Origin of the sequence: Paracoccus litorisediminis (assembly GCF_009711205.1) — a bacterium.
Taxonomy (GTDB): domain Bacteria; phylum Pseudomonadota; class Alphaproteobacteria; order Rhodobacterales; family Rhodobacteraceae; genus Paracoccus; species Paracoccus litorisediminis.
In genome coordinates this window covers 55,509-111,939 of record NZ_WMIG01000001.1, presented here as the reverse complement: position 1 = coordinate 111,939, position 56,431 = coordinate 55,509, and the positions used below count along the sequence as shown (strand labels likewise).

Below are 56,431 nucleotides of genomic sequence, written 5' to 3'. Positions count from 1 at the left end.
ATCGAGGAAGGCCGCGTCACCGGCATCGAGATCCAGCGCGGCACCGAAATCCAGCGCGTTCAGGCGGGTGAGGTGATCCTCAGCAGCGGTGCCATCGGCACGCCAATGGCGCTGATGGCTTCGGGGATCGGGCCGGGCAAGGCGCTGGCCGGGCAGGGGATCGAGGTGATCCATGACCTGCCCGGCGTGGGCGCGAACCTGCGCGACCATGTGGACGGGATGATCACGGTGCGCAGCGGCTCGACCCGGACCTTGGGGTTTTCGCTGGGGAATTGGCGCAGGCTTCTGGCCTCGCCCTTCCGGTTTGCGGCTAATCGCAAGGGCGAGCTGTCGACCAACTACGTCGTCGCGGGCGGTTTTGCCCGCACGCCGCTGGCTGGCGAGCTGCCCGATGTGCAGTTCCATTTCGTCCCCGGCTATCGCAGTCATCGCGGGCGTCTGGTCGAATGGGGGCATGGCTTTGCCATCCATACCTGCGTGCTGCGGCCGCGATCCATCGGCGAGATCCGCATCGCGCGACACGCAGACGGATTTACCCCGCAGATCGACCACCGTTTCTTCAGAGATCCCCATGACGCGGCCACTTTGGTCGAAGGCATCAAGCTGGCCCGCCGCATCTTTGCCGCCGCCCCCATGGCTGGGCTGCAAGGCCGCGAAATCCTGCCCGGCCCCGATGTGCGGACCGATGCCGACATCCTTGCCTATCTGCGGGCCGAGGCGCTGACCGTCTATCACCCGGTCGGCACCGCCAAGATGGGCCGTGATCCGATGGCGGTGGTCGATCCGCGCAGCATGAAGGTTCACGGGGTCGAAGGGCTTCGGGTGGCCGATGCCTCGGTCATGCCGACGCTGATTGGCGGCAATACCAATGCGCCCTCGATGATGATCGGGGAAAGATGCGCCCGGGCGATGCTCGGGAGATGATCGTAAGGGAAAGGGGGGCGCATGATGCGCCCCCGTTCGTTCAATCCAGCGCGAGTTCGGTGATCTCGCGGCGGAAGGGCAGGTTGTCGCCGCGATCGGGCTCGTCCAGCTCGCGCGCGTAGCGGTGACCGGCATAGGTCGCCCATGCGATGGGGCCGGGGGCGTTGGCGTCGCCGATGATCTTGACCGACTTGATTCCGGCATCGGCCCAGTCGGCCTCGCGCGATTTCAGGTCCAGATAGACCTGATTTTCTTCCTTGCGCGAGGCGACGATCACCACGGCGTCGCAGCCATGTTCCTGCAATTGGTCGGTATAGGTGCAGTTTGACACCACATGCCCCTTGCCGATGGCCACCACGCCACGGTTCAAGACGATATTGACGCCCATTCCGGCCAGCCGGCGGTGGATGGTGTGTTGTTCCAGCGTGTTGACCGTCCAGTCCGAGATATAGGCCGAGGGGGTGATGAAGGTGACCTCGCAGCCCTCCTGCACCAGAAGTTCCGCCAGAACGCCGCCCATGTAGTAATGGTCGTCGTCATAGATCACGATTTTTCCGCGCGGTTTGCGGCCCTCCATGATGTCGTCGGGCGTATAGACCGGCACGGACGCATCCATCGGGAAAGGCACGACGTGCTGGCGGCTGACGCCGTCGGCGCGCCATTTCGCCCCGCTAGCGATGCAGACATTCTGGAAGCCGAACTCAAGGATGCTTTCCGCGTCCAGCTGGCTGTCGAAATAGGTCTCGACATTGGCGCGCTGGCTGAGTTGGTATTCGCGATACTCGACCACGCGGCCCCAAGCCGACAGGCCGGGAAGCAGCCGCTCGCGGGCGACGCGGCCGCCCAGCACGGTGCGGCCCTCGGCAATGGCCACGTCATAGCCACGCAGCGACAAGGCGCGTGCGGCCTCAAGCCCGGCGGGACCGGAACCGACGATCAGCACGCTTTGGCTGTCGCCCTTGGCGTTCATGGTTTCCGGGTGCCAGCCCTTGCGCCATTCCTCCATGAAGGTCGGGTTCTGGGTGCAGCGGCTGATCGACATGGTCATGTCACCAGTGATGCAGATATTGCAGCCGATGCATTCGCGGATGTCCTCGATGCGGCCTTCCTCGATCTTCTTGGGCAGGAAGGGATCGGCGATGGACGGACGCGCGCAGCCGATGAAATCCAGCGTGCCCGATTTGATCATCCGCACCATCGTATCGGGCGAGGTGAAGCGCCCGACGCCGACGACCGGCTTGTCGGTCAGCTCACGGATGCCGCGAACCAATTGTTCCTGCGCGGATTCCTCCTTGAAGCGTGAGGGGCCGGAGCAGTCCTCCCAGGTGCCCTGCGCCAGATCCCAGAGGTCGGGCAGGTTGCGGTTCATTTCGATGAATTCGCGGACCTCGGCGTTGGAAAAGCCCAATTCGCCGACGGTCTCATCCAGGCTGACCCGCAAGGTGATGCCCATGGTGTCGCCCACCGCGTCGCGCATGTCGGCGATGACCTCGTTCACGAAGCGCGAACGGTTTTCCAGGCTGCCGCCATATTCGTCGCTGCGGTGGTTGGTCGCGCGGCTCAGGAAATGCTGGAAGATGCCAAAGCCATGCGCCCCGTAAAGACAGATCAGGTCGAACCCGCCCAGTTTCGCACGCTTGGCTGCATTCACGAACCAGCGGCGCAGGTTCTTGATGTCTGCCTTGTCCAGCGCGCGGGCTTGCACCGGGTCATTGGTGAAGGTGCGGATCGGCATGGCCGAGGGGGCCAGCGGCACTTCCTTGGTGTAAAGGTTGGGGCCGTTGATGCCGGAATAGGCCAGCTGGATGCCAGCCAGCGCGCCATGGGTCTTCATTCTGTCGGCCATCTTGCGCAGTTGCGGGATGTCCTTGTCCTCCCACAGGCGCAGCTCGATGAAGGGGGTGATTTCCGAGGTGTGGTGCATCTCGCATTGCTCGGTGAAGATGACGCCCCAGCCGCCTTGGGCCTTGATGCCGCGCATCTCGGCCGCAGCCGAAGGGTCGCGGTAGCCGCCCCCATTGCAATGCGGCACCTGGTAGAAGCGGTTCTTGGCTGTGACAGGGCCGATCTGCATCGGCTGGAACAGGATGTCGTAGCGGGAATCGCGCAAAGTCTTCTCCTTCAGGGGTCTTGATGCAGGGGGCGCGTGCGCGCATCCCGCCTTGGCTCAGGTCCGGTATTTGATCCAGACCGTTTTCAGCGCCGTATATTTCTCCAGCGAATGCAGCGACAGATCGCGGCCAAAACCCGATTGCTTCATGCCGCCAAAGGGCGTCTGCGCCGACAGCGCATCGACCGTGTTGACCGAAACCGTGCCGACATGCAGCCGGTCCGAGACCCGGCAGGCGCGCGACAGGTTGTCGGTCCAGACCGAGGCCGCAAGGCCGTAGATCGAGTCATTGGCCATCCGCACCGCCTCATCCTCGCTGTCAAAGGCGATGACCGACAGGACCGGGCCAAAGATCTCGTCCCGCGCCAAGGGATCGCCGTGGCGCACATCGTCAAAGATCGTCGGCTGCACGAAACAGCCCTTGCCGTTCACGGTCACGCGGCTGCCCCCGGCGACAAGGTTCGCGGTCTGCTTGCCCGCCTCGACAAAGCGCATGATGCCTTGGGTCTGCTTCTCATCAACGATGGCCCCCATACGCGAGGCCGGGTCTAGCGGGTCACCGGGCTGCATGGCCGTCGCGCGCGCGATCAGCTTTTCGACCAGCCGGTCCTTGACCGAGCGCTCGACATACAGCCGCGAATTGGCCGAGCAGACCTCGCCCTGATTGAAGAAGATGCCAAAGGCCGCCATATCCGCCGCGACATCCAGATCCTCGCAATCGGCGAAGATGATATTGGGGCTTTTGCCGCCGGTCTCGGGCCAGACCTGCTTCAGGTTCGACTGGCCGGAATATTGCATGAACAGCTTGCCGGTGGCGGTCGAGCCGGTAAAGGCCAGACAATCGACATCCATATGCAGGCCCAAGGCCTTGCCCGCCGTCGCGCCATAGCCCGGAACGACATTGAAGACCCCGTCCGGCACGCCCGCCTCGGCCGCCAGTTCCGCCAGCCGCAGCGCCGAAAGCGGCGATTGCTCGGCGGGTTTCAGCACCACCGAATTACCTGCGGCCAAGGCGGCAGCCGCCTTCCATGTCGCCATGTCCAGCGGAAAATTCCACGGCACCACCGCGCCGACAACGCCCAAGGGCACGCGCCGCACCAGTGCCAGATCGCCGGGGCCGGTGGGGGCGACCTCATCATAGATCTTGTCGATGGCCTCGGCATACCATTGGAAAAAATGCGCCGAACCCGGTGCGTCGATCGTCGCGGCATCCGTGACCAGCTTGCCCATATCGAGGCTGTCCAGCAGCGCCATTTCTTCCAGATTGGCGCGGATCAGATCCGCCAGCTTCAGCATCACCGCCTTGCGCGCGCCCGGAGCCATGCGCGACCAACGCCCGTCCTCAAAGGCGCGACGGCCAGCGGCAACGGCCAGATCGATATCGGCACCGTCGCATTCCGCGACCTGCGCCAGCACCTCGCCCGTGGCCGGGTTGATGCTGTCAAAGACCCGACCCGAGACCGCATCGACAAAACGCCCGTCGATAAAGGCCTTGTTGCGAAAGCTCAGTCCCGCTGCGCGCGATTTCCAACCCTGATGGTCCAGCATGTCCCGCTCCTTCATTCGTCGCCCGGAACGCCATATGACGGCGCCACGCGGGGGTCGAGCGCGCGCTGGACATAGGCGTCCAGCTGTGGCTTGTAGATGTCCCAAAGCTGGGCGATTGCCTCGATCGGGCAGTCCTCAGACCAATCGCAGCGCAGATCGGCGACAGGCCAGCTGACCTTGTCGACGATCTTCAGGCCCGCCGAATGTACCGGCCCGGCCTCGCCGCCCGCGGCCAGCCCGGCGCGCATCGCGGCGATCAGCCGGTCACCGATATGGCCGGTCGCGGCCAGATAGCCGTCAACGATGGCCTGCGGCACACCGTCATTGGCCAGCATGTTCCCGCCCGAAGCGACGTTCGCCGCCTGAGCCTGCGTCCAGATCCCCAGCGAGTTCGGTCCCGAATGGATCGCCGTCCGGCCATTGCGATCCACGGCCAGCACCTGCCGATACTCGATGAACCGGCCGCGCCGCTGTATTTCGGCTACGGCATCGGTGGCGGACATGCCGCCCTCCATCAGGTCCAGCGCCAAGGGGCCAAGGCTGGGATCGGTCACGTTCTGCGAGGCGACTGCGCCCACACCCGCGCGGGCATAGGCACAGCGTGCGGCCACGGCGGGGGATGAGGATGAGATGGCGATACCGAACATGCCGGTATCGGGACAGCGCGCGACCAGCGAAAAGGTCATGACATCAATCCGGGATAACGGCGGTGCCGTCGATTTCGACCAGCCAGTCGGGACGGGCCAGCGCCTGTACCACCAGCCCGGTCGAGACCGGATGCACGCCCTTCAGATATTCGCCCATGGTGCGATAGACCGCCTCGCGGTGGCGGACGTCGGTGATATAGACCACGACCTTGACCAGATGCTCCATCTGGCCGCCAGCTTCCTCGATCAGTTGCTTGATATTCTGCATGACCTTGTGGGTCTGTTCGACCGGGTCATGGCTTTCGATGTTCTTGGCCGTGTCCAGATCCTGCGGGCATTGGCCGCGCAGCCAGACGATGCGCCCGCCGGTGGTCACGACCGCCTGACACAGGTCGTTGTCCAGGTTCTGCTCGGGGTAGGTTTCCCTGGTGTTGAATTTGCGAATGCGGGTATGGGCCATCATGCTCTCCGTGGGCTCGGATTCAGGTTATGTTTTTGACGCAGCCTGAGGAATTGAAAAGAAAACTCTGGCTCATCCCTGCTAAGGGTAGGCCTAACCATCACCGTTCAGGCGTCCTGCGGTTGGCGCGCGGCCTGAGCGTGATAGTCCATGTATTTGCGCTGGATCGCGATCTGTTCGGCGATGTGGCGGGCATCGTGCCAGACGCCCCAGATGAAGCTTGAGCCCCGGCGCGATTGCCACGGCAGGCCAAGGAAGAAGATCCCCCGCTCGACCGAGACGCCGCGCTGATGGCGGGGTTTGCCGTTCTGGTCAAAGGCGTCCAGCTTGATCCAGCCGTAATCGGCGACAAAGCCGGTGGCCCAGATGACCGTCGTGATGCCCGCGTCGGCCAGATCCAGCGCAAGGATCGGGTCGGTCAGGCAGCCGGGATCGGGCTCGCGCTTGCGGGCGGCGGGCTCGGTCGGCAGGTCAAGGCCGTTGCGGGTGGCATAGGCATCGGCTTCATCCAGCAGGCCAAGGTAATTCGCGTCGCCGCGATCAATGTTCTCGCGCAAGTCGGGGGCGAGGCTCAGGCTGCCGTCACCATACCCTTCGGTCCGGCCCAGCAGGGTGATGCCCTGATTGCCCAGCCGACGGAAATCGATCGTCTCGCCGCCACGCGCACCGCTGACGGCGATGGTGACATGTTCGGTTCCCGGATTGGGTGCGGCCATGTCCCATTTGCCAAGGACGCCCAGCCACCAGCAGAAGTCGCGACCGCGATAGGCGCGGGGGGGGCGGTCATGGGGACCGACCGACAGATAGACCTTGCGGCCCGACCGGTTCAGCTCATCCGCGATCTGCACCCCGGACGATCCCGCGCCGATCACCAGAACCGCGCCGGGTGCCAGTTGTTCGGGATTGCGATAGGCGCTGGAATGAATCTGCGCCACGCCCGCATCTTGGGGGATCACAGCAGGGATCACCGGGACCTGAAAGGGGCCGGTCGCCGCGACGACATGATCTGCTTCGATTACGCCTGCCGAGGTGGTGACGGTAAAGCCGGGACGGCCCTGATTGCGGCGAAGGTCTTGCACCTCGACCCCACAACGGACGGGGGCCTTGATCTGATCGGCATAGGCGACAAAATAATCCGCGACCGCCTCCTTGCCGATAAAGGCATCGGGTCCGGCATCGGGAAACTCCATCCCCGGAAAGCGGTCATGCCAGGCCGGGCCATTCGCGACCAGCGAATCCCAGCGGCCCGAGCGCCAGCGTTCGGCGATGCGGTCGCGTTCCAGCACCAGATGGGGAATGCCGGCGCGGGTCAGGTGTTCGCTCATGGCAATGCCTGCCTGACCCGCACCCACGACCAACGTGTCGACTTTCTCAACTGCCATTTCTGCGTCCTTTTCAGGGGGTTCCCGGTTGTCCCGGAATGTCTCCGGGGCTTTTCCCTGATCTAGCCTCAGGTTTGGGGAGGCGAAAATTACGGTTTCTTGCAGCAAGGCTTAGGCAGAACCTAATGCGGGCCCCGCAACTTAGCTTTCGCCGCAGCACTGGCTTGGCAAAGGCTAATTTCATCGCCACCCGTCTTGCGGGATAGAGGACCGCCGGACGTCGCCGCCAAGGAAATCTGCCCATGACCGTTCCCTATCCCGAAACCCTTGCGTTGCTTGAGCGGCTGATCGCCTTTCCGACTGTCAGCGTGGCCAGCAATCTGGCGCTGGTTGATTTCGTCGAAAGCCAACTGCAGGGCGCTGGCTTCACGACGCATCGGCTGCCGTCGCCGGACGGGACGAAAGCCGGGCTGATGGCCCGTCTGGGCGATGGGATGGGCGGGGTGATGCTGTCGGCCCATAGCGATGTCGTTCCTGCCGAGGGACAGGTCTGGACGCGTCCGCCCTTTGAGCTGACGCGGGAAGGTGACCGGCTGTATGGCCGGGGCACGACCGACATGAAGGGGTTTTTGGCATCAATGCTGGCCTTGGCCGAACGGGCGGCGCGTGAGGGCGTCCAGCGTCCCTTGATGCTGGCGATGTCTTACGATGAAGAGGTCGGCTGCACCGGCATTCGCGACATGCTCCCGGGGATCAGGAAGCTTGGCTGGCAACCCGACCTGTGCGTCGTCGGAGAGCCGACCGGCATGCGTCCCGCCATCGGTCATAAGGGCAAGGCCGCGCTGCTGGCGACCTGTCGTGGCAGTGCCGGGCATTCCTCGCTTGCGCCGCGCTTCGTCAACGCCCTGCATCTTGCGGCCGAGTTCATCGCCGCCCTGCGCAATATCCAGCAGGATTACGCCCTTTCGGCGCATCAGGACCCTGCCTATGACATTCCCTATTCGACAGTCCATGCCGGTCGTATGCAGGGCGGGACGGCGCTGAACATCGTCCCGGATCAGGCCCACATCGAGTTCGAAATCCGCCATCTGCCCGCCGACAGCCTGAGCGAATTCGAAACCCGCCTGCGAAATGAAGCCGCGCGCATCCTTGCGCCGTTCCGGGCGCAGGACCCGGCAGCGCAGATCGAGATCGCGGTCACGAATACCTATCCCGGCCTTGCGATTGCATCCGATCATCCCGCTGTCACGCGGGTTGCGCGGCTCTGCACAAACGCGCAGCCGATCAAGGTCGCCTATGGCACCGAGGCTGGCTATTTTGAGCAGCTTGGCATCCCGACAGTGGTTTGCGGCCCCGGCGACATGAACGCGCAAGGCCATAAACCGGATGAGTTCCTGGCCATGCAGCAACTGGCCCAATGTGACGGGATGATGGACCGTTTGCTGGCCGAATTGGGCTGAAACGATCCGCAAGAATGAAAATCGCCGGAAACTGTCTCCAGCTTCCGGCGATCTGTTCAGGTCAGGCCAGCGGGATCATTCCCACTCGATCGTTCCCGGCGGTTTCGAGGTGATGTCATAGGTGCAGCGGTTGATGCCCTTGACTTCATTGATGATCCGCGTCGCGGTTTCGCCCAGGAATTCATGGGTGAAGGGGTAATAATCCGCCGTCATCCCGTCGACCGAGGTCACCGCGCGCAGCGCACAGGCAAAGTCATAGGTGCGCCCGTCGCCCATCACGCCCACGGTGCGGACGGGAAGGATCGCGACGAAAGCCTGCCAGATATCGTCGTAGAGGTCATGCTTGCGGATCTGGTCGATAAAGACCGCGTCCGCCTTGCGCAGGATCTCCAGCTTTTCGCGGGTGATCTCGCCGGGGCAGCGGATCGCCAGACCCGGACCGGGGAAGGGATGGCGGCCGATGAACTTCTCGGGCAGGCCAAGCTCGCGGCCAAGGGCGCGGACCTCGTCCTTGAACAGCTCGCGCAGCGGCTCGACCAGTTTCAGGCCCATCTTCTCGGGCAGGCCGCCGACATTGTGGTGCGACTTGATCGTGACCGAGGGGCCGCCGCTGAAGCTGACGCTTTCGATCACGTCCGGATACAGCGTGCCTTGGGCCAGGAATTCCGCGCCATCGATCTGGTTCGCGTATTTCTGGAACACGTCGATGAACAGCTTGCCGATGGTCTTGCGCTTGACCTCGGGGTCCGAGACGCCTTCCAGTTCACCAAGGAACAGGTCGCTTTCATCGGCATGGATCAGCGGAATATTGTAGGTGTCACGGAACATCGTGACGACCTCATCGGCCTCGTTCAGGCGCAGCAGACCGTGATCGACGAAGACGCAGGTCAGCTGATCGCCGATCGCCTCGTGGATCAGCACGGCCGCGACCGAGCTGTCGACGCCGCCCGAAAGCCCGCAGATCACCTGCTTGTCGCCGACCTGCTCGCGGATCTTGCGGATCGCTTCCTCGCGGTAGCTGGCCATGGTCCAGTCGCCGGTGAAGCCCGCCATGCGCACGAAGTTTTCCAGCATCGTGCGGCCATTCGGGGTGTGGTGCACCTCGGGGTGGAATTGCACGGCAAAGAACTTGCGCGCCTCGTCCGCGATCATCGCATAGGGGGCGTTGGGCGAGGTGCCGATGACTTCGAAGCCGGGGGCCAGCAGGGTGACGCGGTCACCGTGGCTCATCCAGACTTCCTCGCGGCCGGTATCGAACAGGCCAGCGAAGATGCCGTCGCCATTGTGGCCCTCGGCTGCGGCGATGAAGGCGCGGCCATATTCGGCGTGATGGCCGGATTCGACGCGGCCACCCAGCTGCTCCATCATAACCTGCTGTCCATAGCAGATCCCGAACAGCGGGACGCCAAGGTCGAACAGGCTTTGGGGCGCGCGGGGCGAGTTTTCCTCGGTCACCGAGGCAGGCCCACCGGACAGGATCACCGCCTGGGGGGCAAAGCTTTTCAGGAAGGCGTCATCCACCGAGTTGAAGGGGTGGATTTCGCAATAGACATTCAGCTCTCGCAGGCGGCGCGCAATCAGCTGCGTGACCTGGGAACCGAAATCAATGATGAGAAGGCGCTGGTGCTGGGTCATGGAAAGCCTTTAGGCCGCGTCATCGTTATTCGCAAGAGGCAGCCCTAGTCTGGGCTGCAACCTTGCTGGGGTATTTAAGAAACGAAGAAAGCCGGGCGCAGCGGCAGAGTTTCTTCGTTTCCCAAATACCCAATCCGGCAGCGATGCTCTCGCGCTCAGCGCCAAAGAAGGCCGAGCGCTTCAACCGGATCATCGGCGGCCCAGATCTCCAGCCCAAGCGCGATGAAGTCGCAGACCGGCGCAAGCTGTCCGATCAGGGCAGGGGTCAGCGCGCCTTCGGCCACGACGGGCGCCTCGATCATCTCGGACCACCATTGGAACAGGTCATGCTCGGCGACCTGGCCGTGGCCCAAGGCGGTCGTGCGACAGGGGCCGAAGCTGATATAGTCCGCCCCGGCTTCGGCGGCGTTCATGCCGTCATGGCGCGAGTTTCCGCAATAGGCTCCGACGATTGCGTCGGGGCCGAGTTCTTTGCGGGCGTAGCGCACGCTGCGCGCACCATCGGTCAGGTGGACGCCGTCCAGACCGTGGCGTTGTGCCAGCTCGATATGGTCCTCGATGACCACGGCGACATCGCGGGCATGGGCGATCTCTCGGGTGATGTCGGCAAGACGCCCCAGTTCCTCTTCGCTGCCCGCGCCGGGAATGCGCACGCAGGCGACGGGAAAGCGGTCCATGACTTCGGCCAGAAGTGGCCCGATCGTCGATGCGGCCGCCCCGACTGGGGTGATCAGATAGAGTTGGGGCGAGTTGGGCTGTTCTGTCATGGCGCTGTCATCCTCGTGTTCCCGTCTGCAGATAGCGCAGCAAGCCGCGCCTTGCCAGTGGATCGCGGCAGGGATATTGCCGCGGGCATGGAACCTGCGATCATTCTCGTGCGCCCGCAGATGGGCGAGAACATCGGCGCCGCCGCGCGCGCCATGCTGAATTTCGGCCTGACCGACATGCGGCTTGTTGCGCCGCGTGACGGTTGGCCCAATCCCAAGGCGGTGGCGATGGCCTCGGGCGCGGCGGGACGGGTGCTGGATCAGGCCCGCGTCTTTCCGACTTTGGCCGAGGCCATGGCGGATATCGACTATGCCTATGCGACGACTGCGCGCGGGCGCGAGCTGACCAAACCCGTGCTGACGCCAGCCACGGCCATGTCCGACGCCCGTACCCGCCAGTCCGAAGGCGGTCGCGTGGCGGTGATCTTTGGCCCCGAGCGAGCCGGGCTGGAAAACGATGACGTCGCCCGCGCCAACGCGATCATCACCGTGCCGGTGAACCCTGATTTTCCGTCGCTGAATCTGGCGCAGGCCGTGCTGCTGACCGGCTATGAATGGTCGCGCGAGAGCCTGCCCGCGCAGCCCGCCCCGCAGGGTCGCCGCCCCGATGGCGAGGTCCCCGCGACCCGTATCGAGATCGAGAAGCTGGCCGACCACTGGGAGGAACGGCTGGGTGAGGCCGGGTTCTTCTTCCCAGCGGAGAAGGCTCCGGCGATGAAACTGACGCTGCGTAACCTGTGGTCGCGGATGCCGCTGACACGGGCCGACACGCGCATCTTCCACGGCATGCTGCGCCAGCTGATCCGCCGTGACTGATTGATTTCCGGGTCCAAGCCCGTCAAGGTCTGGCCCAACGACAAGGAAACCGAGATGGCAAAACGCCCCGTTTTTCAGGATGTCTCTGATACGGCATCCCGCGCCGCGCCGCCTTCGGGCGGCATGATCGACGCTCGCGGACGGGGCGCGCGGGGCGCGATCCGGCTGTGGCTGATCGTCCTTTTCGTCCTTGTCGTGGCGATGATCGCGCTGGGTGGGGCCACGCGGCTGACCGGCTCGGGGCTGTCGATCACGGAATGGAAGCCGGTGACCGGGGCGATCCCGCCGATGGACCCGGCAAGCTGGCAGGCCGAGTTCGACAAATACAAGCAGATCCCGCAATTCGTTCAGGTCAATCCGGACATGGATCTGGCCGGGTTCAAGCAGATTTATTGGTGGGAATGGTCGCATCGCCTGCTTGGCCGCCTGATCGGGCTGGTCTGGGCGGTTGGTTTCGTCGTTTTCCTTGCCACCCGCCGGATTCCGACCGGCTGGACGCCGCGCCTGCTGATGCTGGGAGCTTTGGGTGGCGCGCAGGGCGCTATCGGCTGGTGGATGGTGCATTCCGGCCTCTCGGGTGATCTGGTCCGTGTTGCCTCATATCGGCTGGCGATCCATCTGGGGCTGGCCTTCGCCATTCTGGGGCTGATCGCGTGGTCGGTGCTGTCGCTGTCGCGCCCCGAGGCGGCGCTGATGCGCGCCCGCCGTGCCGGAGAGGCCAAGCTTTTCTCGATGACGACCGGGCTGATGCATCTGGCCTTCCTGCAGATCCTGATCGGAGCGTTGGTCGCGGGGATCGATGCGGGCCGGACGTACACCGGCTGGCCGACCATGGGCGGCGAATGGATCCCGACCGAGATCTGGGATGCTACGTTGGGTTGGCGGAATTTCTTTGAGAACCCGGCGCTGGTGCAGTTCATCCACCGCATGACCGGCTATCTGGTCGCGATCTTTGCGGTGGTCGTGTTCATGCGGGCGCGCCGCTCGCCGCATCCGGTGACGCGCGGGGCGTTTGCGGTCATGCTGGCCGCAGTCGCGGTGCAGGTCCTGCTGGGCGTCATGAACGTGCTGCATGCCTCGCCTTTGCCGCTGGCGCTGGCGCATCAACTGGGCGCTGTCGCGTTGTTCACCCTGATTCTGCGGGCGCGTCACCATGCGCGCTATCCCATTGAAACCTCGGTACGGGGAACCATCCGATGAGCGCATTCGACGATCTTCTCGCGTTTCAGCGCCAGACCGAGGCTCTGTCCTCGATCGCCGAGCGGCTGGGTTGGGATCAGGAAACGGTCATGCCGCGCGGTGCGACCGAGCAGCGCGCCGAGGAAATGGCCGCGATCGAGGCTGTGCTGCATGAGCGCCGCACCGATCCGCGTCTGGGTGAATGGCTGGATCAGGCCGAACCCGAGGATGACGAGGACCGCCGCATCATCGAGCTGATCTCGCGCGACTTCCACCGCGCCTCCAAGATCCCGGCGCGACTGGCGACCGAACTGGCCCGCCAGACCTCGCTGGCGCAAGGGGTCTGGGCTGATGCCCGCGCGAATGACGCGCCTGCGGATTTCCTGCCGGTCCTGTCCGACATCCTGATGCTGAAACGCGAAGAGGCGTCGCTTTTGGCCGATGGCGGCGATCTGTATGACGCGCTGCTTGAAGATTACGAGCCGGGCGCGACCCAAGCCCAGATCGCCAACCTGTTCGACGCCATGCGTCCGCGGCTTGTGGCCCTGCGCGAGGAGGTGCTGGGGGCCGACTTCCAGCCTCAGCCGCTGAACGGCCATTACGCGCAGGAACCGCAATTGCGGCTGGCGCGGATCTGCGCCTCGGCCTTTGGCTATGACTGGTCGCGCGGGCGGATGGACATTGCCGTCCATCCCTTCAGTTCGGGGCGCTGGCAGGACAGTCGGATCACGACCCGCGTGGTTGAAACCGATCCATTCAATTGCCTTTACTCGACCATCCACGAGGTCGGCCATTCCAGCTATGAGTTGGGCATCGACAGCGACTACGCCTTCACGCCGCTGGGGCGTGGCGTGTCGATGGGTGCGCATGAAAGCCAAAGCCGGATCTACGAAAATCAGATTGGCCGCAGCCGCGCCTTTACCGGTTGGCTGCATCAGCGGATGTCGGACAGTTTTGACAGCCTTTCGGTCGCGGATGCCGAAGCCTTCTATGCGACGGTGAACCGGGTGACGCCCGGCTTCATCCGTACCGAAGCCGATGAGGTGCAATACAACCTGCATATCATGCTGCGCTTTGATTTGGAGCGGGACCTGATCTCGGGTCGGCTCGACACAACCGATCTGGTCGAGGCATGGAATGCACGTTTCCTCAAGGATTTCGGCGTCGCGGTCGACCGCCCGGCCAATGGCGTCCTGCAGGATGTGCATTGGGCTGTGGGTCTGTTCGGGTATTTCCCGACCTATGCGCTTGGCAACGTCTATGCCGGCTGTCTGCACCGGGCCTTGCGTCAGGCGGTTCCCGATCTTGATCAATCCTTGGCGCTGGGGGATGCCAGCCCGGCGGTCGAATGGCTGCGCGAGAATGTCCAGCGGCATGGCGGGCTTTACCGGCCGCGCGATCTGATCGAACAGGCGACCGGCGAGGCTGTCAGCGAAGCGCCGCTTCTGGATTATCTGGAAGAGAAATTCGGCGACATCTACCGGCTTTGACCGTCGCATGGGTATTTGAGAAACGGTGAAATCGAGGCGCCGCGCCCGAGTTTCACCGTTTCACAAATACCCAATCAACGCTTCTGCAAGCGCAGGTGGATGCCGTTCTTGCCCCTGAGCGTTAGCCGCATGATCGGGATCGGCGGCGTTGACGGCGGATCGATCCGATAGCGTGCAACGATTGCGGCAAGGATCAGCGGCCCTTCGATCATCGCAAATCCTGCACCGGGACAGGCGCGACTGCCCATCGAGAAGGGCATATAGGCCTCGCGCTGACATTTGCGGCCATTGGGCGTATCCCACCGGCCCGGATCGAAATCGTCGGGCCGCTCCCACAGCCTTTCGTGGCGATGCAGGTGCCAAGGCGACAACACAAGCTGCGCGCCTGCCGGAGCCTTACGGTCGCGCAAAGTCTCGGCATGGCGGCATTCGCGCACGGTCATGGCGACCGGCGGGTATAGCCGCAGCGCCTCGCGGAAGACGGCGCGGGCAACCAGAAGATCCTTCATGCAGGCGAAGTCCGGGGCAAGGTGCTGGTTTGCCTCGACTGCGATCTTCTCCTGCCATTCGGGATATTCCGCCAGCAGATACAGTGACCATGCCAGCGCCGAGGCGCTGGTCTCATGCCCGGCAAGGAAGAATGTCGCGACCTCGTCGATCATCTCGCGATCGGTGAAGCATTTTTTGGTGACCGGATCGGGTGTGGTCATGATCCGGGTCGCCAGGTCGGCGGGGGCGGTGCCGTCGCGGATTTCATCGCTGCGGCGCGCGATCAGATCGCGGATCAGATCACGGATACGGCGGGCGCTGGCCTTGGCGCGGCGGTTATGCATCCGTGCCCATTGCGGCAGCGCCAGCAGCCCCCCCAAATTGACCATCGGCTGGGCATCCTGATGTTCCCGGAACGATGAGAAAACCTGCGCGGCGGTCTGATCCTCGATCGGGATCGAGAACAGGCTGCGAAAGATCACATCGGCGGCGACATGGGCGGCCTGCGGCTCAATGTCGATCTCGGTCCCGTCGGCCAGCGGTTCCAGCCGCGCCACGGCGCTGTTGGCCGCATCCCACATGGCCGGGAAGGCCTCGCGCGTGCGGCCGCCCTCGAAGGCGAGGTCGATGATGCGGCGCTGATGTTTCCACGTCGCCCCGTTCGAGATGAAGCTGGAATTGCCCAGAAGCGGTTGCAATCCCGCCGCCATGCGCGGGGATTTGGGGAAATCCATCGGACGGCGGCGCAGGATCATGTCGATCAGCTTCGGATCGTTGCAGGTGAAGCTGTGCACGAAGGGGCCGCGGAATTCGGCCATCCACGCGCGATACAGCCGGTCGGATTGCGCCGAGAGGATGTCGCCGCGGAAATCGCGGATGAAGCGCCAGACCGAGCCCTTGCCCTTGCGAGATTTGGGTTTGGGAGGAATCATATTGCGGTCCAGCCGTTCACGGCGCGGGAAATTCGTCCGGGTGAGTGCGTGCGACCGGCGAAGCGTGCGCCCAAGGTCTGCGGGCCTGCGGTGATCGCGAAATAGTCGTAATCCGCAGGCCGGTCAAAGGCGCACAGATACTGAAAATGCAGCCGAAACCAGCGATTGCGCAGTGATTTCTGCTTTTCAGGGGACAAGGTTTGACGGAAGGCCGCGGACAGGATCAGCGGTTGCCGCCGGTCGGGCGGCTCGATCCCGGATACCGCGACCGGATCGCAAAGCCCGAAGGAACAGGCATCCCCCGGCGCGGTCACGTCAATCCAGTCAAGCTCGGCCCGCGCCGACAGATAACGCAGATCGGCACGCAGCCGGTTCGCGCGGGGCAGGAATGACGCCATTGGCACAACTTGGCCCAGCGAAAGGAAGGACAGCTTTGCGCCATCACCCGTCACTCGGCCCGAGCGGATCAGATCGGCCAGAACCGAGACGCCCAGATACGCCCCGGAGCTGTGGCCGACGACCAAAACCTCGTCCCAATCCTGCTCAAGACAGGTGGCGATCCGGTCGGCAAACTGACCGATCCGTTGTTCCAGCGCCTCGGGGTAGGCACCACTGTGCTGGGCGGTAAAGGCATAGTCGTGCATCAGGTAATGGACGAAGATCCGGCCATCCAGACGCTGCCACAGCTTCAACCCGACCCATGTCAGGATCAGCATGATCGGCAGGCCAAGCCACCAACCCGGCCCTGTCAGGTGTCCGGCGGTCCAGCCAATCAGCCCGCCGACCAGCAGACTGCTCAGCAGTTGCAGGATCAACGCCACCACGGGGTAAAGCGCGGCCAGAACCGGCCCCCGACGCAGGCGCATCATGCGAAATAGCGCGCCCGAGGTGATATATGTCCATGCCGTGCGCAAAAGCTGGCCATAGGTCGCCGGGATCGACTGACCCATCGAGGCCTGCACGATGTCGGTCCAGATTAGCACCTCGACCTCGGCTTCGCCCCGCCCGTCGTTGAAATCGCCGCTGACACCCCAGCCAAAGCCGGTGCGGTCCCGGCGCGATCCGAATTCCAGCTGATAGCCCGAAATGCGGGCCTGCTCGGCCCCCTCACGCTTGTAAAGCTCGCGGTAGCGGCGCGGTGGGATCGGGTCAAATCCGGGAATGTAAAGGACGCGGCGGCGAAAGGGACGGGTCATCTGCGCTCGAATTGCAATGCGCCTGCAGCATAGGTGAAAAGCCGCGTCGGGCAAGTCAGCGCGGCTGCCAACGTGATTCAAGTTTTTCGATTGCCGCAATCCGTGCATCGGTCCGGGGATGGGACATCAGCCATGCCGGAGAGGCACCGCGCGGGCCAGCCAGACGGTCCAGCTTGCGAAACAGGCTTTTCTGCGGCTCGGTCCCCAGCCCCGCCTTGATCATCAGGGCGCTGGCAAAGGCGTCGGCCTCGAATTCGTCCTGGCGCGACAGGCGGGCGGCGACGGCGGCGGCGACCAGCCCGGCCAGCCATGCGCCAATGCCCGGAATGAAACGACCCAGCACCCCGGCCAGCACGGCGCGGATCACGTTCTGGCCCGCGAAATCGACCATGCGGCGGCGGGAATGGCCATGCGCGACATGACCCAGCTCATGCGCGATGACCGAGGCCAGTTCCGCCTCGGTGACCTCGTCCCGGTCCAGCCGGTCCAGAAAACCGCGGGTCAGGAACACCCGGCCATCGGGGGCGGCCAGCCCGTTGACCGCCGGGATTTCATAGACATGGGCGCGGATCGGGGGCAGGTCCATCGCCTTGCCCAGACGCTGAAGCATCGGTTTCAGACGTGGGTGGTCCAGCGGCGTTGAACGGCTGTTCAACTCGGCCTTCAGCCGCCAGAGCGAGAAATACCACATCGCGGCGGCGTAAAGCAGGATCAGCAGGATCGGCGTGAAGCGAAGCATGCAGCGAATATGGGGCAGGGGCGGCGTCTAGCCAAGGACGCGCATCGCCTGCGTCAACCCTTCCAGCGTCAGGGGCTGCATCCGTCCCTCGAAAATCTCGTCGATCATCGCGATCGAGCGGGTGTGCCGCCACTGGTCCTGCGGGACCGGGTTCAGCCAGACATGGTCGGGCCAGGTCTCGCGCAGGCGTTGCAGCCATGTCTGGCCGGATTCCGGGTTCCAATGTTCGGTCGCGCCGCCCGGCGCCGCGATCTCATAGGGCGACATCGAGGCATCGCCGACGAAGATCGCCTTGTAGTCGCGCCCGTAGCGGTTCAGCAGATCCCAGGTCGGTGTCGTTTCGGTCCAGCGGCGGCGGCTGTCCTTCCACACGGCCTCATAGACGCAATTGTGGAAGTAGAAATGTTCCAGATGCTTGAATTCGCTGCGCGCGGCTGAAAACAGCTCGTCCACGCGGCGGGCATGATCGTCCATGCTGCCGCCGACATCCAGAAACAGCAGCACCTTGACGGCGTTGCGACGCTCGGGGCGGGTCTGGACATCGATATAGCCATGCTCGGCACTGGCGCGGATGGTGCCGGGCAGATCCAGTTCCTCGGCTGCGCCATGCCGCGCCCATTGCCGCAGTCGCTTCAGCGCGACCTTAATATTGCGCGTGCCCAGTTCGACCGAATCGTCGAAATCGCGAAACTCGCGCTTGTCCCAGACCTTGACCGCGCGGCGATGGCGGCTTTCGCTCTGACCGATGCGGACGCCTTCTGGATTGTAGCCGTAAGCGCCAAAGGGCGAGGTGCCCGCCGTGCCGATCCATTTGTTGCCGCCCTGATGGCGGCCCTTCTGGTCGACCAGCCGCTCACGCAAGCGGCGCATCAGCTCGTCAAAGCTGCCGGGGCCGTCAATGGCGGCGCGTTCCTCGGGGGTCAGCAGCTTCTCGGCCAGCTTTTCCAGCCATTCCTGCGGGATCGACACCTGATCCACCAGCGCCTCGACCGGAATGTCGTCCAGCCCGGCGAAAGCCTCGGCAAAGGCGCGGTCGAAGCGGTCGATATGGGCCTCGTTCTTGACCAGCGTGGCGCGGGCAAGGTGATAGAATCCCTCGGGCGTCCAGTCCGACAGCCCGGCCTGCAATCCGGCCAGCAGGTCCAGATATTCCCGCAGGCTGGCGGGCACTCCATGCCGGCGCAGACTGTCGAGGAAAGGCCGGAACATCAGGTCATCCGGTCGATCAGGACGGTCAGGAAAAGGCCGAGAACCGCAAGGCCAAGCGCATGGGCGGCGGCGTATTGCATCCGGTCGAACCGGGCTCCGCCCAGCCGGGCCGCGCGACGCCAGCCGATCAGGGCTCCAAGAATGAGTGCAGCGATCACGATCATATTCAGCCAGATACCCCCCGAACTTCGCTCTGTCGAGGGCTTGACACAACCGCAGCCCCTTGAACGCAATAGAGGCGCGGGTTAACTTTGTTACAACAAGTAATCGGAGGGCGTGCAATGACGCCCAGGCGTCCCGCGGGTGCGGACGCGATCCCGAGCAATACGGTCGAGCCTTTCGTCACCCGCCCGGCCGAGGACGGGCCGCTTTATGCGGCGCTGGATCTTGGCACCAACAGCTGCCGGATGCTGATTGCCCGCCCCGCGGGCAGTCAATTCCAGGTGGTAGACAGCTTCTCGAAACCTGTCCAACTGGGGCAGGGGCTGGAAGCATCCGGCAGGCTTTCGCGTTCCTCCATGGCGCGGACGGTCCATGCCCTGCAAGTGTGCCGGCGCAAGCTTGAGGCGCATAAGGTCACGCGCATGCGCCTGGTCGCGACCGAGGCATGCCGCCGCGCCCGCAACAGCCGCGATTTTCTGCGCATGATCCGGCGCGAGACGGGCTTGCCGGTCGAGATCATCGATGCCGAGGAAGAGGCGCAACTGGCCGTCATCTCCTGCGCGCCGCTGGTCAGCCATCGGACCGAGCAATTGCTGGTCGTGGATATCGGCGGCGGCTCGACCGAGCTGGTCTGGATCGACCTTGAGGATGTCGAGCCCAAGGAGCGCCCGCGTGCGATCATGCGGCTGGCTGATGACTTTCGTAGTCCGCAGCCGGGTGGCGCGCGCGTGGTCGACTGGATCAGCGTGCCCTTGGGCGTCGCGACGCTGCGGGATCAGTTCGAGGATGTCGAAGAGGACGAGGGCCGCTTTGCCCTGATGTCCTGGCATTTCGAGGAGATGCTGTCGGATTTCAGCCCCTATTCGCTGACGCAGAAGATCGAAGAGAATTTCCAGGTCATCGGCACGTCAGGCACGGTCACCACCGTCGCCGCCAGCCATCTGGGTCTGCGTCGCTATGACCGGACTAAGGTGGACGGGCTGACCATGACCTCGGCCCAGATCGACCGGGTGATCCGCGATTACCTGACGCTGGGCCCGGAAGGGCGGCGCGCCGATCCGCGCATCGGCCGAGAGCGTCACGCCCTGATCATGTCAGGCGCGGCGATCCTGCAGACCTTGATGCGCGTCTGGCCGACAACAAGATTGTCGGTTGCGGATCGCGGTCTGCGCGAAGGCCTGCTATATGCGCAAATGGTAAAGGACGGGGTGCTGGCCCCCGACGGACTGAACGGGGTAGCATGAGATGAGTGAAGGCAAGAAACCAGGCGGCACGAAGAAGACTTCGGGCCGCGGGCAGCGCGATCTGCGCGTAAGGGTGAAATCGGCCAAGGGGCGCAGGCTGTCGAGCACGCTCTGGCTGGAGCGGCAGTTGAACGACCCCTATGTCGTTCGCGCGCGGAAGGACGGCTATCGTGGCCGCGCCGCTTACAAGATCATGGAACTGGACGACAAGTATCGCTTCCTCGTGCCTGGCGCGCGGGTTGTCGATCTGGGCTGCGCGCCCGGCGGCTGGTGCCAGATCGCCGTGCCGCGCGTGAATGCGCTGGGTGAAAAATCGGGCAAGAAGATCGGTCGCGTTCTGGGTGTCGACCTGCAAGAGATCGAGCCGATCGCCGGTGCCGAGGTCCATCAGCTGGATTTCCTGTCGGATGGCGCGGATCAACAGGTCAAGGAATGGCTGGGCGGTCGCGCCGATGTGGTGATGTCCGACATGGCGGCCGCATCCTCGGGGCATAAGGGCACCGACCACCTGCGTATCGTGGCCCTGATCGAGGCCGCGCTGCATTTCGCCTTTGACGTGCTGGAGCCCGGCGGCACCTTTGTCGCCAAGGTCTTGGCCGGTGGCGCCGAGAGCGAGATGCAGGCCCTGCTGAAACGCCGGTTCCGCAAGGTCGCGAACGTGAAACCTCCGGCCAGCCGCTCTGACTCCTCCGAGAAATTCGTCGTGGCGCAGGGGTTCCGCGGGCGTGAAGACGATGTCGCCGCCGAGCAGGAGGCGGATGAGGACTAAGGCTTTGCCGAGGGGTCTTCCTTGGTCAAGGACGGCCTCGGGCGTGGCAAGCGTGTCGAACTAAAAGGTTGTGGTCGGCGGCGATGCGGTTGCCTCGTTCAACGCGACGCAAAATGGGCAGGTGTGCGGGGCCGTGACCCTTCGGGGGTGCTATCCCCCCATCTGCTCCATTGTCTCGTTCACTTGTTGCCGATCATCAAACGCGTCATTTGATAGGCTGAAGTTGGTCTTTAAGCGCTTCATCTTGAGGCTATTGGCGTCGCGCCCTCATGCAGCACGATCATCATGCAATTTGCGGGGTGTTTGTGACAGCGTGCCTGTGGATATCGAGGCGTCCGTTCCTTGGAATATCCATCGCGATGACGAGGGCAACGACCGCTTCGCTTTGAACCGATTGCCGGTCTTGCTCGCGTGGCGAACGAGGGACCGTGTCCCGCGCTTCCTCTAGGTAAGTCTGTGATATCGACCATCTCTCACTATATACATACTACGCGCGGCTCAGATAGGCAGCGCATCGGCGCAGCGAGACATTAGAATGCCGCAAAGAGCCGGGGGTACGATGGCTGGAGCCTTGCAGGGCATTATCGTTTAATGCACCACCCGATGTACCGTCGTAACTCGCAGATTTGCCGATAAATGGTCATCTGACAGCGATGCTGCGCTAAGCACCGGGAAACCCCATCAGGAAGCACCCGGAAACCGTCTAGTCAGACCCGTCAGTCCCGCTCCACGCCATTGCGCGAAACGCCTCGGGCGTGCGGCCGGTGGCGGCGGTGAAGACGCGCATGAAATGGCCAATACCGCTATAGCCGATTTCTTGAGCGATCGCGTGGATGGGCATGTCGGTGTCGCGCAAAAGCTGAGCCGCACGTTCCAGACGCAGCGAATACAGCAGCTCCAGCGGGGTCCGGCCGCGGCTGTCATGGCAGGCGCGGTCAAGCTGGGCCTGCGTGCAGCCCAGTTCGAGCGCCATATCAGCGATTGTGCGGCCATCGGCCAGGTGGTTTGCGGCAAGCTCAAGGAAGCTTTCGGTCAGCGGGCGTGCCACCAAGGATTGCAGATGATCGCCGTCCTGAACCTGCGGCTTGTCGACGGCGCGGGTCAGGGCAAGGGCCAGCAGCCCAAGATGCAATGCCGTGGCGCTTGAGGCTCTGGGTCCCAGCACGCGATCCTGTCCCAAGGCCTGGAAAGCCGGCTCCAACAGCGGCTCATCCGCCGGATGGGGTGTGCCCTGACGAAAGGCCAGCGGAAAGCCGACCGGCAGTCCGATCCCCAGATTGGGGGGCAAAAGCAGCGCCCAGCCGTCAATATCGGCGGGCGGCTGGAACGAAAACGCCGTTCCCGACGGGATGAAGGCGATGCGCCCCTGACCGATAGGCTGACGTTTGCGCGGAAAGTCGATATCCGCGGACCCTCGGGTGACCAGCAGGATGACGTGATCGCCGCGTACCCGCGGTTGGGCCGAGATCGGTCTGGCCCCTTGCCGGTTCTGCGTCGCGCCACCCCAGATGAAGCCCGACAGCGGCATCAGACGCAGGCCGTCGCTGCGCGCGAAGGGGCGCGAGGTCGGGGTTTGGGGCGCGCCTGCCGGCTCGGCCGAGGGGATGACCGGCAGGTCATGGGGCTCGGGCAGCGCCACCCCGGCATAGCCGCGCACCGGGCGCGGATCGGTCTGCGAGGGTTCGAGGATGACATCGGCATTGATCGCCGCGCCGATCAGTTTTTCATCAACCTCATCCTTCGGAGGGGAGGCATTTCCCTGATCACGCGAGCGCAGTTTTCCGGTCATGCGAGTGCTTTCACGATTCGATGAGTCAAGGCTAACCCGGCTTTTTCGTCCGACTCATGAATAATCCCGTTGAGGTTGAAAATTCGTTAATCTGTTGCTGTCAGGATGCAGCATCCATACGAATTTCTCGCCAGTCCTTCATGCGTCCGCGAAAGAAGATCCGCTGTGATTTTGCATATTGGCGCGAGGCGATGATGGCTCTTTCGACAGCCTCGTCCAAGGTCGTCTCAACACGCAGATAAGCGATCAGTTCCGGTGCACCGATCGCTTTTGCCCAAAGTGCCGTAGGGTCCCAATGCGGCAGCATGGCGCGAACCTCGTCCAAGGCGCCCTGATCCATCATCGCGTGAAAGCGCCGCGCGATCCGGTCGGCCAGCCAGTCACGATCCGATGTCAGGACAAGTCTTTCCGATTTCTCGCGTGGAATCAGGGCGGGGCCGGTTTCGGCCTGCCAGTCGGTGATGCCGCGCCCGGTGGTCTGCAGGACCTCCCATGCACGCTGGACGCGGGCGGGGTTGCGCAGGTCGATCCGCGCGCGCGTCGGCGCGTCCAGATCCTCGACCATGCGGGTCAGACCATCCTCCATCGCGATCAGGGCATTGCCGCGTGCCCGCACATGGTCGGGAACGGGTGGGATGACCGCCAACCCGTTCGACAGGGCGTGCAGATACATCCCGGTCCCGCCAACCACGATCAGGCGCTGGCCGGTGGCCAGAATTTCGGCCACCTGATCAAGCCATTGGCCCACGGAAAAGCTCTGGCCCGGATGCATGTGACCATAAAGCCGGTGCGGTGCGGCGGCCTCTTCCTCGGCCGAGGGGCGGGCCGAGATCACGCGCCAGCAGGACCAGACCTGCAGCGCATCGGCATTCACGATCACGCCGCCCTGTGCCTGCGCGATGCGGATGGCCAGCGCCGATTTTCCGCTTGCTGTCGGTCCCGCGATCAGCACATGCTTGTCGCAAGATATCGACGAAAGAATTTCCTGGGGCTGCGTCACTATGCCCGCATGCTCTGGCTGTTGAACATGCGCCCTGTTTGCGACATTTAGCGCCCCAATGAAATACTGAAAGGTTCCTCGGCGATGTCCTCCCTAATCCCGCAAGCTGGCAAATATTCGCGTGTGATGCTGAAGATCTCGGGCGAGGCCCTGATGGGCGACCAAGGCTACGGGCTGCATCCGCCGACTGTTGCGCGCATCGCCCAAGAGGTGAAGTCGGTCCATGACATGGGCGTCGAGATCTGCATGGTGATCGGCGGCGGGAACATCTTCCGTGGGCTGCAGGGCAGCGCGCAGGGCATGGAACGGGCCACCGCCGATTACATGGGGATGCTGGCGACCGTGATGAACGCGCTGGCCATGCAGGCCGCGCTTGAGGCCGAGGATATCCATACCCGCGTCATCAGCGCGATCCGCATGGACGAAGTTGCCGAGCCCTATATCCGCCGCCGCGCCGTCCGTCATCTGGAGAAAAAGCGCGTCTGCGTCTTTGCCGCCGGTACCGGCAACCCCTATTTCACCACCGATACCGCAGCCACCCTGCGCGCCAATGAGATGAGCTGCGAAGCCATCTTCAAAGGCACCAAGGTCGATGGCGTCTACGACAAAGACCCCAAGAAGCACGCCGACGCCAAGCGCTACGACAATGTCAGCTATGACGAAGTGCTGCAAAAGAACCTGGGCGTGATGGATGCCTCGGCGATTGCGCTGGCGCGCGACAACAACCTGCCGATCATCGTCTTCTCGCTGGACGAACCCGGCGGTTTCCGCGGAATTCTTGCTGGAGAGGGCACTTATACGCGGGTTCATGGCTAAAATACCCGCATAGGCTTTGCCTTGCCTGCCCCTCTCGGCTAAAAGCGCTGAAAACCACAGCACAGAAGGCCATGATCGAGCATGTCCGACGAGATTGAGATCGACACCGACGACCTGGAACGCCGCATGAAGGGGGCGATGGACAGCCTGCGCCACGAGTTCTCCTCGTTGCGCACTGGCCGCGCCTCGGCCAGCATGGTCGAACCCATCATGGTGGACGCCTATGGTTCGCCGACGCCGATCAACCAGATCGGCACGGTGAACGTGCCCGAACCGCGCATGGTGACCATCAACGTCTGGGACAAGGCACTGGTCAGCAAGGCAGAAAAGGCGATCCGCGATTCGGGTCTGGGGATCAACCCGCAGCTGAACGGCACCATCATCATGCTGCCGATCCCCGAACTGAACGAAGAGCGCCGCCGCGACCTGACCCGCGTGGCCGCGCAATATGCCGAGCATGCCCGCGTCGCCATCCGCAACGTGCGGCGTGACGGCATGGACCAGATCAAGAAGGCCAAGTCCTCGGGCATGTCCGAAGACGATCAGAAGTTCTGGGAATCCTCGGTGCAGGAGCTGACCGACAAGATGATCGGGGCGGTCGATCAGGCGCTTGAGGCCAAACAGGCCGAGATCATGCAGGTCTGACCATATGGCCGATCCCGCAGCCAGACTGTCCGATACGAACATCGCCCGACCCCGACATGTTGCCATCATCATGGATGGCAACGGTCGCTGGGCGGTCAACAAGGGCTGGCCGCGGCTGGTCGGTCATCGCCGCGGCGCCGAGCGCGTCAAGCAATTGGTCCGGGCCTGCCCGGATCTGGGCGTGAACTGGCTGACGCTCTATGCCTTCTCGACCGAGAACTGGAAACGCACGACCGAGGAAGTGCTCGGCCTGATGGCGATCTTTGCCCGCTACATCGAACGCGAGGCCGACGGCCTTGCCGCCGAGGGCGTGCGGATGCGCTTCATTGGCGCGCGCGAGCGGCTGGATGCGCGCCTGCAGCGCCTGATGGCCGGGATCGAGGCGCGCACCGCCGGCAATACCCGCCTGAACCTGACCGTTGCGATCAATTACGGCGGCCGGGACGAAATCTCTCGGGCGGCGCAACGGCTGGCACAGCGCGTGGCGCGGGGCGAGGTGACGAACCCGACCGAGGCCGATTTCGCCGCTTGCCTTGATACGGCGGGTCATCCCGACCCGGATCTGGTGATCCGCACCTCGGGCGAGACCCGGACCTCGAATTTCCTGCCCTTTCAGGCGGCCTATTCGGAATATGAATTCACAGAAACGCTGTGGCCGGATTTCACCCCCGAGCATCTGGCCGAGATCCTCGACCGCTTCAGCATGCGCGACCGGCGCTTTGGTAGCGCATGAGGGTGCCTGATACTCCCCCCGGAGGTCTTCGCGGCAAGTTGAAGTCGGGCCAATGGGCCGATCTGCGAACCCGGTTCGGCTGGGGCGCACTGCTTCTGCTGTTGGGTGTGCTGCTGCTGGTCTCCTCGGGCATGTGGCTGCATTTCGGCGTCGCCATCGTGGTCGGGCTGATGATGTGGGAACTGGCGCGGCTGACCGGCTGGCGTCACCCCGAGTTTCACAGCCCGCGCCATCCCGTCCTGATTGCCGTCCTGTCGGCGCTGGTCCTGATCGCCATGGTCGAACTGCCGGGCGACTGGCCGTTGATCCTGACCCTTGTTCCGATCCTTGCGGGCCTTCCGGGCACCCATAGCCACGAACGCCGGGCTTATATCGCCTTCACCGCGACCATCCTTGGTGCGGGCTATGCGCTGGTCGTCCTGCGCGAGGTGATGGGCCTGCCCACCGTGCTGTGGATCGTGGCGACCGTCGTGCAATCGGATGTCTTGGGCTATTTCGTCGGGCGCAAACTGGGCGGGCCACGCTTCTGGCCCTCGATCAGCCCGAAAAAGACCTGGAGCGGCACTTTGGCCGGCTGGGTTGGGGCGCTGGTCCTCTCTGGCATCCTGTACGCCTTCGGCTGCGCCGGACCAGGCATCCTGCTGATCGGGCCGTTGCTGGCCATTGCCGGGCAGTTCGGCGACATTGCCGAAAGCTGGCTGAAACGCCGGGTCAGCGCCAAGGACAGTTCCGACCTGATCCCCGGCCATGGTGGGGTGATGGATCGCTTTGACGCGATGGCGGGTGCGCTGCTGCTTGCGCTGGTGCTGATGCTTTTCCATATCCTTCCGGAAATCGGAGGCTGAGAGATGCGCAGCATTTCCGTGCTGGGGGCCACCGGCTCTATCGGCGAAAGTGCATTTGATCTGCTGATGCGGGCAGGCGAGCCGGAGACCTTCCGGACCATCGCCCTGACTGGCGCGTCGAATGTCGCACGACTGGCCGAAATGGCCCGCGCCCTGCGGGCCGAGATTGCGGTTACGGCCATGCCCGAGAAGCTGCCCGAACTGCGCGAGGCGCTTGCCGGCACCGGGATCGAGGCTGCTGCAGGGCCCGAGGCTATTGCCGAGGCCGCCGCCCGTCCCGCTGACTGGACGCTGTCGGCGATCATCGGCGCGGCGGGTCTGCCTCCGGGGCTCGAGGTCCTGCGCCGTGGCGGGACGCTGGCGCTTGCCAACAAGGAAAGCCTTGTCGCGGCGGGGCGTCTGGTCATGGCCGAGGCTGCACGCAGCGGTGCCCGCATTCTGCCGGTTGATTCCGAACATTCCGCTATTTTCCAGTCGCTTAATGGTGAAAACCTCGAACAAGTCGAAAGCGTGACCATCACCGCCTCGGGCGGGGCGTTCCGCGACTGGCCGCTGGAGCGGCTGGCCCGCGCGACAGTCTCGGAGGCGTCGTGTCATCCGAATTGGGCCATGGGGCAGCGCATCACCATCGACAGTGCCTCGATGTTCAACAAGGCGCTGGAAGTCATTGAGACACACGAATTTTTCGGCATTGATGAGGAACGCATCCGGGTGCTCGTCCATCCGCAGTCGATCATCCATGCCTTTGTCAGCCACCGCGATGGGGCGAGCATTGCGCATATGGGCGCGCCCGATATGCGTCATGCCATCGGCTACGCGCTGAACTGGCCGCATCGCGCGGCTTTGCCGGTCGCGGCGCTGGATCTGGCGGCGCTTGGCAGCCTGACATTTTCCGCCCCCGATGAGACGCGCTGGCCTGCCTTGCGCCTTGCCCGAGAGGTGATCCGCGCTGGCGGTGCCGCAGGCGCAGTGTTGAATGCCGCGAAGGAGCAGGCTTTGGACGATTTCATCGCCGGACGGATCGGTTTCATGGATATGGCTCCGGCGGTCGAACGGGCGCTGGAGGCCTGCGCGCGCGAAACCGGCTTCTCGGCCAGCCCGGCATCGCTGGATGACGTTTTGGCATGGGACCTGCGCGGACGTCGGCTGGCTGCCAGCACGGCAGGTGCGGCATGAGCGCGCTGATCGCGGATCTGGGCGGGCTGATCTGGACGGCCTGCGCCTTTATTCTGGCGCTGTCGATCATCGTGACCGTGCATGAATACGGCCATTACATCGTCGGCCGCTGGTCGGGGATCAAGGCCGAGGTGTTCTCGCTGGGCTTCGGCCCGCGACTGTTCTCTCGTCGGGACAAGCACGGGACGCTGTGGCAGGTCGCGGCAATCCCGCTGGGCGGTTACGTCCGCTTTCTAGGCGACAGCAATGCCGCCAGCGCAGGTTCGGGCGCAGCTGTTGATCCGAGTTTGGCCCGCCAATCCTTGCCCGGCGCACCGCTTTGGGCGCGTTTCGCGACAGTGGCGGCGGGGCCAATCTTCAACTTCATCCTGTCGATTCTGGTCTTTGGCGGGGTCGCGATGTGGCAGGGCATGCCGGTCGATACGCCGCAGGTCGGCACGCTGCGGGCGGCACCCGCCTCGGTCCAGATCGGGCTGGAGCCGGGCGACCGCATCGTGGCGCTGGATGGGCAAAAGGTGGAAAACTGGGCCGATCTGGGCCGGATCGCCACCGATTTGCCACCCAAACCCGTGCATGACTGGACCGTCAGCCGCGACGGGCGGGAACTGACCGTGCCCGGCCCCGATCCGATGCCGGCGCTGCTGACGGGGATCGCGCCGCGCAGTGCCGCCGCCGATGCAGGGTTGCGCGCGGGCGATGTGATCCTCGCCATCGACGGCAAGCCGGTCTCGCGCTTTGACGAACTGCGCGAGCGGGTGCTGGCAGCGCAGGGCGCGCCGCTGCTGCTGCGGGTCTGGCGCGAGGGGCAGGGCGAGGCGGACTATACCCTGATCCCACGCGAACAGGACCTGCCGACTGCTGAGGGTTACGAAAAGCGCTGGATGATCGGCGTGACCGGGGGCGGGACCTATTTCGACCCGGCCACGCGCTCGACCGGCGTCGTCGAGGCGCTGTCTTTGGGCGCGGCGCGGACCTGGGACATCATCGCCTCGTCGCTGTCGGGGCTGTGGGCGATGATCTCGGGCCAGATCGGCAGCTGCAATCTGGGCGGCGCGATCTCGATCGCGGAAAGCACCGGGCAGGCGGCCTCGGCGGGGGGCAGCGACTTCCTGTGGTGGATCGGCGTTTTGTCGGCGGCGATCGGTTTCCTGAACCTGCTGCCGGTGCCGGTGCTGGATGGCGGCCACCTGATGTTTTATGCCTATGAGGCGGTTGCGCGGCGCAAGCCTTCGGACCGGGTGATCGACATCCTGTCCGCGCTTGGCATGGCGGCTGTGCTGGCACTGATGGTCTTCGGTCTCACCAACGATCTTTTCTGTCCCTGACAAAGCCTTGCCTTTTGACAGTCAGGCCTGCTTCGCTGTATCCATCTTGGCAAATCCGGCGGGACGAACCTGCCAAAAAGGCAAGACGAGGGGCAGCATGACGGATCGGAAACTCGGCAAGGGCGCACTTGCGCTGATTTCGGCGTTGGCCGTGGCTGCACCAGCGGCGATGGTGCCCGGTGCCGCCGCCGCCTATGTCTTCAACAATGTCAGGATCGAGGGCAACCAGCGGATCGAACCCGCGACGATCCTGTCCTATCTGGATTTGCAGCGCGGTCGCGACGTGTCAGGTGGCGACCTGAACGCCGCCCTGCAGCGCCTGCAGAATTCCGGGCTGTTCGAAAAGGTCGAGCTGACGCCGACCGGGGGCACGCTGGTCGTCAGCGTCGCCGAATATCCGACGATCAACACCATCGCCTTTGAGGGCAACAAGCGGCTCAAGGACGAAAACCTGACCGAGGTCGTCAAGTCCAAGTCCAACCGCGTCTTTTCGCCCGCCCAGGCCGAGGCCGATGCCGCCGAGATCAGCAAGGTCTATGCCTCGCAGGGGCGTCTGGCGGCGCGGGTCGATCCCAAGATCATCCGTCGCAGCAGCAATCGCGTCGATCTGGTCTTCGAGATCCGCGAAGGCGATGTCACCGAGATCGAGCGCATCGGCTTTGTCGGCAACCGCGCATTCTCGGACCAGAAGCTGCGCAACGTGCTGCAGACCAAGCAGGCGGGCCTGCTGCGGACCTTCATCAAGCGCGACACCTTTGCGCCCGACCGCCTGCCGGTCGATGAAAAGCTGCTGACCGATTTCTACCGCTCGCGCGGCTATGCCGATTTCAAGGTGCAGGCCGTGGCACCGGAAGTGGCGCGCGAACGCGATGCGTTCTACATCACCTTCCAGATCCAGGAAGGCCCGCGCTATACCTTTGGCACGGTGAACACGATCAGCGAGATCCCGGGCGTCGATGCTGCGGATTTCGCCGCCCAGAACCGCGTCCGCAAGGGCGATGTCTATAACCCGACGATCATCGACACCACCATCCGCCGGATGGAGGCACTGGCGATCAACAAGGGCCTGAACTTCGTCAATATCGAGCCGCGCGTGACCCGCAATCCGCGCAGCCAGACGCTGGACCTGACCTTTGCCCTGACCCGCGGCCAGCGCATCTTTGTCGAGCGCATCGACATCGAGGGCAACACCACGACCATGGACGAGGTGATCCGTCGCCAGTTCAACTCGGTCGAAGGCGACCCCTTCAACCCGCGTGAGATCCGCAACTCGGCCGAGCGGCTGCGGGCGCTTGGTTATTTCGCGGATGTGCAGGCCGAAAGCCGTCCCGGCACCGCCGCCGATCAGGTCATCGTCGACGTGAACGTCGAAGAGCAGCCGACCGGCAGCCTGAACTTCGGCGTCAGCTATGGCGTCTCGACCGGGGTGGGCTTCAACGCCTCATTGTCGGAAAAGAACTTCCTTGGCCGCGGCCAAGAGGTGAACCTGTCCTTCTCGACCGGTGCGGACAACCAGTCCTCGGGCGTGACCTTTGTCGAGCCCTTCCTGTTCGGCCGCGACCTGAAATTCCGCGGGCAGCTGTGGTACAACACCACCAACCGCTACAATTCGGATTACAACACCCGCTCGGTCGGCATGATGACCGGGCTGGAATTCCCGATTTCGGAACGCGGTCGCCTTGAGGTCCGCTACAAGCTGAGCAAGGACACGCTGTTCGACGTCGACCCGATCGAAGTCGATCCCGACAGCGGGGAACTGGATGGCTCGTCGCCGATCCTGTTCAATGAGCAGGGTGGCTATATCAGCTCGGCGCTTGGCTATACCTACAGCTATGACAGCCGGATTGCCGGTCTTGATCCGCTGACCGGTTATCGCCTGCGCTTCTCGCAGGACTTCGCCGGGCTGGGTGGCGACGTGAAATCGGTGACGACGGCGTTCTATTCCGGCGTGGAAAGCAAGGCCTGGCGCGAAGGCGTGACCTTCCTTGGCGAGTTCGAGGCCGGGGCGGTTCATATGCTGGACGACAAGGACTCGCGTTTCCTTGAACGCTATACCGGCAACGGAAAAATCCGCGGCTTTGAGCCGAATGGCATCGGCCCGCGCGACAATGCCGCGCCGAACGAAGACGCGCTTGGCGGCAACTATTTCTGGGCACTGCGCACCGAGATGCGCTTCCCGGTCGGGCTGCCCGAGGAATATGGCATCGCCGGCGGCCTGTTCGCCGATGCGGGCTCGGTCTGGGGGCTGGACAACAATATCGGCGCCTACGGGATCGAGGTCGATGACGGCATGCATGTGCGCGCCACGGTCGGGGCCTCGGTCTTCTGGACGACGCCGATCGGGCCGCTGCGCTTCAACTTCTCGAAGGCGCTCGCCAAGGAAGATTACGACCTCGAGCAGAACTTCGACATGACAATCTCGACGCAATTCTGATGCGCGGGCGCTCGGGCATCGCGGCTTTGCTGCTGGTTCTGGGCGCTCCGTTCGCGCTGGCGCAAGAGCCTGCGACGGTCGCCCCGCCGCAGGACAGCCCTGTCGTTCCGCCGGCGCTGGTCGTTGAGACGCCGGAACGTCCCGCCGATCAGAGCAACCCTGCCATCCTGACCATCGATCAGGAGGAACTGTTCAGTGCCTCGGCATGGGGGATGCGCGTGCAGGCCGATCTGGACCAACGCGGAAGCAAGATTGCCGAAGAAAATGAACGTCTTGCGGTGCAATTCTCGAATGAGGAAGAGCAGCTGACCGCGCTGCGTTCCACACTAAGCCCCGAGGAGTTCCGCAAACGTGCGGATGAATTCGACAAGCGTGTGGTCGAGGTTCGCCGCCAAAGGGACAGCGTCGGGCGCGAATTGCAGGATCATGTCGAGGAAGAGCGCGCGGCGTTCTTTCGCGCGGCCCTGCCGGTTCTGGCTCAGGTGATGAAAGAGCGCGGCGCGGTGGTGGTTCTGGATCAGCGCTCGATCTTTGTCTCGGCGCAATCGGCGGACATCACCGCGACGATGATCGAACGCATTGACCGGGAAATCGGGGCAGGCCCGGCCGAGCCTGCACAGAAGAAAACCCCCGAGAAAGCGCCCCCCGCTGCGCCCGCGCCCCAGCCCTGAGGATCAGCGATCCAGCGTCGTGATGCGCTGGGTCAGCAGGTCAAAGAAGCCGTCGCGGTCGATGTCGCGGATGAACAGCGCGTTGGGCTTGCGTCCCGAGACGCGCCACCAATCCGCGACGGTCATGCCCAGCGTGAATTCGCCCTTGGTCTCGATCTCGACATTGATCTCGCGGCCCGAGAACAGGTCAGGCCGGATCAGCCATGCGATGGCGCAGGGGTCGTGCAACGGCGCGCCCTCGCTGCCGTATTTCTCTCGGTCATAACGCTCAAAGAAATCGGTCCAGCCAGCCACGGCCCGGCCGACCGGACCGCTGGCGCGCATGGTCTCGATCCAGTCGCGATTGGTCACGGCCTGATGGGTTACGTCCAGCGGCAGGACGGTCAGAGGCACGCCGCTGGCAAAGACCAGCTTCGCGGCCTCGGGGTCGACATAGATGTTGAACTCGGCGGCGGGAGTGATGTTGCCTACTTCGCAATAGGCGCCGCCCATCAGCACTATCTGCTGGACACGGGACACGATGTCCGGGGCGCGCTGAAAGGCGTGGGCGATATTCGTCAGCGGGCCGATCGGTACCAGTGTCACCGTTCCCGCCGGTTCGCGGCGCAGGGTTTCGATGATGAAATCGACGGCATGACCCTCGGCCAGCGGCGTTTCCGGTTCGAACAGCAGGATGCCGTCCAGCCCGCTTTTGCCATGGACATGTTCGGCGGTGACCAGGGGACGGGACAGCGGCGCGGGGCATCCGGCATAGACCGGGATGTCGCCCCGCCCCGCGATCTGGCAGACGATGCGCGCGTTAAGCTGGGTCAGGTCCAGCGGTACGTTGCCCGCGACCGTGGTGACGCCCAGCACCTCAAGCTCCGGGCTGGCCAAGGCCAGCAGCAGCGCCACCGCGTCATCCTGTCCGGGGTCGGTGTCGATGATGATCTTGCGCGGCATTTTGCGGCCCTCCTGAACGGTTTGGCGCAGAATGGCGGCAGCTGGCGGGGGGATTCAACCCCCCGATGCTATTCGGGAACAGGTTCCAGCCGCGTGACACCGGTGGCCGCCGCACGGGCAAGATCGGGGTCCAGCGACATCCGCACATATTCGCCCCGCCGCCACAATTCGGACATGTCGTCGTAATGGCGCGACAGCGGATGGCCCGATTGTCCGGTCGAGATGATGAAGACCGAGCTGTCGGGATCGGCCAGATCATAGACCCCGCGATAGGTCGCGCCGGTGACATTCAGATAGGGGTTCGTGCCCTCATTCAGCATCCCGGCCAAAGCGATGGTCGAATCCCCGCCCGAGGTCGGCTGCACGAGGTTCACGATATAGGACAGCCCGCGCAGGTCCCCCAGCGCCGGATGGACATGACGGGCGCGGTGGACGTCGCCCCAACGCCAGCTGGCCAGATCCGGGCCGAAGCGGTCGGTCAGTTCCAGCAGCGCCGCGTCCAGCGCCTGACGCGCGATCTGGGTGCAGGTCTCGACGGGGGTGGATTGGCGGATGTCGCACCACTCGCCTGCGCCGTTGATGTTGCGGAACACGCGCTCGATGAATTCGGGATAGAACTCGGTCAGGTGCTGGGTCAGAGGGCCAATCTCATCCTGCACGATGCGCTCCTGCAGAGCGCGCATCCATGAGGAGTAGATCAGCGGCTCGGGCAGGTGCTCGCTCATCGTGCCGTCCCAATTGGCCAACAGGGACAAGGCGTCCTGACGCTGGCGCTCGGGCGTGCCTTGCGGGGCGGGCTCGTCGGTGAACCACAGTTCGGCGGCGACGACGGGCAGCAGGGCGCGGGCGTCGGGGCTGACCACGTCGATCTGGGCGGCGATGAAGCTGTCGCGGGAATGGACCTCGCGGCTGTCGATCAGATGGCGCAGCCGGTCCTGCCGATAGGGATTGGCGCGGTCAAAGCCGACGATCTGCTGGCCGGGCTGGGCGGCACCCGTTGTCGCGACCACGCCGCCTTCGGGGCGCAGGTCGGTCAGTGTCGTGGGGGCAGGGTTCACCCCAAGCCAGCGATGCACCGCGCTCCAGCCCGGCTGAGGCATCCGGCCATGGATCGGACTGTCGGGCGAACGCTCGGGCAGGGCACCGGCCAGCACCTGACCCACGCCGTTCTTGTCGGCCAGCGTGACGTTCAGCGCTGGCGCGACCAGCGGCACAAGCGCCTGCGCGGCATCCTCGCGGGTGCGAGATTGCATTAGGCTCATCAACGCGGTCATCGAGGTGTCGCCTGCCTGACCGCCAGTCCATGCCAGCGCTGCGACATGGCCTGCGGGCAGGATGCTGGCAATGTCCAACTGCCCCGCAGGCAGGATCGGGCCATTTTCGCTTTCGCGCAAGGTGATGGTGCGCGCGGCTTCGCCCTTGACGCGGATGGTCTCGTTGCGGGTGGTGAAGTCGACCCAGCCATTCGCGCCGCGATACCGGTCGGGATCGCCCGGCTGGACTTCTTCGATGAACAGATCCTGATCGTCGATCTGGGCCGGGGTGATGCCCCATGCCAGATCGGCACTGCGACCGGACAGCACCGCCGGAATGCCCGGAATCGTGCCGCCGATCACCCCGCCCGAGGCGAGTTCCAACCGCGCCAGATACCACAGGCCCGGCGCGGTCAGCGCGAATTGCGGGTCATTGGCCAGCAGCGCGCCGCCAGCAGCCGTGCGCCGTGGCGCCACCGCCCAACCATTGGCCGATGCCCCCAGCGAGGGCGACAGGTAGCCTGCCAAACCGGTGTTCCAGTCGGGATGCGGCACGTGACGCTCGACCCCGGCAAAGCGGGCATCGGGGAACAGCGTGGCATAGGCGGGCATGGGCGGCTCGGCCGTTGTCGCGACGACCTCTTGGCCACGCTCGGGCGCGGCCAAGGACAGGCGCGCGCGCAAGACCTCGCGCCGCAACTGGGTGGTCGAACTGGCGGCAAGCAGTTTCAGGATGGCAAGGGAATCCGCAGGCTCCCAATAGGAAATCTCATCCGGGAACAGGAAGAATTCCGGCGCGCCGCGACCGCGTGCGCCAAGGTTCACCTGTTGAATCCAGGCATTCACGCCTTCGGAATAGGCGGCAAGTGCGGCGCGGGTCGGCGCATCCTGCGCCTCGACCGAGGCGACGGCATTGCGGAACAGTCCCAGACGGCGGGCCAGATCATCGGCGGGCAGGGCGCCCGCGCCATAGATCTCGGCCAGACGGCCTTGTGCCGCGCGACGCAGCACGTTCATCTGAAACAGGCGGTCCTGCGCATGGGCAAGGCCAAGGGCAAAGAAGACGTCATGGTCGTTCTTGCCAAAGATATGAGGAACGTCCTCGGTCGAACGGACGATCTCGACAGGCGAAGTGATCCCCGCGACATCATAGGTCGCGTTGTAGGCAGGCAGAGAACGGATTGCGAAATACCAGACGAGGGCGATCAGCGCGACGCCTGCCACAATCAGTCCGACCGTCAGGCGCACAAGCCAGCGGAAAAGTGTCACCATGAATTGGGCGCGGTCCCGATGCTTGGGCGCAGAGGCTGTTGACCCCTGCGGCAGGTGGTGAAATTCATTCGGCTGAATAGGACAGGGCGCGAGCCGGATCAACGCGCCTTTCAACTTTGGAGCAGAGAAAATTATGGCGCGCGTTTCTTTTCTTGGACTTGGCGTGATGGGCTTCCCCATGGCGGGGCATCTGGCGGCCAAGGGGCACGAGGTCACGGTCTGGAACCGGACGGCCTCGAAGGGCACTGCATGGGCGGAAAAGCATGGTGGCCGCGCGGCCCCGACCGCACGCGAGGCTGCCTTGGGGGCCGAATTCGTCATGGCCTGCGTCGGCAATGACGACGACCTGCGCGCGGTCTGCACCGGATCGGATGGGGCCTTTGCCGGGATGGAGGCGGGGGCGATCTTTGTCGATCACACCACCGTCTCGGCCGCCGTCACACGCGAACTGGCCGGAATTGCCCAAAGCGCGGGGCTGGGTTTTGTCGATGCGCCGGTCTCGGGCGGACAGGCTGGGGCCGAGAACGGCCAGCTTTCGGTCATGTGCGGCGGCGGCGCCGAGGATTACGCCCACGCCGAGCCGGTGATCGCCGGCTATGCCAAGATCTGCAAGCTGATGGGCCCGTCCGGTGCGGGGCAGCTGACCAAGATGTGCAACCAGATCGCCATTGCCGGGCTGGTGCAGGGCCTCTCCGAATCGCTGCATTTCGCCGAGAAGGCGGGGCTGAGTATTTCTGAGGTGGTCGAGGTGATCAGTCAGGGTGCCGCCGGAAGCTGGCAGATGCAGAACCGCTACAAGACGATCGAGGAAAACCGCTTCGATTTCGGTTTCGCGGTCGACTGGATGCGCAAGGACCTGGGGATCTGCCTGTCCACGGCGGATGAAAATGGCGCGAGCCTGCCGGTCACCGCTTTGGTGGATCAGTTCTACAAAGAGGTCCAGCACATGGGCGGCGGTCGCTGGGATACGTCCTCGCTGATCGCGCGACTGCGGCGCTGACCAAAATGCGTGAACTGGTGCTTGCCAAGCGACGCCGGTTCACGCTAATAGCCGCCACGGCGGGCGGTTAGCTCAGTTGGTAGAGCGCTTCGTTTACACCGAAGATGTCGGGGGTTCGAGTCCCTCACCGCCCACCATGTTTCAAAGACTTAGCGTCTTATTCTTCTGACATGTTCCCAATCCATGCTGGCGTGTTCCCAATTTCGGGAATTAGCAGCAGGGTTTCGACGTTCATGGCCTCAACTTCAGCTCTTCTCGCATAATGCCGCGCCATCTTGTCTGAGAGGTGGCCAAGCATGGATTTAACCCTCTGGATTCCTCCGAACACATCCGGGTTTCTGGCAACAGCGTTGGCAATCTGGGTGGCATTCGTGTGCCTCAAGCCGTGGAAGGTCGGAGCAAAGGCCTCATCCTCGTATTCATCTTTCCGTTGGGGCCTAAGGCCCAAGCGGATCAGTTCAGTACGCCATGACGCCCCAAATCCACTCGGGGTCCAAGGCTGCCCGCGCGAATTCGTCAGCAATGGACGCCGCGGATCGACGAGACCTGCTTTGCGACGGTCAGTGCGTTCGAGATCAAGGATCGACAGCACAACCGGATGCAGGGGCACGGGCACGCCGTTCCCGGTTTTGCCTTGCTGGAGATACCATGTCGCACCGTCGATGCTGCAGTCTGACAGTCGTTGGGTCACATCGCCACGGCGTTGCCCGGTGTAGATCGCAACAAGTGCGACCTTCACGATTTCCTTTTTGCCTTTGGTGATGAGCGTCTGCAGTGCTTCATCTGGCCAGGGCTCGTAAGCACCTTCGGACAAGACGCGATCAATCTTGCTGCATGGGTTGACGTCAACAAACCCGCGCGGCTTGCCCCAACTAAAGGTGGCGCTGATGTCGTCCAGTCTGCGATTGGCGGTCGCTGGCCTATTTGACAAGCTGTCGTAAAGTGCCTGGACATGAACTGGTCGAATTGCCGCGGCTTCGAACTTTCCCCACCGCTCTGTCATAAGTGCCAAGGCTAGGTCTCGTAGCGTCTTAGACTGGCGCGGAAGCTTTCTATAGCGCTCGCTTTCTCGGTGTTGATGGATCATTGCGGCGATACCTGTCGGGCTTTCGCTCTCGCCAGGTGCCGTGCCGAAAACCTTGCGGTGCGCCGTGTCGTACGAGGAGCGATACTCCGCGGAGAAAGGGTGAGGTAGGGCGTGCCGCTCTTCTTTTCCCTGCTTTACTACGCGGAAGTAAAAGAACTCCCGACCAGCGCGGATTTTGCGCTGGACGTAACGCTCAAGCCTAAGATCAGCCGCCACGGCTTGCCCTCAAGATCGGATCATCGACTTCGCCTTCGGCATTTGGCGTAATCCGCTTCTCAACATCGGTCCATTTCCAGCGCGAGGAAACCCCGATTTTCACCGGGCGAGGTAGCAGACCTTTGCGGACCCACTCCCACAACGTGCTGTCGCTGATGTCTAGCATCTGGCAAAGCGTATTGGATCCGACATAAGCGATGATGCGCGGTTCGAGATTGACACGCTCCGGCATGGCCGCTGGCTGAATTGTGAGGTGCTTACCCATCACGCAGCCTCCTGCTTTCGGGTCTGTTGTTCGATGGCATGCGTGCACCTGGGAGGTTCATCGGCAATCCCAAATCGGGAATCCGTTTGCGCCTCGAACCGTTCTCCAGGCGGCCGCGTTCGACTGACTGGTAAGGAGAAACGCGATGAAAAAAATCTTGCTCGCAGCGGCTATGGTCATCACGACGTCCACGATGGCATTCGCACAGTACCGCGGTCCGTCCGACCTGAAGCAGGTTGACGAGGGAACGTATGTACCGACCACAGTGAAGCAGATCCTGGCGGCGCCGGAAGACGAGGCTGCCGTGCAGCTCGAAGGCCGGCTGGTCCGTCAGGTCGAGAAAGAAGTCTATACATTCCGCGATGACACCGGCGAAATCCGGGTGGAAATTGACGAGGACGATTTTCCCGGTACCGAAGTCGATGAAAACACCGTCGTACGCATCGAGGGAGAGGTGGACACGCATCTTCGGAAGGAGACCGACATCGATGTGGACCGGGTAACCATCGTGCAATGAAGGATTCAGCCATTGATTGCACTGACGAATGATCGCGCGGTGATGGCTCCGTATCGAGGAGAGGGACACAGTGGCACAGGCACGTAGTGGGCATGCCGCCATTGTTGGCAGCTGCCCCAACCGTTCCATGTCCCTCGAAAGATCCGCCAGTGACGCGCTTTGTGCGGTAGAGCACAGACCTTGTGTCGTAGCGCAATTATTACTCGAGCTATAACGAGTAACGTGTTGATCAATCGGCCTGCGCTTCGGTTTCCAAACCGGTCGCAGGCCGAAAATTTTGGCCAGTACATCCCTCCAGGTGAAGCTGGCACATGAGCAGCCGTCCGCGTGTGTACTCATGCGCCTCTCCAGCTTAGGGATTCATTGAACAGTTCGATTGGGTGGGGCGACACTGGCTGCTCAACAGCTCGATGCGCCGCGCGGGGGGCATCAGTTGCCCGGCCGCGACGAGTGCTTCGTCGGCCTTTCGGACATATTCGCGAAGCGAAACAGGTCCCGAAGGCCAGTTTGTCGTGTTTCGTCCGCTTGGTCTCAGAAAAAGGCCCCCGGTCCGAGCAGAGACCGGGGGCAGTCATGCCCGGCAGAACAAGCGACTGTCTGGCGGGCGAATGGGTCATGAGAAAAGGACCGCGAGCATCGATCCGGCGGCGCCGATCACCATGAGTGCGGCGCACATTCCGGCGCCGACAAGGATAGTCACCAGCCGGTTCAGGAGGCGTCTCTGGCGAGCCGTGAGTAGTCTCACGTCCATCGCTTCTTCTGGCGACATGTCGTCGGCCGAGACGTGGAAATCAGCTGCGGCGCGGCCCGATGCGAAAGGGTGACGGTCCTGATGGTCGTGATCCGTCATTGATGGGGTCCCTTTCGTGCCGGACGCTGGCGCTGGCTCACCCGAATTCCGTGCTGGCTGGCCACGATCATGAATGCCACGCGGCGGAGGGTCTCGGGCAACCGCGCGGCCAGCTCGGGATCACAGATGACCATTCGCGCGTCGGTGACCGCCTGCGGGGTCGTGGGAACGAGAGGGATCTTCATCGGGCGCTCCATCCATGGGTTGCGGTTGTAATATAAATTGCGATAAACGCAAAATACTGCAAGACGCAATTTGCGATCATCGCAAAATAATTCGTGCGAATCCGTAGCTGGTTTGGGAGCAACCACACGAAGGCGGATGGCTGGGTGGTGCAAGTCCGCGAGCCATCTGCCCTCAAGGTCAACTTGAGCGAGTTCCCGGTCCTCCTACCATGCATGGTGGAGAGAGCATTGATTGGAATGAATTAATGGATGACCGGGTGTTCGTGATCGCGAAGCTAGATGAAATTACCGCTTTGCCACCTGGCGATGAGCGATCAGCCCGTCTGCGGCGCCTAGCAAAAGAGCCCGCTCTTCGTCGGTTAATTCTTGAATGCGATCGAGTAGCCGCTGCTCTAAAGGGTCAGGAGCGGCTTTAGAGGGCGGGCGGAAAAAGGCGACGATTAGAGCCATCTCGCCGGGCTGCACCCTGCGTTCGCCCTTCAGAATTTTGCTTATGACATCTGGCTTCACGCCAACGGCGCGAGCCAATTCGGTGAGCTCCCCACGCTTTCCGGTGAGCCGGTGCTTGATCCAGTCTGCGTCAATCAGTTCCATGGGCACATGTTGCGCAAATCGCAACTCAAAGATACTGCGTTAATCGCAAAGATTCCGCTTGCCAGTAATTGCGATAATCGCAATTAGTATGTGCATGATGGAGCCAGCGCGAACGATCATTGAAATCTGTGGCGGCTTTCAAGCCGTCGCTAACATGACCGGGCGCACCCTTTCGAGGGTGCACCGATGGACCTATCCACGAGAGAGGGGTGGGACTGGCGGTCTAGTTCCGACCGATGTCCAACAGACCCTGTTGCGAGAGGCACAGAGCAGAAGCCTTCCTCTGACGCCACAGCACTTCTTTCCCGAGTTTCTCGAGGAAAGCTCGCGCACTTCATCGAGTTCTAAACCCGCCGCAACTGCGGCCCCAACCATCGAGCATCCCCATGTCCCAACTCCATAAGACCCCTGAGTCTCGTCAGGCTGCTTCGGCACGACATCAAATGTCCCGTGACAGGGTTTTTGATGGTCGTGCCCGCACGGCGGCGGCGGCGCGGCGCGCCCATGCCAGCTATTTCCTTGACCGCGACGCGTTCATGCGTCGCTGGTCGCTGCTGATGATCGCCAGCTTCGGGTCGCGTGAAGAGTGCGCGATGCATTTTGGCGTTGCATTCCAGACCGCATGCAATTGGTTCGACGCAATCAACCGCCCCTATGGCGATGCCGTCGCCCACGCTGTCGAAACGCTGCCCCGATACTTCGAGATCATGGGGGCGCGGTCATGACGTTGCAGGAGTGTCAGTTCATCAAGCTGAACTGGGTTCCGGCAGAGCCGAACTCGGCGGGCTTGGATCTGATCTCACACATGGTTTCTCAGGATGGTTTGAAGCTGGGCTTCCCAGTGGAATCCATCCAGTCAACGACCTGGCAGGCTTGGGTCAAGTGCGTGATCAAGGACACGGCCATTGGTTGGCTCAACTTGATGTCCTGGGTTCTACCTCTCGCGTCGATCAGTCGTAGATTCAGCGCGTCTCCAAAGACCGAAAGCGAATATGAGACGGCACCGTATGCTTGCGCCGCTTCGTACGGTGACTCCTCCGGAGGTTGCCGCTCAGCGATCTCATCAAGCGCGGCCTCGTATTGGGCCGCCGTCATTTTCATCGGCATCGGTGTCCTCATTGGCCTGATTACGGCTCGATATCGTCACCGGGCTGGCCGGTCAGGTCAAAGGAAATCCTCGAGATGAAACACGGGCTTTCAGGTTGCCCGGGGCGGGGATGGAGGAGGGGGCGCAGCACCTGTCCTCACGGAACCCGTCACGATCCTTGTTCGCCTCGGGCGGGTATGACCGGGATCGTGGAACCTGCGGCTGGCCCGGCCGAGAGCTGCTTGGCAGCGGGGCGAAAATTTCCTCAGCCTCACTCCTCCTCCCTAGAGGCTGATGAAGCGGGGCGCGGCAGGGCCACCACGTCGCCGGGCCCACCCATTTCAACGAAGGGATCACAGCATGAATGTTCAGACTGAATATCGCGATGTGCCCGCCATGCCGGTGAGTGGGGTGGCATCGATCCGTGCGCGGTTCGCGATGATGGCCGTCGCCTATGGTGCCAAGGCAGATACCGTCGAGCCGGAGGCGATCGACCGCGCTGGCGCCTTGGTCTTTCAGACCTTCGGTGCCGATCACGACCTGACGCGCGAGATGGAGCATTTCATCGACACAGTAACGGCAGGCACGGGGAGTAAAAAACTTTGGACCGATGCCGGTGATCGGCTGCTTCGTGCCGTCCACGGCACGACCTGGTGCGAGGGCAAGCAGCATGAGTAGCGGCCTAACCTCGATCCAACGCATGGTTGTTGGGCATCTGGATAGCCTTGAACCCGCGTTTGGTCCCAAAGCAGATGTGACCATCGTCGAGGAGCTGTGCCGCGGCACCTCGATCTCGGCCATCGCCAAGCAGATTGGATGCTCCGCAGATGATGTCGTCGCGCGTTGGCAGCAGATGCTGTTTCCCGCCATCACCACGGATCATGGCGCGCTGACGATTGATGGGCGGCGTGACTTGATCATCGCGGTTCGGGCGCGAGAACAGCACGATATGCAGCCGTGGCAGGAGGCTAGTCTTTGATGTTCGGTCTCTCCAGCTTGGTTATCAGATACTCAAGTGCCATCAGCTCGCGCGCGATGTCCTTGTCGGTCGGGTCGCCTTCGTCGCTTGCGCTTTGCAAATACCGCATGAACGCCCATTCTCGTTCCGCAGCCGTGCGCATGTCCGCGACGACACGTCCGCGCGTGCCCGGAAGCATGTTTTCAAGCGTGTCCACCAGCGTAAGGACTGCGATCTCCAGAGCGCTGGTCGCGCGTCTGTTGAGATGGTGCAGGCCGTTTAATGTGTCGATGTCGTTAGCCATTTTCGCCGCGTCGTCGTCGCTTGCTTTATCATTCATTCCGTCGCGTCCTTTGCATCTGGTGGCTGAGCAACTAGGTCCGAACCTCCTGCAACCCAGAATACGCAGCGTTTCACCCAATGGGATAGGTGCATCGTGAGCCACGATCACCGTCTCATCGAGGCGAAGGCCATGACAATGACGGAGGTCGTTGCCAGGCTGGAACTGACCGGGTTGGTCCGCACCGGCGGCGAGCTGGTGGGACCGTGCCCGCAATGTGGCGGTCACGACCGCTTCGGGATCAACCTTCAGACCGGGATTTTCCAGTGCCGCAAGGAGTGTGGGCCGCATGCCAAGGGCGACCAGATTGCGCTGGTTCAGCATGCCTTGGGTCTGGATTTCCGCGCGGCTCTCGAATGGTTTTGCGGCCCGGCCGAGGGCCTGACAGAGGCCGAGCGCATCGAGCGCCAGCGCAAGGCCGAGGACAATCGGCGCAGGCAGGATGGCATCGCCCGTCAGAAACGCGAGGATTCGATCCGTGCGGCGCGCGACATATGGTTCGCTGCCGGCCCTGCCGAGGGTACTGCAGTTCGGGATTACCTGACCTTGCGCGGCATCAGTCCGGCCCTGTTCCCTACGCTGCCACAAACCCTCCGGTTCGATCCAGCCGCCCGTTACACGATCCCCGCTGATCGTCCCGGCCAGTGGGATGTAATCCATTTCGGTCCGGCGATGATCTGCGCGGTGGTCGATGCCGCGGGTCGGGTCACGGCTGTCCACCGTACCTGGCTGGATCTGGACCAGCCCAAGGGCAAGCTGAACCTGTCGCATCCCAGCCGGAAGGGCGAGACCCTCCCGGCCAAGAAGGTGCTGGGTTCGAAGAAGGGCGGTGCGATCCGCTTCATTACCCCCAGAGGCTGCGACACCATGATCATGGCCGAGGGGGTCGAGACGACCCTTTCCGCCCTGATCGCGGATCCGGCACCGCAGGCCACCGCCTATTGGTGCGGCGTCGATCTGGGCAACATGGCCGGCCGCATGCAGCGTGGCCCCGGCCTGAAATTCGCCGGTCTTCCCGACCTCGACGATTCCGAAGCGTGGCTGCCGCCCGAATGGGTCCGGCACCTGATCTTCGTCCAGGACGGCGACAGTGATCCCAAGCTGACGACCGCCAAGCTCAAGGCCGGCCTGCGCCGCGCCATGATCAAACGACCCGGTTTGCGCGGGTCGATCGTCCATGCCGGGGAGGGCAGGGACCTCAACGATATCCTGATGGGACAGCGAAATGACTGATGGTCGCGAGAATGGTGCGCTCGGCCAAGTGCGGGAAGTGATGCAGAATGCCGAGGATGTCGATCTGCCCGAGGGCATGGGTGATCTTTCTGATGACGATCCGGGTATCCCGGACGACTACGTTCCCCCGCCGCCCCCTCCCGAGGATCGCGGGCCTGACGGAGATGAGCCCGAACATCCGGTATCGCAATCGTCGCGGCAGCCGCTGAACGACATCGGCAACGGGCACCGGTTCCGTATCCATTTCGGCGAGAACCTCTTGTTCGTGTCTCAGGTAGGCTGGTTTGTTTGGGACGGGGTACGTTGGAAGCGGGATCCAGAAATCAGCCGCGACTGCTCACCTCTGGTCCGATCGCGTGCCCATCAAATGTCGGGATTGATCGAGCAAGAAGTCGATTGGCTCCAGCCGTCGAAGCGCGATCGCCAATTGCTGACCGAGGAACGAGATCTGCGAAAGCGCCGGATCGAGATCGAGGCAACGCCTGATTATGCCGGCGACGAAACGCTGATCAATGAACTAGGTCAGATCGGATCGCGCTTGCGCACGATCGATGCGGCCCTGAAGACCCACAAGAGCCTGATCGGCCGTCGCCTGACCCATGCCAAGAACGCTGGCAACAGTGGCCCGATGTCGAACATGATCAATGAGGCCCGCGTGATGCTGGCCCATTCCGTAGAGGACATGGACAAGGGCGATCTGGACGTGAACACGCTGTCGGGCGTGCTGCGTTTCACTCGCGTTGCTGGCGATCCCGCATATGGCATGTCGCCCATGGCGGATGTCGAGTTGGTCGCGCATGATCGAGGCCACTTGCTGACCAAGGTCATGCCCGTGGCGTATGACCCGGACGCGAAATGTCCGCGGTTCGATGAGTTCCTGAGCCAGATCCAGCCCAATATCGAGATGCGCAGATTTCTGCAGCGCTGGTTCGGTCTGTCCATGTCAGGCCTGGATATCCAGAAGCTGGCCTTCTTCCACGGCGGCGGTGCCAACGGCAAATCCGTTCTGGTCGATCTGATGGCGCGGATGATGGGCGACTATTCGGCCACCGCCAAGATTGAGAGTCTGACCGGCAAGAACAAGAAGAGCGGCTCGGATTCCCAGCCGGACCTGATCCCGCTGATCGGCGCGCGGTTGGTGCGAACCTCTGAACCAGAAGAGGGTGAGCGCCTGCAGGAGGGGCTGGTGAAGGCCCTGACCGGTGGCGAACCGATGATGGTCCGTGCGCTCTATACCGACATGATCACATTCCAGCCGATCTTCAAACTGACCATCTCGGGAAACCACCTGCCGGATATCCGCGGCGGTGATGACGGGATCTGGCGCCGATTGATGCTGGTCACCTTCCCGGTCCAGATCGCCGAGAAGAAGCGGATCCCGAAAAAGGAACTGGACGACCTGCTGTGGCAGGAACGGTCTGGGATCCTCAACTGGTTGGTGCAGGGACTGCTGGACTATCTGGAAGGCGGGCTGCGGGAACCCGAAGAGGTGATGGCGGCCACCGAGGGCTATCGCAAGGACAGCGATCCGATCGGAACCTTCCTCGGCGATGCCACAGTGGTGTCGGGCTATGAGCGCGACTTCATGACCGCGCGCGAGCTTATCGAGGCCTTCAACTTCTGGATCGAGGAACGCGGGGAAACCCGATGGAGCAACCGCACCGTTTCCCTGCGGTTGAAAGCCAAGGCCGAGTCATGGCGACATCCTGATACCCAGAAGACCTTCGCCTCGGGCAAATCAGGGGTGACAGGCTATCGCGGCATCAGGCTGTCCGAGGATTTCTCCTCTCGGATGCGCGCGGCCGAGGCTCAGAGCAGCCAGAGTGCGTGGGTGCCACGATGACCCCGCACCCCAATCATCCTCATCAATCGATCGGGCGGGTCTGCGGGCCCGTCTCGCATATCTGGGCCGTGGGTTCGGTGTTGGGCCGGACGGGCTTGAGATGGCTAGGGAGTGGGCTTGAGATTTCTCCGGGGTCAGGGGGTGCCACATGCGCAACATCAACGGTTTAGACCATGATTTTGGGCCGGGCGGGCTCGACGGGCCTGAGAAAACGACATGTACCCGCACGCGTATTTCAGCGGGGTCTGGGGGAAAACTGCTCTTACGCAAGGGGTAAAACTCAAGCCCTTCAAGCCCGTCAGACCCAAAAAAGTAGTCTAACCTATTGAATAAAAACAAACGAATGAATGGGTTTCCTGTCTTTTCTCAAGCCCAACTCTCAATCCTTCAAGCCCGTCAAGCCCAAGTCAGAAACAGCGAACCCTACAGACAGTGAGAGTAGAGAAATGAACCACAAAATGTTGATTTCGGCAGACAAGGTGGAAGAAGGTAGGGCGTTGGTTTCGGCGGCCAAGGCGGCGCGGCAGGCGCGTGATGCTGAGGAAGCGGCCCGGCTGGCCGAAATCCGCGATGCCGGCGCGATACCCGACGAATGCGGACCTGATATTGTTCCGGCCCCGGCACGCGGTGGGTTCGTGTTGCATCGGAATGTCGAGCTGCTGCCAGTTGGCACTGACAAAGTCGAGGCCGTGCATCGCGGCTATGGCGGGCGGGCGGCCATTCGTACGGCAGATGTCTTTGACCGGATGATCGCCGCTGCCTTGCGCCGCAAGAGGCCCTGTCCACTGACTCCCGGCCAGATCGCGATGGGCCGACGCTACTCAAACTTGGTCGAGTTGGCAGCTTCTGACGGCACTAAACTTTCCCGTCTTGATAGTTCGGGTGGCGGTGGCGACAGCATGGATTGGATGGATCGCCATTTGGACATCGGACGCGAACTCGATGTTCTTCGTAAACGGATCGGACTCGGGGTCGCAATGGCGGTGCGGCGGGTGCGTCCGACAGTGCGCGGCGCTGACCAGCGAGGCCCGATCATGGATCGGGTATTGGTGGACATGGTCTGCCTCAAGGGCTGCGCGCTGGAAGATGTCCTGCTGGGTCATGGCTGGAAAAAGAATGGCCAGACTTATGATGCGGTCACACACGCCCTGAGTGAGGCACTGGACCGTATGATCGGCTATAGCGGGAAAGAAACTTCTTGACCGCTTACGTCACTCTGTGAGACAGAATTCACTATTATCGAGAAGTGCGCCCGCAGGGATCAACCCTAGCGGGCGTTCTCATTCTCCTAGCCTTTATCCGTTCTTCTGCCTTAGAGAAATGGTTTCGGGCTTTTGCAGCTGAAACGCAGATCGGCAAAGAGGCGATTACACGTCTCAGTTCCATTGTCGGCAGTCATACATCTTTTGATTGCATTGAGTGTCGTCGTGTAAACAAATGGTGACGCTGACCGGCAGATTCGTGCCGTGAAGTGAATTCGAATTGCCCTCATTCCAGGCTTTCTGAAAGGATTCACTCTATGCCAAGCGTTACCCAACTACCGGATTCAACTATCGATCTTGAGGTCGAGACGCCCATTCTTTCGTTGGGCGAGAACTTTGTGCTCAATGATCTGAATACGTCGCAATCCTTCGACCTTTATGATGTCGAAGGCGGTGGCGGATCGGATGTCACCATCCAACCTGGCGATGAATTTTCTACGGTGACCGCAGAGGGCACTCCTGTCGTGACAGGAACCTATGCCGGCGAGGTCACCATTTCGACGGCTGCTGTCGACGTGGGTACACCGTTCCTTCTCGGCGCGACCATCCAGCTCAACGATATCACCGGGAGCCTGCTCGCCGACGAAAGCGGAAACGCGTATATCGTGACGGATGATCCGCTTGATGAGGATCATCTAACGGCAACGGTGACCGTGACTATTGCGGGTATCCCGACGACAATCACCGCACCCATTTCTGAGCTTGCGGCCGAACTCAACCTCATTCCCGGGATCGGCACTCTGACCGATACCATTACCGATGCTGTACAGGGAGTTCTTGATACCGCCATCCTGACCATCGACCAGGATGAGACGGCGTCGACCACATTGGCGGCAAGTGAGATCTTCTGCTTTGTGGCGGGGACGTTAATCGAGACTGAAAACGGGCCGATTGCTATTGAGAATCTTGTCCCAGGGGACATGGTTCTGACCAAGGACAATGGCTTTCAGGCAATACGCTGGATCGGTAGGGTACGTGTTGCGGCAACATCCCTTGAGCGCAATCCCAAGCTGCGCCCGATCCGGATCAGCGCAGGTGCGCTGGGTGCAGGCACCCCGACTGTAGACTTGCTGGTTTCGCCGCAGCACCGAGTGCTGGTTCGCTCGAAGATCGCGATGAAGATGTTCGGTGCGCTTGAAGTGCTTGTGGCCGCCAAGCAGCTTATACGTCTGGATGGTGTGGATATTGCGACCGATTTGACTGAGGTTGACTATTTCCACATGCTGTTCGACCGACATGAGGTGGTGATTTCCAATGGCGCCGAGACGGAATCGCTTTACCCGGGTCCCCAGGCGTTGAAGTCGGTCGGTAAGGCCGCCGCAGACGAGATCTATGCACTCTTCCCGGAGTTGCGCGATCTGCACTGTGTTCCAGAACCTGCACGGCCGATTGCGTCCGGGCGTCAGGGTCGCCGTCTGGCTGATAGGCACGGGCAGAACGCACGCAGCCTGGTTGCGTGATAAAATTGCGCCCGCCGGGATCAACCCTAGCGGGCGCTCATCGCCTCGGTCACTTCTTGTCGGCTTTACCCGCCTCGTTGATCGACATCACAGCTAAGGCGGTCAGCTTGGCATTGGCGGCCTTCTCCTCGTCCAGGATTGACGACAGAAGCGTGTGGGCCTCCTCGTGACCGAGGACCTTGGCCCATTCGCGCAACGTGCCGTAGCGCGCGATCTCGTAGTGCTCGACCGCTTGGGCCGCGCCGATCAAACCAACATCAAGCGCGTGACCTGATGCTTCCTCGATCAGTCCGTCAGCCTCTTTGATGAGGCCTTCCATGGCATCGCACTTCTCGCCCTTTGCCTCTTGACCGAGGGATTGGAAAACGGCCTCGAGAGTCTTGATGTGGCCCTTGGTTTCTTTCAGGTGCCCATCAATCGCGAGCTTGAGCTCGGCGTTGTTAACGGCCTTGGAGACTTTGGGCAGGGCCTTTGTCAGGGCATTCTCCGCCCAATACATATCTTGAAGGGTATGTTCGAACGCGTCCTTCACGGTCTTCATCAGAAGCTCCTCCGCAAGTTACATTCCTCGTTCCCGCGCATAGTGAACGTCAGGTTGTTGGAGCAGTTCCAACTGATCCGGGAGCTAAGAGACGGTAGGCGGGATAGCGCCGCGATGGCGTTTAAACAGAAAACGCCCGCCGGAGCTTCGGGGCGGGCGCTTCAAGTCACGGGATTGTACTTGTTTGGAGATCAGAACGTACCGGTGACCAGCAGGATGATCGTTACAATTGGCACTCCAAAAAACCAGGCGACAATAGCTCTCATAGCTGCCTCCTTCGATCAATTGGCGAAAATGTAACGCTTGGCGCGCGTCTCGGTTTCCGAGCAGATCATCACAGATCGGCCAGCAGAGGAGTTTTTTGATGCTGATCCTCACGATCGATGACCGGGATCTGCAGGAGAATCTGCGGGCTTTGGCTGATCGCAAGATCAACATCGCGGCCAGCTGGGCGTTGAACGATACGGCCAAGGATGTGCTGACGCATGTTCAGGACCGGATGCAGGCGGTGTTCGACCGCCCGACACGGTACACGCTGAACGCGTTCACGATCCGGGGCGCGCGCCCGAACAGGCTCGAGGCTGAGGTCAAGGAACGGCCATCGGTCGGCAGGCGACATTATCTGAAGACCCAAGAATTCGGTGGGGCGCGCGGACGCACTGGGCTCGAAGGTCTGCTCGATGCACGCCTAGCCTATGACGGTATCATCACAGCGGCCACCCCGGCATCGGGTGCGAAGCTCGATGCCTATGGCAACTGGTCGTCCGGCCAGCGCAATCAGGCGCTTTCCGCGGTCCAGGCGCAGCGCGACAAGTCATCGAACACGACCGCGAAATCACACAGTCGCAAGCGCAAGCGGGCGGGTTTCTTCGTACCGCGGGCCAACAGCAAATTGTCGCCGGGCATCTGGAAGCGCGATCCGGATGGCTCGATCAACAAGGTGCTGCACTTCACCCGCGGTATGCCGGTCTATGATGAGCGGCTCGGCTTCTTCGATGGTGCAGCGGAGGTCTATCAGGCGCGGCTGCCTGAGCATCTGGCCCGCACCATCGCGAAGATGGCTGCACAGGGGGCGTAGCGGCGGGCGGCTCGGACCGTCCGGTCGGGCCCCGGGTCCTTCCCGGATATGTGGTGCACGGGGGTCATTCGCGCCCCGTGACATTTGGTACCGAATTTCTGCCGAGGGGTGCAGGTTCCGGTACTTGTTGTTGTTATTGAAAGGATCATCGGTGTCGCACCTCATCACTCTGGCGGATGGGGAGGTGCTGGACGTGTCGGCATGGCCTCTGCCCGATGGGGTTGAGGATTTCGTGCTGAACCGATCGCAGCTCGCCAAGGCCTTCACGGTCACAGAAAACACGATCACCAAATGGATGGGGCAGGGCATGCCAGCCCTGTCCGAAGGCCAGAACGGCGTCGCCTACGAATTCCAGCTGTCGCATTGCCACGCCTGGCGGCAGGCGCGCGACGACAAGGCGCGGGCCAGAAAGCAGCGCGGTGATCAGATTGCAGCTCAGGCGGCGCTGGCGTTCCGCAACCTCGATGCCGATCAGGAAGAGGCCGAGGCGGGACTGACCGCGGAGGAAGTTCGCAAGTGGTCGCAAGCCGAGTATGAGCGTAACCGTCTTGCCGAACAGCGCGGCGACCTGATCCGGGCCGATCGTACCCGGGCGGTCATGGAGGAGGTGCTGGTGATGACCGCGACCTCACTGGAGACGTTGCCCGACTATCTGGAAATGAAGTTCGGCCTGTCCACGGAACAGGTGGCCCAGGTGGTCGAGCGTACCGACCAGCTCCGCGACGAGATCAAGGCCAAGATCGACGATCTTCTGCGCCGCCCGGCTTCGGTGGTGGCGTTCGGGGGAGGTCGCCAGGGAGAAATGGATATCTGATGGTGGTCATGGCTGATCGCGGCCTCGGAGCGCTTGCACGCATCCCGCCCTTGCCGCCTTTCACGACGCCGGAAGAGCTGCTCGGTGATGCGCTGCCGCTTCTCGATCCGCCCAGCAGGATCTCGGTGACCGATGCGGCGGAACGCTTTCTGCGCGTTCCGGTCCAGGGCAACTGGGTCGATTATGACCGCACGGTCGCACCCTATACCGTCGAGCCTCAGGACATGAGCCAGTCCCGACTGTTCAAAACGGTGTGCTTCGTCGGACCGTCGCAGTCGGGCAAGTCGCAGATGCTGCTCTCGGTCTCGGCGCATGCGATCATGTGCGCGCCCTCGCCGGTGCAGATCATCCACATGACCAAGACCGATGCGGATGCCTGGGTCGAGGAAAAGTTGGATCCGGCGATCACCAACAGCCCATTTCTGCGCGAAAGGCTGGGCAACGGTCGCGATGACAGCACTTTCAGCCGCAAGCGGTTCAAGGGGATGCGTGTGACCATCGGCTACCCGGTGGCCAACCAGCTGTCCTCTCGATCCCAGCGCATGGTGCTGGAAACCGATTACGACCATATGCCGCAGCGGCTGGGGCCGAAGGACAGTCCGGAGGGAACGCCGCACGGCATGGCGCTGCAGCGCATTCGGACCTTCATGTCGCGCGGCTGCGTCTTCGTCGAAAGCACTCCGGCTTTTCCGGTCGACCCGGAACAGGTCTGGGAATTCGATCCCACGGCCCCGCATCGCCTGCCGCCGGTGACCGGCGGTATCGTGAAGATCTACAATGAGGGCACGCGCGGGCGCTGGTATTGGGAATGTCCGAATTGTGCCGAGATGTTCGAACCGCGTTACGATCGTCTCACCTATGACAAGACACTTGAGCCGGGTGCTGCCGGGGCCGAGGCCCGGATGCAATGCCCCGATTGCGGCCACCTGATCAGCCATCGCGACAAGACTCGGCTGAATACCCTGGCGCTGACCGGACGGGGCGGATGGTTTCATGAATCACGCCTGCTCGATGCAACCGGCGCCCGGATCCTTTGTCGGATTGATGATCCCAACATCCGCCAAACGCCGATCGCGAGCTATGCGCTGAATGGTGCTGCTGCTGCCTTTTCGGCCTGGGACGAGTTGGTCGAACGTTATGAAACGGCACGCCGGGCTTTCGAGGCGTCGAAGGACGATATCGATTTCTCGCGCGTGCATTATACCGACATCGGTGTGCCCTATGCGCGGCCCTCTGACGATGACAGCGCCCTGTCGGCCGTGGCGCTGAAGGATGCGGCCTGCGACCTGGCACCGATGACCTGTCCGCATTGGACCCGGTTCATCACCGTTTCGGTCGACGTCAACGGCAGCTGGTTCGCGGTTCTGGTCACGGCTTGGGGATTGGATGGACGCCGGATGGCGTTGGATCGCTTCGACATCACGCAGCCGCCGGACAGCGCCCCCAAGGCGCGCGATGCAGAGGGGCGGTATCGCGCGCTTAATCCGGCCCGCTATGTCGAGGACGCGGCGGTGCTGCTCGATCTGCTCCAGCGCGAATATGCGGTTGCGGGCGAAGACTGGATGTTGACGCCCTGCGCGGTGGTGATCGACTTTAACGGCCCGGCGGGTTGGGCGGATAATGCCGAGAAGTTCTGGCGTCAGCGGCGTCGCGACGGCCAGGGTCATCGCTGGTTTCTGTCGATCGGCCGGGGAGGCTTCCGGCTGGAAACCCGGGTCTGGCTCTCCGCCCCCGAGCGGGGTTCGCAGAACAAGAAGGCGCGGTCAATCAAGCTGCTGAACATGGCGACGGACCGCCTGAAGGATACGGTTCTCGCCGGGGCGGCACGGATGGATCAGGGGCCGGGCGCCTATCTCCTCGCTCGGGCGATCGAACGCGAGCGGATCGAGGAGCTGCTCGCCGAGCGCCGCCACGAGGACGGCTATAGGAAGCGCCCCGGTGCCGGGCGGAACGAGACCCTCGACCTTTCGGTGCAGGCGCAGGCGGTGGCCGAACACAAGGGACTGTCCCGCATCAATCCTGACGCGCCGCCGGAATGGGCGACGCTCAGCGAAATGAACCCCTATGCGATCTGGACGGGGAGGGCCGCGCCGCCTCCGACCAGCAAAGATCACCCCGATGCCGATGACGGCGTCATCGAATGGCTTCGGCGTTGAGAGGATGACATGGCGATTGACCAGGCCGAACTGATCCAGCTGCGGGACGAGTTGGTGCGGAACCGGGCCAAAGGTCTGCGTTCCGTTCAGATCAACGGCGAGCGGGTCGAGTTTGTCGATGATGCCGCCTTCGCGCGCCGGATCACGGATCTGAATGCCCAGATCGCCGCGCTTCAGGGGCAGAGGGACGACCCGTTCGCGACTGTCTATCCTGTTCTTGGCCGGGGTCTCTGATCATGGGTTGGGTCGGGAAGACGCTCGACAGGTTCATCGGGGAAATCGCCCCGATGATCGGCAGCAAGCGGATGCTGGCGCGGCGCGCCATGGGTCTTGCCATGAACTATGACGCGGCCGCGCGCGGGCGTCGGACGGAAGGGTGGAAGGCACCCGCGACCGATGCCGACGCGGCTGCTTTCGGTTCGCGGGAAAGGCTGCGGCAACTCAGCCGCGACATGGTTCGAAACCGTCCTTACGCGGCGAGGGCACGAGAGGTCGTGGTTTCGAACGTCGTCGGCACGGGAATCGTCCCCTCGGTCGTGCATGGCGATGCGGCAAAGCAGGCGAAGATCTGGGCCGTGCTCAGGGAACACCTGTTGACGCCTGCGCTCGATGCCCGCGGAGAGCTTGATCTCTATGCGCAGCAGGAAGTCGTCATCGGAACCGTCTTCACCGACGGTGAGGTTCTGGCCCGGCGGCGGATACGGCGCGGCAAATATGCGCGCGATCTGCCGCTTGGCTTCCAGATCGAACTGCTCGAATGCGACTATCTCGACACCACGATCACCAGCTGGGGCGCGAATGAGGTCATTGAGGGCGTCGAATACAGCCCGATCGGTGACATCGAGGCCTATCACCTGTTCCGGGAGCATCCCGGCGCGGCGCGAATGCGCGGTGCGCCTCTTATTTCGGAGCGGGTGTCCTGGCGCGACATCCTGCATATCAGGCGGCTCGACCGACCGGGCCAATTGCGCGGCGTGCCGTGGCTCGCGCCGGTGATGCTGACCATGGGCGATCTCAGCGACTACCAGGAAGCCGAGATCCTGAAGCAGAAAATGGCGGCGCTGCTCGCCGGGGTGGTCACCTACGACAAGGACGATGCGGGGGCCGAGGATGTCAAAAAACTGCGGGGCCTGTCGAAGCTGGAGCCCGGGGCCGTGGTCGCGGCGCCGCAAGGGGCGCAGGTCTCCTGGACGACGCCGCCGCGGGTCGAGGGCTATCCGGAATTCGTCCGTGAAAATCTCGGGGCCGTATCGATGGGCATCGGCATCACCCGTGAATCGCTGACCGGGGATCTTTCCGGGGTGAACTTCTCCAGCGGACGGATGGGTCGGATGGAGATGGACCGCAATGTCGAACGCTGGCAGCGGCTGGTGATCGGCCAGTTCTGCGCTGGTGTCGAACGATGGGTGCGCGAGGCGTGGCGGCTGCAACAGGTGCTGCCGGCCGAGGAGTTCGCGCTTGCCCACACGGCCCCGCGTCGGCCTTTGATCGATCCCAACGACGAAATCGACGCGATGGTCAAGGCGGTCGAGGCTGGGGTGAATAGCCGCCAGAATGTGCAGCGCACGCTCGGTCTCGATCCCGAGCAGATCCGGCGTGAGCGCGCGGAAGACCAGAACAAGGATACAGAGGCCAATCTGGCGCCAGTCGCTGTGCAGGGCCTGCCCTCGGCACGCGAAGCCCGTGCCAAGGCGAACATACAGGAGAAACAGGCATGAAACGACGTGGGGCTGATCTGATCATCGGCGGCGATCTCGTCCTGTCGGGCTATGTCATGTCCGACGAGGCGGCAGGGTGGACCTGGGAGGAGGAAGTGTTCTTCTGCCCGTCCCTGGTCCGCGATGCGCTCCTCGCGATGGGTGAGGGGCAGGTGACGGTGCGGCTGAACTCGGCCGGCGGCGATCCGGTTGCAGGCGAGGCCATCCGCGCGACGCTTGCGGGTCATCCCGGCGGCTGCCGCATCATCGTCGAAGGTCAGGCCTCGTCGGCAGCTTCCCTGATCCTGATGGGCGGCGCGCAACGCGAGATGACGACCGGGTCGTTCATCATGCTGCACAACCCGAAGAGCTATGTTTATGACGGCGCGGAAGGGATGCGGGCGCAGGCCGATTTCCTCGACATGCTCGCCCGGGTCTATGCGCAGGTCTATGCCGAACGCTCAGGCCAGTTCGTCGAAGCCGTTCTCGCGATCATGGCGGCTGAAACCTTCTATACCGCCGAGGCCGCGATCGAGATCGGTTTTGTCGATGCGGTCGCGGAAGAGATCACGGCGCGGCCGGTCCCCGTCATCGACGACACGCTACGCACCCAGATGCGCCGCGACATTACCACCTATGCCGCGCTGATGCGCGACAAGGCCCCGGGCCGCACTTTCTTCGCGCCCCGCGATCCTGCCGCCCCGGGCGGTCTCACGGCCCCGGTGGCCGCAACCATGGAGCTTGTCATGACGACCCCGAACCCCGAGAACACGCCGACCCCGCCCACTGTCCAGACCCCGCCCACGCCCGATCCGCAAGCGGCGGTGATGCAGGAGCGCATGCGTATCCGCATGCTGCGCGACATGGCCGCGCCGTACATGGCTGCCGGTCGCCTGACCGAGGCCGACGTGACCGCCCTGGTCGACGACGGGACCGCTGCCGAAATGGCCGGGTCGCGCTTCATGGCGGTGATGGCGTCGCGTGAAACCAACCCCGCCGCGCCCCGCGTCATCGAGCGTGGCCGCGACGAGACCGAAACCCGCCGCCTGGCGATGGAAGGGGCGCTGACCGCGCGCCTGTCCGGGTCGCAGCCCGAGGATGTCGCCCGGCCCTACCTGGATTTTTCCATCGTCGACATGGCGGCCGAACGCGTGGGTCAGCGGCGTGTCCCCGGGAACTTCGCCGCGCGCGAGGACGTGCTGCGCATGGCCTTCCACTCGACCAGCGATTTCCCGGTCCTTCTGGAAAA

Annotated in this window: 54 protein-coding genes and 1 tRNA gene (2 of these 55 only partly in view); 31 read left to right on the top strand and 24 right to left on the bottom strand. The window is 63.1% G+C overall.

Annotation, left to right across the window (positions count from 1 at the left end):
• Window positions 1-924 carry the 3' portion of a GMC family oxidoreductase gene (locus tag GL300_RS00565; RefSeq protein ID WP_155037643.1) on the top strand. 669 nt of this gene lie to the left of the window's left edge, so 924 of the gene's 1,593 nt are visible here — the last part of the coding sequence; its start codon lies beyond the left edge, outside the window; it ends in the stop codon at window positions 922-924.
• Between the two features lie 40 nt (window positions 925-964).
• Here the strand turns inward: GL300_RS00565 and GL300_RS00560 are convergent, their stop codons facing one another.
• The 5 genes from GL300_RS00560 to GL300_RS00540 all read right to left on the bottom strand — a co-directional run bounded on the left by GL300_RS00560 (window position 965) and on the right by GL300_RS00540 (window position 7,071).
• Complete coding sequence (locus GL300_RS00560; protein WP_155037642.1) at window positions 965-3,034, bottom strand: oxidoreductase; 2,070 nt, start codon at window positions 3,032-3,034, stop codon at window positions 965-967.
• Between the two features lie 57 nt (window positions 3,035-3,091).
• Window positions 3,092-4,582: an aldehyde dehydrogenase gene (locus GL300_RS00555; RefSeq protein WP_155037641.1), complete on the bottom strand. Its 1,491-nt coding sequence runs from the start codon at window positions 4,580-4,582 to the stop codon at window positions 3,092-3,094.
• An 11-nt stretch (window positions 4,583-4,593) separates the two neighbouring features.
• Complete coding sequence (locus tag GL300_RS00550) at window positions 4,594-5,268, bottom strand: DUF1028 domain-containing protein (protein ID WP_155037640.1); 675 nt, start codon at window positions 5,266-5,268, stop codon at window positions 4,594-4,596.
• Between the two features lie 4 nt (window positions 5,269-5,272).
• Entirely contained in the window at window positions 5,273-5,689 is a 417-nt protein-coding gene (locus GL300_RS00545; RefSeq protein WP_155037639.1) for a RidA family protein, read from the bottom strand.
• 107 nt (window positions 5,690-5,796) lie between these two features.
• On the bottom strand, window positions 5,797-7,071 hold the full coding sequence (locus GL300_RS00540) for a flavin-containing monooxygenase (protein ID WP_155037638.1): 1,275 nt from the start codon (window positions 7,069-7,071) through the stop codon (window positions 5,797-5,799).
• A 242-nt stretch (window positions 7,072-7,313) separates the two neighbouring features.
• Between GL300_RS00540 and argE the strand changes: the two genes are divergently transcribed.
• Window positions 7,314-8,471 (top strand): acetylornithine deacetylase, encoded by a 1,158-nt coding sequence (gene argE / locus GL300_RS00535; protein WP_155037637.1) that lies wholly within the window; start codon window positions 7,314-7,316, stop codon window positions 8,469-8,471.
• A 75-nt stretch (window positions 8,472-8,546) separates the two neighbouring features.
• Here the strand turns inward: argE and guaA are convergent, their stop codons facing one another.
• Window positions 8,547-10,106: a glutamine-hydrolyzing GMP synthase gene (gene guaA / locus GL300_RS00530; protein WP_155037636.1), complete on the bottom strand. Its 1,560-nt coding sequence runs from the start codon at window positions 10,104-10,106 to the stop codon at window positions 8,547-8,549.
• A gap of 155 nt (window positions 10,107-10,261) precedes the next feature.
• Entirely contained in the window at window positions 10,262-10,873 is a 612-nt protein-coding gene (locus GL300_RS00525) for a thiamine phosphate synthase (RefSeq protein ID WP_155037635.1), read from the bottom strand.
• 87 nt (window positions 10,874-10,960) lie between these two features.
• On the opposite strand from GL300_RS00525, the gene GL300_RS00520 reads away from it, so the two are divergent.
• The 3 genes from GL300_RS00520 to GL300_RS00510 are packed head-to-tail and all read left to right on the top strand — an operon-like array spanning window position 10,961 to window position 14,358.
• Entirely contained in the window at window positions 10,961-11,689 is a 729-nt protein-coding gene (locus GL300_RS00520) for an RNA methyltransferase (RefSeq protein ID WP_155037634.1), read from the top strand.
• Window positions 11,690-11,743: 54 nt separating this feature from the next.
• A complete protein-coding gene (gene ctaA / locus GL300_RS00515; RefSeq protein ID WP_155037633.1) occupies window positions 11,744-12,889 on the top strand; it encodes a heme A synthase in 1,146 nt (381 codons plus the stop codon).
• Entirely contained in the window at window positions 12,886-14,358 is a 1,473-nt protein-coding gene (locus GL300_RS00510; protein WP_155037632.1) for a carboxypeptidase M32, read from the top strand. Before ctaA ends, GL300_RS00510 begins: the two co-directional genes overlap by 4 nt.
• A 74-nt stretch (window positions 14,359-14,432) precedes the next feature.
• Here the strand turns inward: GL300_RS00510 and GL300_RS00505 are convergent, their stop codons facing one another.
• The 5 genes from GL300_RS00505 to GL300_RS26115 are packed head-to-tail and all read right to left on the bottom strand — an operon-like array spanning window position 14,433 to window position 19,081.
• Window positions 14,433-15,779 (bottom strand): cytochrome P450, encoded by a 1,347-nt coding sequence (locus GL300_RS00505; protein WP_155037631.1) that lies wholly within the window; start codon window positions 15,777-15,779, stop codon window positions 14,433-14,435.
• Complete coding sequence (locus tag GL300_RS00500) at window positions 15,776-16,975, bottom strand: hypothetical protein (RefSeq protein ID WP_155037630.1); 1,200 nt, start codon at window positions 16,973-16,975, stop codon at window positions 15,776-15,778. The genes GL300_RS00505 and GL300_RS00500 overlap by 4 nt, the downstream gene beginning before the upstream one ends.
• A gap of 55 nt (window positions 16,976-17,030) precedes the next feature.
• Window positions 17,031-17,714 carry a M48 family metallopeptidase gene (locus GL300_RS00495; protein ID WP_155037629.1) on the bottom strand — a complete coding sequence of 228 codons (684 nt, stop codon included), beginning with the start codon at window positions 17,712-17,714 and terminating at the stop codon, window positions 17,031-17,033.
• Window positions 17,715-17,741: 27 nt separating this feature from the next.
• Entirely contained in the window at window positions 17,742-18,923 is a 1,182-nt protein-coding gene (locus GL300_RS00490) for a vWA domain-containing protein (RefSeq protein WP_155037628.1), read from the bottom strand.
• Window positions 18,923-19,081 (bottom strand): hypothetical protein, encoded by a 159-nt coding sequence (locus GL300_RS26115; protein WP_170297577.1) that lies wholly within the window; start codon window positions 19,079-19,081, stop codon window positions 18,923-18,925. Before GL300_RS26115 ends, GL300_RS00490 begins: the two co-directional genes overlap by 1 nt.
• Window positions 19,082-19,204: 123 nt before the next feature.
• On the opposite strand from GL300_RS26115, the gene GL300_RS00485 reads away from it, so the two are divergent.
• Window positions 19,205-20,329, top strand: coding sequence for a Ppx/GppA phosphatase family protein (locus GL300_RS00485; RefSeq protein WP_155037627.1), 1,125 nt, complete (start codon window positions 19,205-19,207; stop codon window positions 20,327-20,329).
• A 1-nt stretch (window position 20,330) separates the two neighbouring features.
• The gene (locus GL300_RS00480; protein ID WP_155037626.1) at window positions 20,331-21,098 is read left to right on the top strand and encodes an RlmE family RNA methyltransferase; all 768 of its coding nucleotides are present in this window, start codon (window positions 20,331-20,333) and stop codon (window positions 21,096-21,098) included.
• Window positions 21,099-21,801: 703 nt separating this feature from the next.
• Here GL300_RS00480 and GL300_RS00475 read toward each other — a convergent pair.
• Together GL300_RS00475 and miaA are read right to left on the bottom strand one after the other, a co-directional pair.
• Window positions 21,802-22,887 carry a helix-turn-helix transcriptional regulator gene (locus GL300_RS00475; protein WP_155037625.1) on the bottom strand — a complete coding sequence of 362 codons (1,086 nt, stop codon included), beginning with the start codon at window positions 22,885-22,887 and terminating at the stop codon, window positions 21,802-21,804.
• 100 nt (window positions 22,888-22,987) lie between these two features.
• A complete protein-coding gene (gene miaA, locus GL300_RS00470) occupies window positions 22,988-23,887 on the bottom strand; it encodes a tRNA (adenosine(37)-N6)-dimethylallyltransferase MiaA (RefSeq protein ID WP_394206850.1) in 900 nt (299 codons plus the stop codon).
• A gap of 84 nt (window positions 23,888-23,971) precedes the next feature.
• Between miaA and pyrH the strand changes: the two genes are divergently transcribed.
• The 8 genes from pyrH to GL300_RS00430 all read left to right on the top strand — a co-directional run bounded on the left by pyrH (window position 23,972) and on the right by GL300_RS00430 (window position 32,532).
• On the top strand, window positions 23,972-24,703 hold the full coding sequence (gene pyrH, locus GL300_RS00465) for a UMP kinase (RefSeq protein WP_155037624.1): 732 nt from the start codon (window positions 23,972-23,974) through the stop codon (window positions 24,701-24,703).
• An 81-nt stretch (window positions 24,704-24,784) separates the two neighbouring features.
• The gene (gene frr, locus GL300_RS00460; RefSeq protein WP_155037623.1) at window positions 24,785-25,348 is read left to right on the top strand and encodes a ribosome recycling factor; all 564 of its coding nucleotides are present in this window, start codon (window positions 24,785-24,787) and stop codon (window positions 25,346-25,348) included.
• Window positions 25,349-25,352: 4 nt separating this feature from the next.
• The gene (gene uppS, locus GL300_RS00455; protein ID WP_155037622.1) at window positions 25,353-26,081 is read left to right on the top strand and encodes a polyprenyl diphosphate synthase; all 729 of its coding nucleotides are present in this window, start codon (window positions 25,353-25,355) and stop codon (window positions 26,079-26,081) included.
• Window positions 26,078-26,926: a phosphatidate cytidylyltransferase gene (locus GL300_RS00450; protein ID WP_155037621.1), complete on the top strand. Its 849-nt coding sequence runs from the start codon at window positions 26,078-26,080 to the stop codon at window positions 26,924-26,926. Before uppS ends, GL300_RS00450 begins: the two co-directional genes overlap by 4 nt.
• Window positions 26,927-26,929: 3 nt before the next feature.
• Complete coding sequence (dxr, locus tag GL300_RS00445) at window positions 26,930-28,102, top strand: 1-deoxy-D-xylulose-5-phosphate reductoisomerase (RefSeq protein ID WP_155037620.1); 1,173 nt, start codon at window positions 26,930-26,932, stop codon at window positions 28,100-28,102.
• Window positions 28,099-29,427: an RIP metalloprotease RseP gene (rseP, locus tag GL300_RS00440; RefSeq protein WP_155037619.1), complete on the top strand. Its 1,329-nt coding sequence runs from the start codon at window positions 28,099-28,101 to the stop codon at window positions 29,425-29,427. Before dxr ends, rseP begins: the two co-directional genes overlap by 4 nt.
• Window positions 29,428-29,524: 97 nt before the next feature.
• Window positions 29,525-31,861 carry an outer membrane protein assembly factor BamA gene (bamA, locus tag GL300_RS00435; protein WP_155037618.1) on the top strand — a complete coding sequence of 779 codons (2,337 nt, stop codon included), beginning with the start codon at window positions 29,525-29,527 and terminating at the stop codon, window positions 31,859-31,861.
• Window positions 31,861-32,532 (top strand): OmpH/Skp family outer membrane protein, encoded by a 672-nt coding sequence (locus tag GL300_RS00430; RefSeq protein WP_170297583.1) that lies wholly within the window; start codon window positions 31,861-31,863, stop codon window positions 32,530-32,532. Before bamA ends, GL300_RS00430 begins: the two co-directional genes overlap by 1 nt.
• A 3-nt stretch (window positions 32,533-32,535) precedes the next feature.
• Here the strand turns inward: GL300_RS00430 and GL300_RS00425 are convergent, their stop codons facing one another.
• Entirely contained in the window at window positions 32,536-33,474 is a 939-nt protein-coding gene (locus GL300_RS00425; protein ID WP_155037616.1) for a nucleoside hydrolase, read from the bottom strand.
• Window positions 33,475-33,542: 68 nt separating this feature from the next.
• Entirely contained in the window at window positions 33,543-35,999 is a 2,457-nt protein-coding gene (locus GL300_RS00420) for a penicillin acylase family protein (RefSeq protein WP_155037615.1), read from the bottom strand.
• Window positions 36,000-36,132: 133 nt separating this feature from the next.
• Here GL300_RS00420 and GL300_RS00415 point away from each other — a divergent pair, with 133 nt between their 5' ends.
• Together GL300_RS00415 and GL300_RS00410 are read left to right on the top strand one after the other, a co-directional pair.
• Window positions 36,133-36,999: an NAD(P)-dependent oxidoreductase gene (locus tag GL300_RS00415; RefSeq protein WP_155037614.1), complete on the top strand. Its 867-nt coding sequence runs from the start codon at window positions 36,133-36,135 to the stop codon at window positions 36,997-36,999.
• A gap of 61 nt (window positions 37,000-37,060) precedes the next feature.
• A tRNA-Val gene (locus GL300_RS00410) sits at window positions 37,061-37,136 on the top strand.
• Window positions 37,137-37,156: 20 nt separating this feature from the next.
• On the opposite strand, the gene GL300_RS00405 is transcribed toward GL300_RS00410, so the two are convergent.
• Together GL300_RS00405 and GL300_RS00400 are read right to left on the bottom strand one after the other, a co-directional pair.
• Window positions 37,157-38,302 (bottom strand): tyrosine-type recombinase/integrase, encoded by a 1,146-nt coding sequence (locus tag GL300_RS00405; protein ID WP_155037613.1) that lies wholly within the window; start codon window positions 38,300-38,302, stop codon window positions 37,157-37,159.
• Entirely contained in the window at window positions 38,292-38,567 is a 276-nt protein-coding gene (locus GL300_RS00400; RefSeq protein ID WP_155037612.1) for a helix-turn-helix transcriptional regulator, read from the bottom strand. Before GL300_RS00400 ends, GL300_RS00405 begins: the two co-directional genes overlap by 11 nt.
• A 145-nt stretch (window positions 38,568-38,712) precedes the next feature.
• Between GL300_RS00400 and GL300_RS00395 the strand changes: the two genes are divergently transcribed.
• A complete protein-coding gene (locus GL300_RS00395) occupies window positions 38,713-39,084 on the top strand; it encodes a YgiW/YdeI family stress tolerance OB fold protein (protein WP_155037611.1) in 372 nt (123 codons plus the stop codon).
• Between the two features lie 613 nt (window positions 39,085-39,697).
• On the opposite strand, the gene GL300_RS00390 is transcribed toward GL300_RS00395, so the two are convergent.
• The 3 genes from GL300_RS00390 to GL300_RS00380 form a co-directional block, all read right to left on the bottom strand.
• Window positions 39,698-39,934, bottom strand: coding sequence for a hypothetical protein (locus tag GL300_RS00390; RefSeq protein ID WP_155037610.1), 237 nt, complete (start codon window positions 39,932-39,934; stop codon window positions 39,698-39,700).
• Entirely contained in the window at window positions 39,931-40,119 is a 189-nt protein-coding gene (locus GL300_RS00385) for a hypothetical protein (RefSeq protein ID WP_155037609.1), read from the bottom strand. Before GL300_RS00385 ends, GL300_RS00390 begins: the two co-directional genes overlap by 4 nt.
• A gap of 285 nt (window positions 40,120-40,404) precedes the next feature.
• A complete protein-coding gene (locus GL300_RS00380) occupies window positions 40,405-40,713 on the bottom strand; it encodes a helix-turn-helix domain-containing protein (RefSeq protein WP_155037608.1) in 309 nt (102 codons plus the stop codon).
• A 443-nt stretch (window positions 40,714-41,156) separates the two neighbouring features.
• Here GL300_RS00380 and GL300_RS00375 point away from each other — a divergent pair, with 443 nt between their 5' ends.
• On the top strand, window positions 41,157-41,438 hold the full coding sequence (locus tag GL300_RS00375) for a hypothetical protein (RefSeq protein ID WP_155037607.1): 282 nt from the start codon (window positions 41,157-41,159) through the stop codon (window positions 41,436-41,438).
• A gap of 88 nt (window positions 41,439-41,526) precedes the next feature.
• On the opposite strand, the gene GL300_RS00370 is transcribed toward GL300_RS00375, so the two are convergent.
• Window positions 41,527-41,820 (bottom strand): hypothetical protein, encoded by a 294-nt coding sequence (locus GL300_RS00370; RefSeq protein WP_155037606.1) that lies wholly within the window; start codon window positions 41,818-41,820, stop codon window positions 41,527-41,529.
• Between the two features lie 340 nt (window positions 41,821-42,160).
• Here GL300_RS00370 and GL300_RS00365 point away from each other — a divergent pair, with 340 nt between their 5' ends.
• Together GL300_RS00365 and GL300_RS00360 are read left to right on the top strand one after the other, a co-directional pair.
• Window positions 42,161-42,478, top strand: a complete 318-nt coding sequence (locus GL300_RS00365; protein ID WP_155037605.1) for a hypothetical protein — start codon at window positions 42,161-42,163, stop codon at window positions 42,476-42,478.
• Complete coding sequence (locus tag GL300_RS00360) at window positions 42,471-42,779, top strand: hypothetical protein (protein WP_155037604.1); 309 nt, start codon at window positions 42,471-42,473, stop codon at window positions 42,777-42,779. Before GL300_RS00365 ends, GL300_RS00360 begins: the two co-directional genes overlap by 8 nt.
• Here GL300_RS00360 and GL300_RS00355 read toward each other — a convergent pair.
• Window positions 42,769-43,098: a hypothetical protein gene (locus GL300_RS00355; RefSeq protein ID WP_155037603.1), complete on the bottom strand. Its 330-nt coding sequence runs from the start codon at window positions 43,096-43,098 to the stop codon at window positions 42,769-42,771. The genes GL300_RS00360 and GL300_RS00355 overlap by 11 nt on opposite strands.
• Window positions 43,099-43,230: 132 nt before the next feature.
• Between GL300_RS00355 and GL300_RS00350 the strand changes: the two genes are divergently transcribed.
• From GL300_RS00350 to GL300_RS00335, 4 genes are all read left to right on the top strand, one after another.
• Complete coding sequence (locus GL300_RS00350; protein WP_155037602.1) at window positions 43,231-44,331, top strand: DUF7146 domain-containing protein; 1,101 nt, start codon at window positions 43,231-43,233, stop codon at window positions 44,329-44,331.
• Window positions 44,324-46,174, top strand: coding sequence for a DNA primase family protein (locus GL300_RS00345; protein ID WP_155037601.1), 1,851 nt, complete (start codon window positions 44,324-44,326; stop codon window positions 46,172-46,174). The genes GL300_RS00350 and GL300_RS00345 overlap by 8 nt, the downstream gene beginning before the upstream one ends.
• Before the next feature lie 347 nt (window positions 46,175-46,521).
• Window positions 46,522-47,376: a hypothetical protein gene (locus GL300_RS00340; protein WP_246195051.1), complete on the top strand. Its 855-nt coding sequence runs from the start codon at window positions 46,522-46,524 to the stop codon at window positions 47,374-47,376.
• Window positions 47,377-47,693: 317 nt separating this feature from the next.
• Window positions 47,694-48,896: a Hint domain-containing protein gene (locus GL300_RS00335; protein ID WP_155037600.1), complete on the top strand. Its 1,203-nt coding sequence runs from the start codon at window positions 47,694-47,696 to the stop codon at window positions 48,894-48,896.
• A gap of 49 nt (window positions 48,897-48,945) precedes the next feature.
• Here the strand turns inward: GL300_RS00335 and GL300_RS00330 are convergent, their stop codons facing one another.
• Window positions 48,946-49,437, bottom strand: coding sequence for a YciE/YciF ferroxidase family protein (locus tag GL300_RS00330; protein ID WP_155037599.1), 492 nt, complete (start codon window positions 49,435-49,437; stop codon window positions 48,946-48,948).
• A 364-nt stretch (window positions 49,438-49,801) separates the two neighbouring features.
• On the opposite strand from GL300_RS00330, the gene GL300_RS00325 reads away from it, so the two are divergent.
• The 6 genes from GL300_RS00325 to GL300_RS00300 form a co-directional block, all read left to right on the top strand.
• Window positions 49,802-50,515, top strand: a complete 714-nt coding sequence (locus GL300_RS00325) for a hypothetical protein (protein ID WP_170297582.1) — start codon at window positions 49,802-49,804, stop codon at window positions 50,513-50,515.
• A gap of 151 nt (window positions 50,516-50,666) precedes the next feature.
• Window positions 50,667-51,329: a DUF1441 family protein gene (locus tag GL300_RS00320; RefSeq protein ID WP_343042867.1), complete on the top strand. Its 663-nt coding sequence runs from the start codon at window positions 50,667-50,669 to the stop codon at window positions 51,327-51,329.
• Complete coding sequence (locus tag GL300_RS00315) at window positions 51,329-53,485, top strand: terminase gpA endonuclease subunit (protein WP_155037597.1); 2,157 nt, start codon at window positions 51,329-51,331, stop codon at window positions 53,483-53,485. The genes GL300_RS00320 and GL300_RS00315 overlap by 1 nt, the downstream gene beginning before the upstream one ends.
• 9 nt (window positions 53,486-53,494) lie before the next feature.
• The gene (locus GL300_RS00310) at window positions 53,495-53,719 is read left to right on the top strand and encodes a phage head-tail joining protein (protein ID WP_155037596.1); all 225 of its coding nucleotides are present in this window, start codon (window positions 53,495-53,497) and stop codon (window positions 53,717-53,719) included.
• Between the two features lie 53 nt (window positions 53,720-53,772).
• Window positions 53,773-55,203 carry a phage portal protein gene (locus GL300_RS00305; RefSeq protein ID WP_170297581.1) on the top strand — a complete coding sequence of 477 codons (1,431 nt, stop codon included), beginning with the start codon at window positions 53,773-53,775 and terminating at the stop codon, window positions 55,201-55,203.
• Window positions 55,200-56,431, top strand: the 5' portion of a protein-coding gene (locus GL300_RS00300) for a Clp protease ClpP (RefSeq protein WP_155037594.1). It continues 850 nt past the right edge of the window; only the first 1,232 of its 2,082 coding nucleotides appear in the window; its start codon is at window positions 55,200-55,202; the stop codon falls past the right edge of the window. Before GL300_RS00305 ends, GL300_RS00300 begins: the two co-directional genes overlap by 4 nt.

Bases quoted from the DNA above. Each gene is read 5' to 3' on its own strand.
- GL300_RS00555 (WP_155037641.1), bottom strand. From the start codon at position 4,582: ATGCTGGACCATCAGGGTTGGAAATCGCGCGCAGCGGGACTGAGCTTT.
- GL300_RS00550 (WP_155037640.1), bottom strand. From the start codon at position 5,268: ATGACCTTTTCGCTGGTCGCGCGCTGTCCCGATACCGGCATGTTCGGT.
- GL300_RS00545 (WP_155037639.1), bottom strand. From the start codon at position 5,689: ATGGCCCATACCCGCATTCGCAAATTCAACACCAGGGAAACCTACCCC.
- GL300_RS00540 (WP_155037638.1), bottom strand. From the start codon at position 7,071: ATGGCAGTTGAGAAAGTCGACACGTTGGTCGTGGGTGCGGGTCAGGCA.
- argE (WP_155037637.1), top strand. From the start codon at position 7,314: ATGACCGTTCCCTATCCCGAAACCCTTGCGTTGCTTGAGCGGCTGATC.
- guaA (WP_155037636.1), bottom strand. From the start codon at position 10,106: ATGACCCAGCACCAGCGCCTTCTCATCATTGATTTCGGTTCCCAGGTC.
- GL300_RS00525 (WP_155037635.1), bottom strand. From the start codon at position 10,873: ATGACAGAACAGCCCAACTCGCCCCAACTCTATCTGATCACCCCAGTC.
- GL300_RS00520 (WP_155037634.1), top strand. From the start codon at position 10,961: ATGGAACCTGCGATCATTCTCGTGCGCCCGCAGATGGGCGAGAACATC.
- ctaA (WP_155037633.1), top strand. From the start codon at position 11,744: ATGGCAAAACGCCCCGTTTTTCAGGATGTCTCTGATACGGCATCCCGC.
- GL300_RS00510 (WP_155037632.1), top strand. From the start codon at position 12,886: ATGAGCGCATTCGACGATCTTCTCGCGTTTCAGCGCCAGACCGAGGCT.
- GL300_RS00505 (WP_155037631.1), bottom strand. From the start codon at position 15,779: ATGATTCCTCCCAAACCCAAATCTCGCAAGGGCAAGGGCTCGGTCTGG.
- GL300_RS00500 (WP_155037630.1), bottom strand. From the start codon at position 16,975: ATGACCCGTCCCTTTCGCCGCCGCGTCCTTTACATTCCCGGATTTGAC.
- GL300_RS00495 (WP_155037629.1), bottom strand. From the start codon at position 17,714: ATGCTTCGCTTCACGCCGATCCTGCTGATCCTGCTTTACGCCGCCGCG.
- GL300_RS00490 (WP_155037628.1), bottom strand. From the start codon at position 18,923: ATGTTCCGGCCTTTCCTCGACAGTCTGCGCCGGCATGGAGTGCCCGCC.
- GL300_RS00485 (WP_155037627.1), top strand. From the start codon at position 19,205: ATGACGCCCAGGCGTCCCGCGGGTGCGGACGCGATCCCGAGCAATACG.
- GL300_RS00480 (WP_155037626.1), top strand. From the start codon at position 20,331: ATGAGTGAAGGCAAGAAACCAGGCGGCACGAAGAAGACTTCGGGCCGC.
- GL300_RS00475 (WP_155037625.1), bottom strand. From the start codon at position 22,887: ATGACCGGAAAACTGCGCTCGCGTGATCAGGGAAATGCCTCCCCTCCG.
- pyrH (WP_155037624.1), top strand. From the start codon at position 23,972: ATGTCCTCCCTAATCCCGCAAGCTGGCAAATATTCGCGTGTGATGCTG.
- frr (WP_155037623.1), top strand. From the start codon at position 24,785: ATGTCCGACGAGATTGAGATCGACACCGACGACCTGGAACGCCGCATG.
- uppS (WP_155037622.1), top strand. From the start codon at position 25,353: ATGGCCGATCCCGCAGCCAGACTGTCCGATACGAACATCGCCCGACCC.
- GL300_RS00450 (WP_155037621.1), top strand. From the start codon at position 26,078: ATGAGGGTGCCTGATACTCCCCCCGGAGGTCTTCGCGGCAAGTTGAAG.
- dxr (WP_155037620.1), top strand. From the start codon at position 26,930: ATGCGCAGCATTTCCGTGCTGGGGGCCACCGGCTCTATCGGCGAAAGT.
- rseP (WP_155037619.1), top strand. From the start codon at position 28,099: ATGAGCGCGCTGATCGCGGATCTGGGCGGGCTGATCTGGACGGCCTGC.
- bamA (WP_155037618.1), top strand. From the start codon at position 29,525: ATGACGGATCGGAAACTCGGCAAGGGCGCACTTGCGCTGATTTCGGCG.
- GL300_RS00430 (WP_170297583.1), top strand. From the start codon at position 31,861: ATGCGCGGGCGCTCGGGCATCGCGGCTTTGCTGCTGGTTCTGGGCGCT.
- GL300_RS00425 (WP_155037616.1), bottom strand. From the start codon at position 33,474: ATGCCGCGCAAGATCATCATCGACACCGACCCCGGACAGGATGACGCG.
- GL300_RS00420 (WP_155037615.1), bottom strand. From the start codon at position 35,999: ATGGTGACACTTTTCCGCTGGCTTGTGCGCCTGACGGTCGGACTGATT.
- GL300_RS00415 (WP_155037614.1), top strand. From the start codon at position 36,133: ATGGCGCGCGTTTCTTTTCTTGGACTTGGCGTGATGGGCTTCCCCATG.
- GL300_RS00400 (WP_155037612.1), bottom strand. From the start codon at position 38,567: ATGGGTAAGCACCTCACAATTCAGCCAGCGGCCATGCCGGAGCGTGTC.
- GL300_RS00395 (WP_155037611.1), top strand. From the start codon at position 38,713: ATGAAAAAAATCTTGCTCGCAGCGGCTATGGTCATCACGACGTCCACG.
- GL300_RS00390 (WP_155037610.1), bottom strand. From the start codon at position 39,934: ATGACGGATCACGACCATCAGGACCGTCACCCTTTCGCATCGGGCCGC.
- GL300_RS00385 (WP_155037609.1), bottom strand. From the start codon at position 40,119: ATGAAGATCCCTCTCGTTCCCACGACCCCGCAGGCGGTCACCGACGCG.
- GL300_RS00380 (WP_155037608.1), bottom strand. From the start codon at position 40,713: ATGGAACTGATTGACGCAGACTGGATCAAGCACCGGCTCACCGGAAAG.
- GL300_RS00375 (WP_155037607.1), top strand. From the start codon at position 41,157: ATGTCCCGTGACAGGGTTTTTGATGGTCGTGCCCGCACGGCGGCGGCG.
- GL300_RS00370 (WP_155037606.1), bottom strand. From the start codon at position 41,820: ATGCCGATGAAAATGACGGCGGCCCAATACGAGGCCGCGCTTGATGAG.
- GL300_RS00365 (WP_155037605.1), top strand. From the start codon at position 42,161: ATGAATGTTCAGACTGAATATCGCGATGTGCCCGCCATGCCGGTGAGT.
- GL300_RS00360 (WP_155037604.1), top strand. From the start codon at position 42,471: ATGAGTAGCGGCCTAACCTCGATCCAACGCATGGTTGTTGGGCATCTG.
- GL300_RS00355 (WP_155037603.1), bottom strand. From the start codon at position 43,098: ATGAATGATAAAGCAAGCGACGACGACGCGGCGAAAATGGCTAACGAC.
- GL300_RS00350 (WP_155037602.1), top strand. From the start codon at position 43,231: ATGACAATGACGGAGGTCGTTGCCAGGCTGGAACTGACCGGGTTGGTC.
- GL300_RS00345 (WP_155037601.1), top strand. From the start codon at position 44,324: ATGACTGATGGTCGCGAGAATGGTGCGCTCGGCCAAGTGCGGGAAGTG.
- GL300_RS00340 (WP_246195051.1), top strand. From the start codon at position 46,522: ATGGGTTTCCTGTCTTTTCTCAAGCCCAACTCTCAATCCTTCAAGCCC.
- GL300_RS00335 (WP_155037600.1), top strand. From the start codon at position 47,694: ATGCCAAGCGTTACCCAACTACCGGATTCAACTATCGATCTTGAGGTC.
- GL300_RS00330 (WP_155037599.1), bottom strand. From the start codon at position 49,437: ATGAAGACCGTGAAGGACGCGTTCGAACATACCCTTCAAGATATGTAT.
- GL300_RS00325 (WP_170297582.1), top strand. From the start codon at position 49,802: ATGCTGATCCTCACGATCGATGACCGGGATCTGCAGGAGAATCTGCGG.
- GL300_RS00315 (WP_155037597.1), top strand. From the start codon at position 51,329: ATGGTGGTCATGGCTGATCGCGGCCTCGGAGCGCTTGCACGCATCCCG.
- GL300_RS00310 (WP_155037596.1), top strand. From the start codon at position 53,495: ATGGCGATTGACCAGGCCGAACTGATCCAGCTGCGGGACGAGTTGGTG.
- GL300_RS00305 (WP_170297581.1), top strand. From the start codon at position 53,773: ATGATCGGCAGCAAGCGGATGCTGGCGCGGCGCGCCATGGGTCTTGCC.